Below are 48,588 nucleotides of genomic sequence, written 5' to 3' on the forward strand. Positions count from 1 at the left end.
GAGATGCGCCGCCGCCTCACGCTGATCGGCGCCATGCTGCTGCACAAGGGCGACGTGGACGGCATGATCTGCGGCACCTGGGGCACCACCAACATCCACCTGCACTACATCGACCAGGTGGTGGGCAAGCGCGCCGGCGTGAACACCTACGCCTGCATGAACGGGCTGATGCTGCCCGGCCGCCAGGTCTTCCTGGTGGACACGCACGTCAACTACGACCCCACGGCCGCCCAGCTGGCGGAGATCACCGTGATGGCGGCCGAGGAGATGATGCGCTTCGGCATCAAGCCCAAGGCCGCGCTGCTGTCGCACTCCAACTTCGGCAGCAGCAACCAGCCCAGCGCGATCAAGATGCGCGAGACGCTGGCGCTGCTGCAGGTGCAGGCGCCCTGGCTGGAGGTGGACGGCGAGATGCACGGCGACGTGGCCCTGGACGGCCAGGCCCGCACCGCGCTGATGCCGCACGGCACGCTGGCCGGCGACGCCAACCTGCTGGTGCTGCCCAACATCGACGCAGCCAATATTTCTTACAACCTGCTCAAGACGGCGGCCGGCGGCAACATCGCCATCGGCCCGGTGCTGCTGGGCGCGGCCAAACCCCTGCATATCCTGACGGCCAGCACGACCGTGCGTCGGATCGTCAACATGACGGCCCTCACCGTGGCCGACGCCAACGCGTCGCGATAGGGCCAAGCCGGGCAGCGTGCACTAACTTGCCCGCCGTGGGAAGGGCCTGCGATGGCCCTTCCGGCTGCCCAATTTTTGGGCATTCGCTTGCCTTTTGCAGGCACATGCGTCACACTACCGCCCTTGAATTTCCGGGTTTACCCGGGGTTGTTTGTAATCCGGCGCCCTGACGGCGCACCCCTCGAAGATCTCCCCAGAAGGTCCGTTCATGGCTCCCCTCGCGGCCCTCAAGTTTGCACTTACTAGCTGCTTGCTGGCTGTCGCGGTCGCCGGTGTTTCACCGGTGGCTGCCAAGGGCCCGACGGACCCCGCCCCCGGCTCCACCGCCCAGGTTCGCCTGGCCGATCTGCCGAAGCAGGGCCGGGAGACCTACGAACGCATCCTCCAAGGCGGTCCGTTTCCGTACGAGAAGGATGGCACGGTGTTCGGCAATCGCGAGCGTTTGCTTCCGATCAAGAACCGCGGCTACTACCGCGAGTACACCGTCAGGACGCCGGGATCGCGCACCCGCGGAGCGCGCCGCATCGTCTGCGGCGGGCCACCCAAGGTGCCCGATGCTTGCTATTACACCGCCGACCACTACGCGAGCTTCCGTCGCATCGTCGTGGAGTGACCACCAGCATGGAGCGGGACCAGTTTGTGACTACCGAGAAAGACACGGAGATGGATACGCCACTTCGTACGACCAAGGACCTTTCCGAGACGCCCCTCAAGGGTGTGCGCAGCAACATCGTGCAGTCCATCCGCGCGTTCCGCGTGCAGGACCTGCAGGAGACTGCCACGGCGCTCGGCCATCACTTCCTGTATGCCAACCTGGCCACGGCCCAGAGCAAGCAGGACGTGCTGGACATGATCGCCCAGCAGTTCACGTTCCCGTCGCACTTCGGCAAGAACTTCGACGCGCTGTATGACTGCATGACGGACCCGCTGCACAAGTCGGGGCCGCAGCCGGGCTTCATCGTCGTGCTGGAGCACATCCCGGCCAACGGCAAGTTCGACAAGGAAGCGCGCGAGCAGCTGCTCGACATCTTCCGCGACACGGCGGACTACTGGGCGGACCGCAAGGTGCCGTTCAGGTGCTTCTATTCTTTTCCGTAGCCCGTTCCGCGCAACAAGGCCAAGCGGAACGGGCGAATGAGGCCCAGGGCGAAGCGGCGGCCACGCCACTCGCCAGCACCACGGAAGAGAAGATGCCCACGGACAAGCTGCTCGACGTGTCGCCCCTGGCGCTGCGCATGAGCAGCCCCTTCAACGCCGGCTACTGGCTCGCTGCCGCCTGACCCAGGCTGGCGGCCAGGGCCAGGTATTCGGCCACCGGCACTTCCTCTGCGCGGCGCTGCACGTCGAACGTGCCGCCGCGCCCCCTTGATTCGAGCCAGGCCCCCAGCGTGTGCCGCAGCAGCTTGCGCCGCTGGCTGAAGGCCACCTGCACCAGCTGCGACAGCAGCGCGGCATCCAGCGCCACCGGCTGCGCCAGCGGCACCATGCGCACCACGGCGCTGTCCACCCGCGGCGGCGGATCGAAGGCCGCCGGCGGCACGTGCAGCACGTTCTCCATCGCGTAGCGCCACTGCAGCATCACCGACAGCCGGCCGTAGGCGGCCGTGGCCGGCTCGGCCACCATGCGGTCCACCACCTCCTTCTGCAGCATGAAGTGCTGGTCCTGCACGCTGGCCACGTGCTCGAGCAGGTGAAAGAGGATGGGGCTGGAGATGTTGTAGGGCAGGTTGCCCACCACGCGCAGCTTCGGCGCGCCCAGCGTCGTGGCGAGCGCGGTGAAGTCGACCTTCAGCACGTCGGACTCCACCACGTTCAGCTGCGCATGCGCGCGCAGGCGGGCGGCAAGGTCGCGGTCCAGCTCCACCACCGTGAGGCGGCCCAGGCGCTCCACCAGCGGCTGCGTGAGGGCGGCGAGGCCGGGGCCGATCTCCACCATCGGCTGGCCCGGCCGCGGATCGATCTCGCGCACGATCGCGTCGATGATGGCGACGTCGGCCAGGAAGTGCTGGCCGAAGCGCTTGCGCGCGACGTGCTTCATGGGGACGGGCCGGCTCAGAAGAGCGGCGGCTCGCGCAGCTCCACGAACGCGCGGCCCCGCACCTCCTGGGCCCAGGTGGCGTAGGCCTCGTCGAGCTTGCGCTCGCGCAGCAGGTTGCGCGCCACCTCGCGCTGCTCGCGCTCGCCCAGCGCGGCCTGGCGCCGCTCCACCAGCTGGATCAGGTGTACGCCGAAGCGGCTGACGATCGGGTCCGACAGCTGGCCCGGCGCCAGGGCGTTGATCGCGTCCTCGAACTCCGGCACGAACAGGCCGGGGCCGGCCCAGCCGAGATCACCGCCGGTGCGCGAGCTGCCGTCCTGCGAGTGCTCGCGCGCGAGCGCCGCGAAGTCGGCCTGACCGGCCTGCAGCCGGCGCTTGAAGTCGGCCAGGCGCTGCACGGCCTGGGCCTCGGTGAGCTGCGGGCCGGGCCGCAGCAGGATGTGGCGGGCGCGGTTCTGCGTGACCATCAGGCCCTGCGCGCCGGGCTGGCGGCGCTCGACCAGCTTGACGATGTGCAGGCCGGCGGCCGAGCGCACGATGTCGCTCACGCCACCGGGCTGCAGGTTGCGCACGGCCTCCACGAACAGGCCGGGCAGGCGATCCGCGGTGCGCGCGCCGACCAGGCCGCTGTTGCTGGCGGCGCCCGCGGCGTCGGAGTTCTCGCGGGCGAGCTTGCCGAAATCCTCGCCAGCGCGCGCGCGGGCCAGCAGGCCCTGGGCCTTGGCCTGCGCCTGCGCCAGCTGGATCTGCGTCGCGTTCTCGGGCAGCGCCACCAGGATGTGGGCCAGGTTCAGCTCCACCAGCGCGGGGTCGACCCGGCCGGCCTGCTGCTCGCGCAGGAACTCGTCGATCTCGCGCTCGCTCACGCGGGCACGGGGTTCGAGCTCACGGTCCCGCAGGCGGGTGAGCAGCAGCTGGTTGCGCAGGTCTTCGCGGAACTGCGCCACGTTCAGGCCGTCGGCCACCAGCCGGCGACGCAGCTCCGCCACGTCCACCTGGTTCTGCCGCGCCACCGTCTGCTCGGCCTGGTCCACCGCCAGGTCATCGATGCGCAGGCCGTTCTCGCGCGCCAGGTGCAGCTGCGCGCGCTCGCTGATCAGCCGCTCCACCACCTCGCGCGCGAGCTGCGCGCGCGGCGGCAGCGCCGCGCCCTGCTGGGTGAGCTGCTGCTCGTAGCGCAGCAGGCGCAGCCGCACCTCGTTGTTGGTGATGGGCTCGGAGTTGACCACGGCGACGATGAAGTCGGCCGGGCGCGGGCCGGCGTCGGCCGGCGCCGCGGCGCGCGGCAGGCTGGGCGCGGGCGAGACGCGCAGGCCCTGCGCGTGAACGGCGGGGGCGGTCAGCAGGGCGATCTGCGCGGCGCAAGCCAGCCACAGGGGCAGGGTTCGGAGGGGCTTCATGGGGACGCTAGTCGTATTGGGTGAACCGGCTGGGCGAACGCACCTGCTCGCGCAGGAACTGGTAACGGGGGATGTTGTCCCGCAGGGTCTGCAGGGCGTTGGAGCCCAGGCGGCTCAGGCCCACGAACTCGAGCTGGAACAGCACCCGCTTGTTGGCATTGCTGGTGCCGGCCTGCAGGCGCTCGAACACGATGCGGCCGATCCAGCAGCCGCCATCGTATTCCAGCCCGACCACGGCATCCACCAGCCGGCTGTCGCGCATGCTGAAGTTCAGCCGCCCGACGCTGTACCAGCGGCCGTCGCCCAGGCCCATGCCGCGGCCCAGGTCACGCCCGAAATCACCCCACAGGTCGTTCAGCGGCCATTGCCAGCCCACGTCGATCTGCTCGCTCAGGCCGCGCTGCAGGCGATAGGCGGCGCTGACCACGCGGTAGTTGCCCGGGCTGTAGCGGCCGCCGATGGTGGAGCGGATGGAACGCCGTGTCTTGGGGTTGTACTGCACGGTGGTGTCCACGCTCCACTGCGGCACCAGCCGCACCGAGGCGCCGAACAGCACGTCGGACAGGCGCTCGCTCACCGGCGTGCCGCCGGGCAGGGTGACGAGCTGGTCCTTGAAGCGCAGGCGCTGCGCCACCGAGAAGCGCGCGGCCTCGGCGCCCGACTCCGGGTCGAGCAGGCGCGTGGTGGTGCCCAGCGTCAGCAGGTTGTTGTCCGCGATGCGGTCGTGGCCGCCGAAGGCGTTCTCGGTGTAGATGGTGGCGAAGTTGAAGTCGTTGTAGCCCGAGTCGTAGCTGGGCAGGCCGTTCTGGTCGCGCCAGGGCGTGTAGACGTAGAAGGCGCGCGGCTCCAGCGTCTGGCGGAAGGCGCGGCCGAAGAAGCGGGCGTCGCGCTCGAACACCAGCCCGCCATCCATGCTGAAGGTGGGCACGGTCACGTCGGCGCTGGCGGCGCCGCTGGCCAGGGGCGTGTCGAACTGGTAGCGCCGCGCGTGCAGTTGCAGCCGCGGCGTGAAGAACCAACCCGGCGCCTGCCAGGGCCGCGCGAGCTGGGCATGGATGAAGCTGCGCTTGGCGTCGGGCTGGCCGGTGAGGCGGCGGTCGCCGCGGAAATCGGTGTGGTCGACCTCGATCGAGGTCTCCAGGCCGGCCCACATGTTCTGCTGGCCGAAGCGCGCCAGCAGCTGCGGCATGCGGTCGTAGGGCGGGGTGATGGGCGCCGTCACGTCCTGCAGCACCTGCCACTTGAGCGCGCGTGCCTGGAAGCCGACCTGGCCCACGTTCCAGCTCATCACGCCTTCGCCGGCCAGCAGGCGCTGGGTGAGCGAGGTGGTGTTGCGCGCGAAGTCGCGCCAGTAGTCGTCGTCGCTCACGCGGCTGACGTTCAGGTTCAGGCCCAGGCCGCCGATGCCGGGCAGGCCCTGCACGATGTGGTCGTGCCGCACGCTGTAGCCCCAGCGGTTCGCGTCACGCACCTTGTCGCCGGGCAGCAGGTTGGCGCGCAGCGTGCCGGTGTAGGTGGGCTCCAGGTAGCGGAACTCGCCGGCCAGATCCACGCCGCGCTTCGTCATGAGCGTGGGGGCCAGCGTGGCATCGCGGTTCGGCGCGATGTTCCAGTAGTAGGGCAGGGTCAGCTCCAGCCCGCTGACGTTGTCGATGCCGATGGTGGGCGGCAGCACGCCGGACTTGCGCTGGTCCGACAGCGGGAAGCTCATCTCCGGCACCGGCAGCACCGGCACGCCCATGAAGCTGAGCACGGCGCCGCTGGCGCGGCCGACCTCCTCTTCCTGGTCGAGGCGGATGCTGGACGCGCGCAGGATCCACTCCGGCAGCCAGCCGGGGCCGGGCTTGCGCTGGCAGGTGGTGAAGGTGGCGTTGCGCACCACGGCGCGCTGCTCGTCGACGAAGTCGATGCGCTCGGCCTCGCCATAGGCGTCGTTGCGCAGGAAGCGGTAGCGCGGCTGGTTGAAGAAGCCCTCGAAGGCGTCGACCTTCAGCTCCAGGTAGGGGCCTTCGTAGATGTTGCCTGACTTGACGATGCGCACGTTGCCGCTGGCACGCGCTCGGTCTTCGGGCTGGCTGTACTCCAGCTTGTCGGCGCGGATGGCGGTGTCGCCGCGGCGCAGGCGCGCATCCCCCTCGATCACGGTCTCGAAGTCGGTGCGGCCGCGCACGCGGTCGCCTTCCACGAAGGTGGGGAGCTGGCCGCGCACGGTGGCGGGGATGTCCTCGCGCAGGATCGGGCTGGGCTTGAGGCGGATCACCGAATCCGGCGGGGTGGTGACCGGCGCGGGCGCCGGCGCCGGCGCCGGCACCGGCCCCTGCGCCAGGACGGCGGCGGGCGCGAGCAGCAGGGCCACCACCCGCGCCACGGGGCTGGGGCGCAGGCAGGCAGGCGCGGCCGGGAATCGGGGGTCGGACATCAGGTCGGGCAGGTCCCGGCGGCCAGGGGCGCGCCGCGAAGGCGGTTTGTAGAATCGATTATCCATGAGCGATTCCGTGACCTGGGCCGACCCGGCCCGTGAAGCCGCCTGCCTCGCGTGGCTGCGCCAGCTTGACCCCGCCCTCGGCATCGACCCCGCGAGCCTGCGGCCCGCCTCGGCCGACGCCAGCTTCCGCCGCTATCTGCGCGTGGAGGGGGCGGCCGGCAGCCTGATCGTGATGGACGCGCCCCCTGACAAGGAAGACTGCCGCCCGTTCGTGAAGGTGGCCGGCCTGATGGCCGAGGCCGGCCTGCTGGTGCCGCGCGTGCGCGCCTGGGACGAGCCGCACGGCTTCATGCTGCTGGACGACCTGGGCGAGCGGCTGATGATCGACGCCGTGACCGACGCGCCGGAGCGGGACCGGCAGGCGCTGTACCTGCGCGCGGTGGATGCGCTGGTGACCTGGCAGCTCGCCTCGCGCCCCGGTGTGCTGCCGCCCTATGACCACGCGCTGCTGGCCCGCGAACTGGCGCTGTTCCCCGACTGGTACCTCGCGCGCCACCGGCAGGTGACCCTGAAGGAGGCGGAGCAGCAGACCCTGCAGGCGCAGTTCGACCTCATCCTCCAGCGCAACCTGGCCGCACCCGCCGTGTACGTGCACCGCGACTTCATGCCGCGCAACCTGATGCTGCCGCGCGATGCCGGCGAGCCGCGCCTGGGCGTGCTGGACTTCCAGGACGCCGTGCACGGCCCCATCACCTACGACATCGCCTGCCTCATGCGCGATGCTTTCCTGAGCTGGGATGAGGAGTTCGTGCTGGACATCACCATCCGCTACTGGCAGCGCGCGCAGAAGGCGGGCCTGCCGGTGGACGCCGACTTCGGCGACTTCTACCGCGCGGTGGAGTGGATGGGCCTGCAGCGGCACCTGAAGGTGGCCGGCATCTTCGCGCGGCTCACGCTGCGCGACGGCAAGCCGAAGTACCTGGCCGACGCGCCGCGCTTCATCGGCTACATTCGCGCCACCGCCGCGCGCTACCGCGAGCTGGCGCCCCTGGCCCGCCTGATCGACCAGGTGGAAGGCACCGACGCCGTGTCGGGCTGGGCCTTCGGCCGCGTCTAGGCCGCGCGTGCCCCGCCTGTACTGCGCCGAACCGCTGGCCACCGGTCTCACGCTGGCGCTGCCCGCCGAGGCGGCGCGCCATGTACAGGTGCTGCGCCTGCAGCCCGGCGACGCCTGCACGCTGTTCGATGGCCGCGGCGGCGAGTACGAAGCGACCGTCGCGAAGATGGGCCGCAGCGAGGTGACGGTGACCGTCGGCGCGCACACCCCGCGCGAGGCCGAGGCCGCCGTGGCCGTGACGCTGGCGCTGGGCATGCCGGCCAACGACCGCATGGACTGGCTGGTGGAGAAGGCCACCGAGCTGGGCTGCGCGGGCATCCAGCCGCTGCAGACGCAGCGCAGCGTGCTGCGGCTCGATGGCGAACGCGCGCGGCGCAAGCAGGCGCACTGGCAGGCCATCGCGATTGCTGCATGCGAGCAGTGCGGGCGCAATCGCGTGCCAGCCGTGCAGCCTGTGCTGAACCTCAACGCCTGGCTGCCCACGCAACGCGAACCGGGTTGGGTGCTCTCGCTGCGGGCCGATGCGCAGCCGCTGGCCGCGCTGCGCGGCGCCGGCGCCATCACCTTGCTAAGCGGCCCCGAGGGCGGCCTGGCCCCGGAAGAAGAAGACGCGGCGCGCGCCGCGGGCTGGCGCCCGCTCACGCTCGGCCCGCGCACCCTGCGCGCCGAGACCGCGCCGCTGGCGGCCCTGGCTGCCCTCACCCTGGAAGTACCGTCATGAACCGCAATCTCTGGCTGCTGGTGCTGCTGCAGGGCCTGTTTCTCACCAACAACGTGACCTTCATCGCCATCAACGGGCTGGTAGGCCTCTCGCTCGCGCCCTACGGCTGGATGGCCACGGTGCCGGTGATGGGCTACGTGCTGGGCGGCGCGCTGTTCACCGGGCCGGTGTCGAAGGTGCAGGCGCGGCTGGGTAGGCGCGTGTCATTCCAGCTCGGGCTGGCGGTGGCCATCGCCTCCACCCTGCTATGCGCCTATGCCGCTTCCACGCGCAACTTCTGGCTGATCTGCGCGGGCACCGTGCTGGCGGGCTACTACGCGGCCAACGCGAACCTCTATCGCTTCGCCTCGGCCGAACTCTCCGCGCCGGAAGTGCGCGAGAAGGCGGTCTCGTGGGTGATGGCCGGCGGCCTGCTGGGCGCGGTGGTCGGCCCCAACCTGGCCGCCCGCACGCGCGACCTGGCCGAGGCGCCCTTCGTCGGCGCCTACATCGCGCTGGCCTGCGTGGCCGCCATCGCCCTGGTGGTACTGGCCTTCATGCGCTTTCCGCCCGTGCCGCCGCGCAAGGCGGGTGCCGCCACCGGCCGATCCGTGGGCGAGCTGCTGAGCCAACCCGTGTTCCTGATCGCCGCCGTTTCCGGCGGCCTGGGCTACGGCGTGATGAACCTGCTGATGGCCTCCACACCCCTGGCCATGCAGACCTGCGGCCTGCCCTTCAACGACGTGGCCCTGGTGCTGGAATGGCACGTGATCGGCATGTTCGCACCCGGCTTCTTCACCGGCCACCTGATCAAGCGCTTCGGCACGCTGCCGATCATGGGCGTGGGCATCGTGCTCAATGCCGCCTGCATCGCCGTGGCGCTGAGCGGGGTGGACCTGCACCAGTTCCTGATCGCGCTGTTCCTGCTGGGCGTGGGCTGGAACTTCCTCTTCACCGGCGCGACCACGCTCTCCCTCACCGCCTACGCCCCCGAGGAGCGCGACCGCGCCCAGGCCGTGCTGAACTTCTTCGTCTTCGCCACGCTCGCGATGAGCTCCTTCGCCTCCGGCGTGCTGGTCACGACGCAAGGGTGGACGTGGCTGAACCTGGGGTCGCTGGTGCCGGTGGGCGTGGTGGCGGGTGGGGTGGCGTGGCTGGCGTGGCATCGCAGGGGACAGCGGGTCGTGGCGGGGTGAGTGGGCGCTGGGTCCACTCCATCATTCCCGCGTGACCTTCGTCATCCCTGCGTGACCTCCGTCATCCCCGCGCAGGCGGGGATCCAGAGCGCCTTTCTTTGATGGCCACCCGTCCGCGCGAAACCACGCGGCCTCTGCTTCGTCGGACCACCATCGTCACGGATTTGCGCGGTTATGGATGAGTGCGGAAGGGGCGCGGCAAAAGTGTTGACCGGCCGCCACCTGAAACGTGTCGACCTGTAAACATTCACCGATAGACACCCGTGTCGACCGGTAGACAGTTCTGGCGATCTGTGGATAGGATGGGCGTTGCTTATCACGCGTTAGGCTGCACAATAAAGCATGACACGCTCCGAGGCTCTAGCCGCGAAGGCCCGTGAACTTGCGTCCAAAGCCGTAAGCTTGGAGCGCAGCTGGAAGTACAGCAATTCGATCGGTGGCTGGTTTGACGATCAGAGTGGCGTCGAAGAACTCATGACTCAGGCGCTCTCGTTTGTAGAGCATGTTCATGGAGTGCGACATCCTCACTATCAGCGCACCCTCCACTGGTACAACCAGCAGTCACTCGAAGGCCTTCGCTCTGTCAAGGGCATCCTTGTCGGAATGGCTGACAATATTCAGAGCGGGTTCCTCGGTGATCTTGAAGCGCGGGTGACAATTGAAATCTCTGCTGATTTTCTGGCGACCTCCCAGCAACTGGCAGATGCAGGAGACAAAGACCCGGCCTCAGTGCTTGCGATTTGCGTTCTCGAAGATTCAGTCAAACGGCTAGCAGCAATGCATGGTCTTGAGAGTGCAAAGGACCAGGAATTCTCTGTGGTGATCAACTCTCTCCTGGCGAAGAAGGTGATTGAGAAATCAACACACTCGTCCCTCATGTCCTTCAAGTCGCTTCGTAACTCCGCATTCCATGCTCAATGGCACGAGGTGTCACTAGAAGCCGTCCGAATGCTGCTTATGTTTTTGCCAGTATTTCTCGAGAAGCTCAGGAGCGGAAGGTGAGGCGGTACGCGGTGCAGCGGGTCGGTCGACTCGGACACGTTGCGGCAAGTGGCCGGTCAACTTTGCGTTAGAGCTCATGCCACTCCCGGCCAAGGCATGCCCTGTCGTACTGCGTCTCGCAACTGAGCTTGAGGTCCTCGCCTTCGAGCACCCCCTGGAGGGCTTTCAGTTAGTGAAAGGTACCATTGAGACGAATGAGAGCCCTTCAGAAGCCGCTGTTCGCGAGTTGCACGAGGAAAGTGGGCTTAGGGGTCGCGCCGTTCGTGACATCGGGCTCTGGGACTCGGGATATCGAGGGCAGGTCTGGTCGTTGCATTTGTGCGAAGTGCCCCCTCCACTCCCTGAGACATGGGTACACCGCACCGAAGACGATGGAGGTCACGACTTCCGTTTCTTCTGGCATCCGCTGCGTCAAGAGCCTGGTCCGCGTTGGCACGAGATATTCCGCTCTGCGCTGGAGCACCTGCGGCGTGAGCTCTAACAGGTCGGTCGACTCGGGCACGTTGCGGCAAGGGGCCGGTCACCTTTTGCTTTAGACATCTCGTGGCAGTCGCAGAGGACATCTACCACGAACTCGAACCCGCACAGGCACGGGAGAAGTTGCTTGAGCTTGCGTTGCGGGAAGATCACGAAGCTGAGTTCTACCTTGGGCATTTGGCAGATGAGAGGTCGCCGCGTGACCCGGTAGAGGCCTTGGCTTGGTACAGGAAGTCGGCCGTCGGCGGCCATCTCGAAGCGAAGCATTGGGTTGCGAGCTTCATGTACCACGGCATGGGTACAGTTCAAGACATCGAAGGTGCTATTGCTTTGCTGCGGGAGTGCGCGGACGCGGGATTGGACGCATCACAGTGGAAGCTCGGCCAGCACCTGCTCCAGTTTCCAGCGAACAGGGCGGAGGCTTTGGGCTGGCTTGCGCGCGCGGCAGACCAAGGCCACACTGGAGCCATCGAACTGCTGGCGCAAAGCGAGAGCGGCGATGTCTAGCTTGGCCGTCAACACGGGCGCCTTGCAGCGTCCGCTCTCTTCGCGGGCTCGCCGCGCAAGTCGCCGTTTACGTCTGCGCTGTGCCTCAAGAACGAGGTTGGGCGCGGCGCAGTAAGCTGTGCCCGGCACATCGCGGAGGCCTAAGTGCGCACCCCAGTCGACGAACTGTCAGCCCGAGTCGAGGCGCTGCACGCCCAAGCTCGTCGCATCATTTGTCGGTGAGGCCGGTTCGGTATCACCCACAGCCTCATTAAAGGTCACGAACCCGGAAACCACCATGGCCTCATCCACTTCTTTCCCCACCGAAGGTGGCTGCGACTGTCGCGCCGTTCGCTACCGGGTGGAGAGTTCACCGCTGTTCGTGCATTGCTGCCATTGCCGCTGGTGCCAGCGTGAGTCGGGCGCCTCGTTCGCGCTGAACGCGATGATCGAGTCGGATCGGGTGACCCAACTCGGCATCGAGCCTGAGATCGTGGACACGCCATCGGCCAGCGGCTCGGGCCAGAAGATCGCGCGCTGCCCGAAGTGCCGGGTCGCCGTGTGGAGCCATTACGCAGGCGCAGGGCCCGTGGTCAAGTTCGTCCGGGTCGGCACGCTCGACAACCCGGATCTTCTGCCGCCCGACATCCACATCTTTACCGCGACCAGGCAGCCCTGGGTTCAATTGCCCGCCGGAACGCCGGCCGTGCCCGAGTACTACGAGCGCGAGGACCACTGGCCACGCGAGAGCCTGGCGCGGCGGGAGAAGATCGTTCCCGCCATCGAGGCGTACCATGCCTCGATCCGAGGTTGATGCCGCCTGCCCGAATCATCATGTGCCGCAACATCAAGACCCTGTTCAACTTCCAGCCGCCGGCCACGGAGCTGGAGATCCGCGATGCATCGCTGCAGTTCGTGCGCAAGCTCAGCGGCTTCACGGTGCCGTCCAAGGCCAACGAGGCCGCGTTCGAAAGCGCCGTGGAGGAGGTGGCCGCTACAGCGAGAAGGCTGATCCAGTCGCTGGTGACCACCGCCGAGCCTCGCACCCGTGAGGCCGAGGCCGCGAAGGCGAAGGTACGGTCGGCGCTGCGGTTCGGGGGCCGGCCATGAGTGACAAGCCCACGCCCGAAGAAGTCGCCCTGTGGCAGCGCAGGCTGGCCGGCCAGGCCAACAACCGCGCGTGGCAATTATCGGAGCAGCAGTCACGAACGGCCGAAGAGGACGAGGAGATGCTGCAGGCGGCCCATGCGGCGATGTTCTTCTGGAAGATCGTCGGCAAAGAGAAGAACAAGGCGCATGCCGCGCAGCTGCTCGCCCATGTGTACGCGAGCCTGCGCCTGCCGAATCCGGCGGCGCACTACATGGCGCAGTCGGCGCCGGTCTTGCTGTCGGATGCGGCGGAACCCTGGGAGCGTGCACTTGCCCACGCCGTTGCAGCCAACGTTGCCGCCGCTCAAGGGGACCGGGCGCAGCACGAGGCTCACTTCCAAGAGGCCGTGGCGCAGGTGGCCGCCCTGCCAGACCCGGAGGATCGCGCCATCCTGGAGGCGACGCTTCGGGTGTTGCCGGTACCGCCGGCGTGACCCTGCGGAGCAGCGCGTCAAAGCCACCATCCCTTGCGCCAACGCAATTCGCCAAGCCCGTCGATCGCTAGCATTTTCTCGTGGCCCGCGTGGTCACGCACACTGAGGAAAAGCTATGCACAGATGGACCCCTGTCGCCTTCCTGCTGGCAGCAACTTGCCTGGGCCTGGCCGGTGGCGCGCTGGCGCAGGACCTGCCGCGCTCGTACGTGGCATCGCCCGACATCTACAAGGTGATTGCCCAGGACGCCCAGTTCAAGGTCATCGCCGTGACATGGAAGCCGGGTCAGAAAGACATCGTCCACTCGCACCCGGCGAATGCGGTCTACTATCTGACGGACTGCAGCCTCAGGATCCATGCGCCGGACGGGACGTCCCGCGAAGCGCAGCCGCGCGCCGGCTATGCGGTCGTGCAGCGACCGATCCCCGGCCACGTGCTGGAGAATGTGGGCACCGCCGACTGCCGCCTCATCATGTTCGAGCCGTCCTGATCGAGGCCTTGGGCCCGCACAACGCAGCGGCGGAGGCGTCGCCGAAACGCTGAGGGGCCCATGGCTCACGCTGCCGCGGCGGCGTGCTTGGCCGTGTCGAGGTAGTGACGGAAGCGGACCACCTTGCCCTGCGGGTTGAGGCTCCACAGGTGCACCTCCTCGTCCCTGATGCGCTTGCCGTTGGCCAGTGTGGCGTCGAGGATGACTTCCACCGCAACCTGCGAGTCGCTGGCCATCATCGCCAGGACCTGGCGTTGTCTTCCCAGCTCTCCCACTTCACTTCGTCGTCCGGGCAGCCGAGAATCCGGTTGCCCGATCCGGCGGCGTTCTGCAGTGAGGCGGTGGAGCAGATGGCCGGTGACACTTCACACCCGATGAGATGAACCTGCTCATGGCTCTCGCGCTCGTGTCCGCCGTGCTGCTTGCACTGGGCATCTGGCGCATCGGGCTGAGGCGCCAGGGCTACAGCCACATCGGGCACACCATCAGCGAGCTTGGCGAGGCGGGGGCGCCCTGCGCGAAGCAGGTCGCCTTCGGTGTCTTTCTTCCGTTTGGCCTGTCGATGATGGCGGTCGGCTGGCTGACTCGCGCCAGTCATCCCCCCGCCGCCGCGCTCGCCATCTGCATCGGCGTGGGCTACCTGGGGGCTGCACTGTTTCCGAGCGACCCCGGCTCACCGCTGATCGGCAGCTGGCGCCAGGCGTTGCACAATCTGGCCGGAGCCATCCAGTATGTCGGCGGTGCCGCCGTGATCTGGCGCCTACAGATGGGCCATGCGGCCTACGCGCTGCTCGCCTGGGTGGTGGGCGGGGCGGCGGTCTTGCTGTCCCTGCCGGCGGCAAGGCCATGGCGAGGCGGGGTTCAGCGCGTGGCGGAGCTGGCGCTTCTCGCGTCGCTGGTTCTGGTGCTCCGCATGCCACACGCCGCCTGAGCCGTCCCACGAGCCCCTCCGTACCATGCAATCTGTCTGTCGCGTCTTCATCGCCACCAGCCTGGATGGCTTCATCGCCCGCCCGGATGGCTCGATCGACTGGCTGGAACAGGCCAACCAGCGCGTGCCCGCGGGCGAGGATTGCGGCTATGGCGCTTTCATGGACGCGGTGGATGCCCTGGTCATGGGAAGAGCCACCTTCGACACGGTGCGCCACATGTCACCTTGGCCCTACGGCGACAAGCCGGTCTATGTGCTCAGTCGCACGATGCCTGCACTTCCGGCGGGCACGCCGGCTTCTGTTCGCCTGATCCAGGGCGAACCCGCAACTGTCGTGTCCCAGGTGGCAGCACACGGGCATCGATCGCTCTACGTGGACGGCGGCCTCACGATCCAGGCCTTCCTGGCCGCTGGGGTCATCACCGAGCTGGTCATCACGGTGGTTCCGGTGCTGATCGGCGCGGGTCGCCCGCTTTTCGGGCCGCTTCCGGGCACCATCGAGCTGTCGTTGATGGAATCCCGGGCCTACCCGTTCGGCTTCGTGCAGAGCCGCTATGCCGTGCGGCAGCCGCCGGATGGCGACCTCACCACCGGTCGTCCAGCCACGCCTTCATCCGACTGAACACCGGCTCGGGATCGACCTCATTGAAGATCTCGTGGTACAGGTCGTCGAAGCACTGCGCGGCCACGCGATCACGCGGCGCGGCGGCGGCAAAGGCGCGGCTGCCAGCGGGATCCACCAGACGGTCTGCGCCGGCATACATCAGCAGCGTGGGCACCGTCCACTGGCCGGCACGGCTGATGACCCAGGCGCCTTCGTCGGCGATGAAGCGGCCCAGGCGGCCGGAAATGCGGTCGTGCACCAGCGGATCCGACTGGTAGGCGGCCACCACGGCCGGGTCATGCGAGATGTACTGCGCGTCCAGCCCGTTGCCCACGGTGAAGTTGGGCGCGATGCGCGGCACGATCGCCAGCAGCACCTTCTGCAAGGCCGTGAGCGGGGTGGCCAGCGCGGGCGATGAGAGGATGAGGCCGTCCACCGGCATCATCTCGCGCGCGACGAAGCTCGCGGCCACCAGGCCGCCCATGCTGTGGCCCAGCAGCAGCAGCGGCGTGCCGCGGCGCACGCGGGCACGGCTGGATTCCACCAGGTCCGCCAGGTCATCGAGCAGGCGGGTGCGGGTGGGCAGCGCGCCGCGCACGCCGCCGGATTCACCGTGGCCATACTGGTCGTAGCCGCGCACCGCGAAGCCCCAGTCATTGAGCCGGCGCGCCACGTGGTCGTAGCGGCCCGCGTGCTCCCCCAGGCCGTGCACCAGCAGCACCACGCCGCGCGGCGGCTGGTCGCCGGGCAAGGGCCAGTCCTGCACCGCGAGGTTGTCCCCATCGCTCGCGGTGAAGGTGCTCAGGGTCGAGTCGGAGGGCTCTTGCGGCATCGCAGGCGGGATGTTCGCTGGGCGGCCGGGCCGTCGTCCATCCCCCGGATGAGGGATGCGCGGCGGCGCTCAGGGCAGCCGGGCCATCACCTCCGCCACGGCCGCGGTGAGCCGCTTGGCATAGGGCACATGCAGGAACTCGTTCGGCCCGTGCGCGTTGCTGCGCGGGCCCAGCACGCCGCAGACCATCATCTGCGCCGAGGGGAAGCCGCGGCTCAGCATGTTCATCAGCGGAATGGTGCCGCCCTGGCCGATGTAGCCCACCGGCGCGCCGAAGTGCGCGAGCGAGGCGGCGTTCAGCGCCTGTTCGAACCAGGGCGTGGTGCTGGGCGCGTTCCAGCCGGAGGCGCCGCCGTGCGACTCGAAGGTCACCACCGCCTGGTAGGGCGCGTTGTCTTCCAGCAGCGTCTTCAGTTCCTGCACCGCCTGCGCGGCATCCACCAGGGGCGGCAGGCGCAGCGAGAGCTTGAAGGCGGTGTAAGGCCGCAGCACGTTGCCGGCGTCCTGCAGCGCCGGGAAGCCCTCGGCGCCGGTGACCGAGAGCGTGGGCGTCCAGGTGCGGTTGATGAGCGCCTGCACGGGGTCGGTGGTGGTGGGCAGCGCGGTCTGCACCGAGCCGCCGCAATCGGCATGCGCCCAGGGGAAGCGCTTGTACACCTCGTCGCCCAGGATGGCGGCGGTGGCCTTTGCCTGCGCCAGCCGGTCGGCCGGCACCTCGCAGTGGAAGCTGGCGGGCAGCAGGCGGCCGGTGGCGCTGTCTTCCAGCCGGTCCAGCACCTGCCGCATGATGCGGAAGCTGGAGGGCACGAGGCCCGAGGCGTCGCCCGAGTGGATGCCCTCGGTGAGGATCTGCACCTTCAGCGTGCCGCTGGCCATGCCGCGCAGCGAGGTGGTGAGCCAGAGCTGGTCGTAGTTGCCGGCGCCGGAATCGAGGCAGATCACCAGCGCCACATCCCCAAGGCGCGGCTTCAGCGCGTCAATGTAGGGCAGCAGGTCGTAGGAGCCCGATTCCTCGCAGGTCTCGATCAGGCCCACGATGCGCGCGTGCGGCTTGCCTTGCGCCTTGAGCGCCTGCACGGCGGCGATGCTCGCGTAGACCGCATAGCCGTCATCCGCGCCGCCACGGCCGAAGAGCTTGCCGTCCTCGTACTTGGGCGTCCAGGGGCCGAGGTCGTTGCGCCAGCCGTTGAACTCCGGCTGCTTGTCCATGTGGCCGTACATCAGCACCGTCTGCGTGCTGCCGGCCTTGGTGGCGGGCACCTCGAAGAACAGCACCGGCGTGCGGCCCGGCAGGCGCACGATCTCCAGCTTCAGGCCCTCGACCTTCTGCGCCTCCACCCAGGTGGCGGCGTTGCGCAGCACGGTGTCGATGTAGCCGTGCTGCGCCCAGTCACGGTCGAAGCCGGGGGACTTGGCAGGGATGGCGATGTAGTCGGTGAGCTGGCGCAGGATGTCGTCATCCCATTGGCGGGTGACCTGCGCCAGGGCGGTGGCGCTGTCCAGCACGGTGGGGGGCAGTTCGCGGTGCAGCGGGGCGTTCATGGCCTTCTTGGAAAAAGCGGTGGCGAACGCGCACTTTACGCCGGAGCGCGCCACACCGCTAGGATCCGGGCTTTGGACGCGGCGCGCCGATGGTCAAATTTCTGGTCCTTGCGTTGTTCTACGGAAACCATCCGGATCTGGCCCGGCGTTGCGGGGCCACGTTGCGCGCGCTCTGGAACACCGGCCGGGTGGACGTGCGCATCGGCCTGAACGAGGTGTCACCCGCCACGCGCGCGGTGCTCGACGAGCTGCTGCCCGGCGTGCCGCGCGAGGACGCCGACCCGCAGATCTACAAGTTCCCGATGATGCGACAGCTGCTGGACGGCTACCAGGGCGACGCCACGCACATGATGTGGTTCGACGATGACTCGTGCCTGCTGCCGGGGGTGGACGTGCGCGGCTGGCTGGACGCCGTGTCGCGGCGGGCGGAGACGGCAGCCAGCCTGGGCTCCGTCTACGAGCAGCCGCTGTCACCCGCGCAGCGCGCCTGGATCGCCAGGCAACCCTGGTCCACCGGACGTGACGTCCCCGAGTCGGTGCAGTTCAACACCGGCGGCTGGCTGGTGGTGCGGCTGGACCTGATCCGCCGCTTCGGCTGGCCCGAGCCGGATCTCGCCCACTTCGGCGGCGACTTGACCCTGGGCGCGCTGCTGCACCAGCAGGGGCTGGTGCCGGAGCAGTTCCGCGTGGGGCTGGCGATCAATGCCGATGCGAACCTGCTGGAGTCCCAGGCGGCGCGGCGCGGCTTGCAGCAGCGACACGGCGGCGATGTGTGGGGGCATGCGCCGGGGCGGTGAGCGACGTCCTCCTGGGTCCCCGCCTACGCGGGCGCGACGGGGGGCTCCACCCATTGCAGCGCGCCCTGGCCCGCCTCCTCCAGCCGCGCGCGCAGCGCCGGCCAGGCCGGCTCCGGCAGGCTGAAGCTGAGCTGCACCACCGCATCGTGCTCGGCCTGATGCAGGGTGGCGCCGGCCTGCTGCAGCTCGCGCCGGGCCAGGCCTTCCAGCGCATAGGGCAGCCGGCAGGTGCGATGCAGCGTGCGCACCAGCGGGATCTTGGGCGCGTTCAGCAGCGCCTGGGCCACGGCGTCGGTGTAGGCACGCACCAGGCCGTCGGCGCCGAGCTTCACGCCGCCGAAGTAGCGCACCACCGTGGCCAGCACGCCCTCCAGATCCTGGTGGCGCAGCACCTCCAGCATGGGGCGGCCGGCGGTGCCGCCCGGCTCGCCGTCGTCATGCGCGGCCGACTGGCCGCCGGCCAGCAGCGCCCAGCACACGTGGGCCGCGCCGGGGTGCTCCGCGCGCAGCCGGGCCACCACCACCTGCGCGGCAGCGCGGTCCGCCACCGGCTGCACACAGCCGATGAAGCGGCTCTTCTTGATGGTGAGGTCGCTGGTGACCGGATGCAGCAGGCTCAGGGGCACCCGGCTAGGGTAGCGCAGTGCGCCTGCGGCAGTCAGCCCTGGCGCGCGCGCAGCCAGCCGAGGCCGGCGCTGGTGCCGCCGGGCACGGCGCCACGGGCCGGGCGGTACTCGCAGCCGACCCAGCCGTCCCAGCCGGACGAGGCCGCCACCTCGTCGATCACTTCGAACAGGTAGGGGTAGTTCACCTCGCCCACGTCGGGCTCGTGCCGCTGCGGCACGCCGGCGATCTGGAAGTGCCCCACGCGCCCGGTGGGCAGGTACTGGCGGATCTTCATCGCCACGTCGCCTTCGACGACCTGGCAGTGGTACAGGTCGAACTGCACCTTCAGGTGCGGCGAGCCCACCTCTTCCACGATGGCGTGCGCGTCGTCCTGGCGATTGAGGAAGAAGCCGGGAATGTCGCGCGTGTTGATCGGCTCGATGAGCGCCTTCACGCCGCGCTCACCGGCCGTAGCGGCGGCGTGGCGCAGGTTGCCGAGGTAGGCCGCGCGGGCCGCTTCGCGCGACACGCCGGTGGGCAGCAGACCGGCCATCACATGCACGCGCGGGCAGCCCAGCGCCTGCGCGTAGTCCAGCGCACGCGCCCAGGCCGCGCGGAACTCGGCCTCGCGGCCCGGGTGGCAGGCCAGGCCGCGCTCGCCCGCGTCCCAGTCGCCGGGCGGGGCGTTGAACAGCACCTGCTGCAGGCCGTTCGCGTCCAGCCGGGCCTTCAGCTCCTGGGCGGGGTACGCGTACGGAAACAGGTACTCGACGCCTTGGAAGCCGTCGCGCGCGGCGGCCTCGAAGCGATCCAGGAAGTCCAGCTCCGGGTAGAGCATGGAGAGGTTGGCGGCAAAGCGGGGCATGTATTCACCAGCGGGCGCCGAAGGCCTGGCGCAGTTCGTCGATCTGGTCCGCGTCGAGCGGCGCGGGGCGGGGGTCGGTCAGCAGCCAGAGGCGGGCGGTCTCTTCCAGCTCCTCCAGCGTGGCCATCGCAGCAGCGGGCGAGGCATGCCACACATTGGGGCCCAGGCGCGAGAGCATCACAGCGCGCACCGGCGCGCCCTGCTGGCCGTAGCGCGTGATGGCCGCCGCCACCGCCTGCGCGGCCTCGGGTGCGCCGGGCCGCGTGTAGGGCATCACGGGCACGTGGCCGACCTTCATGACGAAGTAGGGCGTGAGGGGGGGCAGCAGCTCGTCGCCCGTGGGCTGCAGCGTGAGCGCCACGCAGTGCGTGCTGTGGGTGTGGATGACGCAGCGGGTCTGCGGGTCGAAGGGCAGGGCCGCGTCGTAGATCGCGCGGTGCAGGGCGAGCGTCTTGCTCGCGGGCGCACCGCTGGTCTGCCGGCCTTGCGCATCCAGCCGGGCCAGCATGGCCGGGTCCAGCGTGCCCAGGCAGGCGTCCGTGGGCGTGATCAGGAAGCCGTCATCCAGCCGCACGCTGATGTTGCCGGCGGTGGCATGCACATAGCCGCGCTCGAACAGGCTGCGGCCGACGCGGCAGATCTCCTCGCGGGCTTGCGACTCGGTCATGCCAGCACGGAGAAGGCGCGGGTGAAGAAGTCATCCCCGCCGAAGTTGCCGGATTTCAACGCGAGGTGCAGGCCCTCGGCGCCCGTCCCCGGCGCCTGCGCATGGCACCAGGGCACGCCGGGGTCGATCTGCGGGCCGATGCGCATCTGCTGCACGCCCAGCGCCTGCGCGCAGGCGCCCGAGGTCTCGCCGCCGGCCACCACGAGCTGGCGCACGCCGAGCGCGACCAACCCGCGCGCGACAGTAGCCAGGGCCTGCTCCACGCGCTCGCCGGCTGCGGCCACACCCAGCTGGCCCTGCACCGCCTGCACGGCCGCGGGATCGGCGCTGGAGTAGATCAGCACCGGGCCGGCCGCGAGGCGGTCGCCCGCCCAGGCCAGCGCCTCGCCCGCCACGTCATGCCCCTGCGCGAGCCGCAGCGGATCGACCGCGAAGGCCGGCCGGCCGCTGGCCTGGAAGGCCTGCACCTGGCGCAGCGTGGCCTGCGAGCAGCTGCCCGAGACCACGGCCCGCAGTCCGCGCGCCGGCGGCAGCGCACTGGCCGTGGACGAGGCCGCGAGGCCGAAGTTCCCGGGCAGGCCGATGGCGACGCCCGAGCCGGCCGTGAGCAATGGCAGGTCGGCCAGCGCCGGGCCCAGGCGCAACAGGTCGTCATTCGAGACGGCATCCACGATGGCCAGGCCCACACCTTCGGCCCGCAGCGCGGCGATGCGCGCGCGCACGGCGTCGGCCCCCGCGGCCACCACGCGGTGATCGATCAGGCCCACCTTTCGGCGGCACTGCGCCTGCAGCACGCGAACGAGGTTGGCGTCCGTCATGGGCGTGAGCGGATGGTTCTTCATGCCGCTGTCGGACAGCAGCACGTCGCCCACGAACAGGTGGCCCTTGAACACCGTGCGGCCGTTGTCCGGGAAGGCCGGTGTGGCGATGGTGAAGTCGGTGCCCAGCGCATCCATCAGCGCCTCGGCCACCGGGCCGATGTTGCCCTGCGGCGTGCTGTCGAAGGTGGAGCAGTACTTGAAGTAGATCTGCTGCGCGCCCGCGGCCTGCAGCCAGCGCAGCGCAGCGAGCGATTGCGCCACCGCCTCGGCGGGCGCGATGGTGCGCGACTTCAGCGCCACCACCACCGCGTCGGCCTCCGCGTCCAGCGGGCCTTCCGGCACGCCGTTGGCCTGCACCACGCGCATGCCGTGGCGCACCAGGTTGTTGGCGAGGTCGGTCGCGCCGGTGAAGTCGTCGGCGATGCAGCCGAGCAGCAGGCGGCCCATCACTGCACCGCGAGGCGGATCGCCTGCGGGTTCTCGCGGATGTAGTCGCGCACCACCGCCTCGAAGCTGGCGTCGGGCCGCAGGCCCAGGCCCGCCGCGCGCGCGAAGGCCACGTTGCCCGGCCAGGTGCTCACGAGGCGCTGCACCGCGGCGTCGGGCGTCCAGTCCAGCAGCGAAGTGGCGGCCGGGCCGGCGACCTTCTCCAGCGCCTGCGCCATCTCGCCCACCGAGGTGCGCAGCGACGGCAGGTTGATCGCGGTGAGCGGGCCCCACTCGGCATCGGTCGCCTCTGCGGCGCGGATCAGGCCCTCGATGGTGCGCGCGGGCGAGGCCAGCGCCACCGGCGTCTCAGGGGGCACGGGCACCTGCGCGCGCAGGCCCGCGAGCGGCTCGCGGATCATGCCGCTCAGGAAGCCGGAGGCCGCGCCGTTCGGGCGGCCCGGGCGCACGCTCACCGTCATCAGCCGCGTGCTGCGGCCCTGCACGAAGCCCTTGCGCGCGAAGTCCGCCACCAGCTGCTCGCCGATGAACTTCTGGATGCCGTAGCTGCTTTGCGGCGTGGGCAGGCTCATGTCCTCGATCAGCGCCGGCAGGCCCACGCCAGGCAGCGCGCCGAACACCGCCAGCGAACTCGCAAAGACAAAGGTGGGCCGCGTGCCGAGCGCGCGGCAGGCCTCGAGCAGCGAACGGGTCGCCTCGAAGTTGCTGCGCATGCCGAGGTCGAAGTCGGCCTCGCACTCGCCGCTCACCGCGGCAGCGAGGTGGAACACGACCGCGGTATCGGCCGCGGGCAGCGCACGCGAGGCGAGTTGCGCATTGAGGTCGCCGCCGAGGAAGGTGATGCGCGCATCGGCAGCCAGGTCATCCGGCGGCGGCGCGCGATCCGCCAGGGTGATGCGGGTGACGGCCTCGGGCGCAGCGCCGCCGCGGGCCAGGCGGCCCTGCGCCAGCAGCGTGCGGGCCAGTCGCGCGCCGAGGAAGCCGCAGCCGCCGGTGATGAGGATGTGCATGGGTTCGTCTCCAGGTTCACTTCGACCCGGGCAAGGTGATGCCCGGGAAGATCTTGATCACCGCGCTGTCGTCCTCGCGCGCGTGGCCGGCGGTGGAGGCCTGCATGAACATCTGGTGGGCCGTGCTCGACAGCGGCAGCGGGAACTTGGAGGCGCGCGCCATGTCGAGCACGAGGCCCAGGTCCTTCACGAAGATGTCCACCGCGGACAGCGGCGTGAAGTCACCGGCCAGCACGTGCGCCATGCGATTCTCGAACATCCAGCTGTTGCCGGCGCTGTGGGTGATGACCTCGTACAGCGCCGCCGGGTCCACGCCCTCGCGCAGGCCGAGTGCCATCGCCTCCGCCGCCGCCGCGATGTGCACGCCGGCCAGCAGCTGGTTGATGATCTTCACCTTGCTGCCCGCGCCGGCGCTGTCACCCAGTCGATAGACCTTGGCCGCCATCGCATCGAGCAGCGGCTGGGCCACGGCATAGGCCTCGGGGCGGCCGGCGGTCATCATGGTCATCTGGCCGCTGGCGGCCTTGGCGGCGCCGCCGGAGATGGGCGCGTCGATGTAGAGCAGGCCGCGCTCGGCCAGGCGTGCCTCCAGCGCGATCGACCAGTTGGGATCCACCGTGGAGCACATCACGAACACGCTGCCGGGCTTCATCGTCGCGGCGCAGCCCTGCTCGCCGAACAGCACGGCCTCGGTCTGCGCTGCATTCACCACCACCGAGACCACCACGTCGCAGGCCTCACCCAGCGCGGCCGGCGAGGCACAGGCGGTGCCGCCATCGCGCGCGAAGGCCTGCGCCACGTCGGCGCGGATGTCGTAGACGTGAGGCACGTGGCCCGCGCGGCGCAGGGATTGCGCCATGCCGGCGCCCATGGCGCCGAGGCCGATCAGGCCGACGGTGGGGGTTGACACAGGATGCCTCATGCGGATTCCTTCAGTCCAGGGTGATCTTGGCGTAGGCCGCCACGCGCTTCCACTTGGCCGCGTCGGCGGCCATGAACGCCACGGTGGCCGAGGCGCCCAGGAGGCCGACCTCGGCGCCGCGCGACTCCATGGCGCGCACGATCTCGGGGTCGCGCGCCACCTTGTCCAGCGCCTGCTCCAGCCGGGCCAGCACGGCGGGCGGCAGGCCGGCGGGCGCGGCGAGGCCGTACCAGGCGCTCACGTCGAAGTCCTGCAGGCCGGACTCCACCAGCGTGGGCACCTGCGGCAGCGCCTTGCTGCGGGTCCGCGTGGTGACGGCCAGCGCGCGCACGGCCCCGCCCTGGATCTGCCCCAGCACCGACGGCAGGTTCTCGAACATCATGTCCACTTCGCCGGCGATCAGGCCCGTGACCGCCATCGCGGCGCCGCGGTAGGGGATGTGCGTGATGAAGGTGCCGGTGGTGCTCTTGAGCAGTTCGGCGCTCAGGTGCAGCGAGGTGCCGTTGCCGTTGGAGGCGTAGTTCATGCGCCCCGGCGTCGCGCGCGCCCGCTTGAGCAGGTCGGCCACGTTCTCGATGCCGCTCTTCGGGTTGACAAGCAGCACGTTGGGCACGCGCCCCACCACGCCCACCGGCGCGATCTGCTCTGGACGGTACGGCAGCTTGGCATAGAGGGCCGGGCTGATGGTGAGCGGCGGTGACGCCATCAGCAGCGTGTAGCCATCCGCGGCCGCGCGGCTGGCCTCGCCGGCGCCCAGGTTGCCGCCGGCACCGGGCTTGTTGTCGATCACCACCGGCTGGCCCAGTTCCTGCGCGAGCTTCGGGCCCAGCAGGCGGGCCATGTTGTCGATCAGCCCGCCCGGCGGGAAGGGAACGATCAGACGGATGGGCCGGCCGGGGTAGGCCTGGGCACGGGCCGCGCCGGCGGGCAGGGCCAGGGCGGCCAGGACCAGGTGGCGTCTTTGCATGGCGGTTGTCTCTCTTTCGGTGGCGTCCGGGTGCCCGACGGGTGGAGCGGGCCCGCGTTGATTCGTATGGTTATCATACAACTTGGGGCGGCTGTGCCCGTCATCGGGCGCCGCTCAGCCTCGGCGCAGGCCGTGCACGAGCGGCTGCGCCAGTCGCTCGCCGTGCTGGCGCCAGAAGGCCGGGTCGGCGTCTTCCATGCGACGCACGGCATTCACCATGTGCGTGGCGGCCGCGGCGCGGGCGCCGTCGACGTCGCCGGTGGCAATGGCCTGCGCGATCGCGGCATGTTCGTCACGCACCTGGGTGGTGAAGTCGGCGCGGCGGGCCTCGTTGGCCCGCGTCACGCTGATGGCGCCCCGCATGAACTGGGCGAGATAGTCGAGCGTGCCGATGAGAAAGGGGTTGTGGCCGGCCTCCGCGACGCTGCGGTGGAAGCGCAGGTCTTCCTCCACGCCATCGCCGCCCTTGGCGACCGCCTTCTCCAGCGCGAGCATCGCCTGGCGGATCCGTCGCATGTCGGCCGCGCCGCGGCGCTGCGCGGCCAGGCCGGCGGCTTCGGCCTCCAGCGCGCGCCGCACCTCGATCATCTGGGCCACGGCGCTGCGCGACTCCGCGTGCCGGGCGTCGAAGTCCAGCGGCGCGAAGGTCCCCTGCCCGGTGATGTAGACGCCGCTGCCCTGGCGCGAGTCCACCAGGCCCAGCGATTTCAGCCGTGACACCGCCTCGCGCACCACCGTGCGGCTGACGGCGAACTGCTCGGCCAGCCGCGCCTCCGTAGGGAGCTTGCCGCCCGCGGGAAACTGGCCGGCCTTGATGCCCTGCACCAGCTGCTGCGCGACCTGATCCGACAGGCGCGCGCCGCTGCTGACCGGTTGGAAGGGCGTGTTCATGACAGGAGGCTGGAGGCGATGCCCAGGATAGCGCAGGCCGCGATCACCGGGATCACGCCCCAGCGCAGCCGCTGCAGCGCGAACAGCGCCAGCGCGGCCAGGCCCAGCGAGAACAGGTCGATCGTGCCGTCCGCGCGCCGCGCGATGTGTGCGATGAAGAACACGCCCAGGCTCGCGATCACGCCCACCACGGCCGCCGTGATGGCCGTGAGCGGCGCGGTGAAGCCCAGCCGGCCATGGGTCGACTCCACCAGCGGGCCACCGGCCAGGATGAACAGGAACGAGGGCAGGAAGGTGAACCAGGTGACCACCACCGCGGCCAGCGCGCCGCCCAGGAACAGGGCATCCGGGCCCAGCACGCGGTGCGTCCAGCCGCCCACGAAGCCGACGAAGGCCACCACCATGATCAGCGGGCCGGGCGTCGTCTCGCCCAGCGCCAGGCCGTCCATCATCTGCGCCGCGGTGAGCCAGCCCGCGTGCTCCACCGCGCCCTGGAACACGTAGGGCAGCACTGCATAGGCGCCGCCGAACGTGAGGAGCGCGGCCTTGGTGAAGAACCAGCCCATCTGGGCCAGCGTGCCATCCAGGCCCTGCCAGGCGACCAGCGCGGCCATCGGCAGCAGCCAGAGCAGGGCGCACACGACCACGACACGCGCCAGCCGCGCGGTGCTGAACCGCGCATGCGCCGGGGTGGGCGTGTGGTCGTCGATCAGCGCCGGCGCGTGCGTGCCTGCCGCCGCCGCATGAGCGCCCGCGCTGCCGGCGAACTGCCCCGGCGCGATGCGCGCGCCCAGCACCCCCACCAGCGCCGCGACGCCAACCACCCACGGGAACGGCACCTTCAGCACCGCGATGGCGATGAAGCTGCCCACGGCCACCGCCCACAGCAGCGGCACCTGCGCCGGATGCCGCAGCGTGCGGCTGCCGATGCGCCACACCGCGTGCAGCACGATGGCCGCCACCGCGGACTTGATGCCGTAGAACACGCCGGCCACCCAGCCGACCTGGCCGAACACCAGGTAGACCCAGCTCAGACCGATCAGCATGAACAGCGAGGGCAGCACGAACAGCGCGCCGGCCACCACGCCACCCCAGGTGCGGTGCAGCAGCCAGCCGATGTAGGTGGCGAGCTGCTGCGCCTCGGGGCCGGGCAGCAGCATGCAGTAGTTCAGCGCATGCAGGAAGCGCTGCTCCGAGATCCAGCGCCTGTTCTCCACCAGCTCCCGGTGCATCACCGCGATCTGCCCGGCCGGCCCGCCGAAGCTGATGAAGCCGAGCTTGAGCCAGAAGCGCAGCGCCTCGCCGAAGGCCACGGTGGCAGGGGCGGGACCGTCAGCCCCGTGGGAGGGGACGGGGCTCGTCATTCAGCCGCGCTCGAACTTGAACACTGCCGTGGAGGCCAGCAGGTTGGGCCACAGGCGCTGCACGCGCCCCTCCTGCAGGCCGAAGGCGTCGAGGATGCGCAGGCGGTTGCGCGTGGCGAGTTCCTCGAAGTCGCGGTAGGTGCCGACGCGGATGTTGGGCGTGTCGTACCACTGGTAGGGCAGACGGCGGGTCACGGGCATGCGCCCGCGCAGCACCGACAGCCGGTTCGGCCAGTGCGCGAAGTTGGGGAAGGCGACGATGCCGGTGCGGCCCACGCGCGCGGTCTCGCGCAGCATGACCTCGGCGTTGCGCAGGTTCTGCAGCGTGTCGATCTGCAGCACGACGTCAAAGCTGTCGTCGTCGAACATCGACAGGCCTTCGTCCAGGTTCAGCTGGATCACGTTCACGCCGCGCTGCACGCAGGCCAGCACGTTGGCATCCGCGATCTCGATGCCGTAGCCGCTGCACCCGCGCGTGCGCTGCAGGTGGTCCAGCAGGGCGCCGTCGCCGCAGCCGAGATCGAGCACGCGCGCGCCCTCGGGCACCAGCGCCGCGATGGTCTCCATGGTGGGGCGGTCGGACATCAGGCCGCCTCCTGCGCGATGCGCTCGAAGTAGCTGCGCACCACGGCCAGGTAGCGCGGGTCTTCCAGCAGGAAGGCGTCGTGGCCATGCGGGGCGTCGATCTCGGCGTAGCTCACGTCACGCCGGTTGTCCAGCAAGGCCTTCACGATCTCGCGGCTGCGTTTCGGCGAGAAGCGCCAGTCGGTGGTGAAGCTCACCAGCAGGAACTTCGCCGTGGCCGCGGCCAGCGCGCGCGCCAGCTGGCCGCCATGGGCGCGCGCGGGATCGAAGTAGTCCAGCGCGCGGGTGATCAGCAGGTAGGTGTTGGCGTCGAAGTACTCGCTGAACTTGTCGCCCTGGTGGCGCAGGTAGCTCTCGATCTGGAACTCGATGTCCTGGGTGGAGTACTTGAGGTCGAGGCCTTCCCGCAGCTGGCGCCCGAACTTCTCGTTCATGACGTCGTCCGACAGGTAGGTGATGTGGCCGATCATGCGGGCGATGCGCAGGCCGCGCTTGGGCACCACGCCATGGGCGTAGAAGTGGCCGCCGTGGAAGTCGGGGTCGGTCACGATGGCGCGGCGGGCGACCTCGTTGAAGGCGATGTTCTCGGCGTTCAGGTTGGGCGCGCTGGCGATCACCACGCCGTGGCGCACGCGTTCGGGGTACTGCAGCGTCCACGAGAGCGCCTGCATGCCGCCCAGGCTGCCGCCCATCACCGCCGCCAGCTGCTGGATGCCCAGCTGGCCGAGCAGGCGCGCCTGCGCGTCCACCCAGTCCTCCACCGTGACCACCGGGAAATCGGCGCCCCACTCGCGGCCGGTGGCGGGGTTCACGTCCCTGGGGCCGGTGGAGCCGAAGCAGGAGCCGAGGTTGTTGACACCAATGACGAAGAAGCGGTTGGTGTCCACCGGCTTGCCGGGGCCGATCATGGTGTCCCACCAGCCCTCGGACTTCGGCTGGCCCTCGTACACGCCGGCCACGTGGTGCGAGGCATTCAGCGCGTGGCAGATCAGCACCGCGTTGCTGCGCTCGGCGTTGAGCGTGCCATAGGTCTCGTAGGCCAGCGTGTAGGCCGGCATCGTCGCGCCGCTGCGCAGGGCGAGCGGGGCGTCGAAGTGCAGGGTCTGCGGCGTGGCGATGAAGGACATGACGACAAACAAAAAACCCGGCCCCGCCAAAGCAGGACCGGGTCGGGGGACGCCGGCGACTTTAGCTGCATTTGTGAAGCGCCCGCAAGCGAGGCAAATCGGCGCTCGCCTAGTATAAGGGCCCGCAGGAAGACAGGAGGCTGGCGGATGGAGCTGTACGGATCGGACGCCTATGCACCGGCGGAAGTGGCGCGCCGCGTGGCCACGGTGGGGGTGGCCAAGGCGCGCATGGCGGCGCTGCCGCTGGCGCTGCTGGGTGTGCTGGCCGGCGCCTTCATCGGCCTGGGCGCGATGCTGTTCGTGCTGGTCCGCGCGGATGCCGCGCTGGGCCTGGCCGCCACGCAGTTTGCGAGCGGCCTGGTGTTCTCGCTCGGGCTGCTGCTGGTGGTGGTAGCGGGCGCCGAGCTGTTCACCGGCAACAACCTGATCGTGATGGCCTGGGCCGACGGCCAGATCAGCACGCGCGAGGTGCTGCGCAACTGGGTGCTGGTGTGCGCGGCCAACTTCGCCGGCGCGGCCGGCCTGGCGCTGCTGGTCTGGCTGAGCGGCCACACCGGCCTGGGCCAGGGCGCGGTGGGCCGCACGGTGGTGCGCATCGCGCTCGCCAAGCAGGAGCTGCCGCTGGCCGAGGCCTTCTTCCGCGGCGTGCTGTGCAACGTGCTGGTCTGCATGGCGGTGTGGATGGCCATGGCCGGCCGCAGCGTGATCGACAAGGCGGTGGCGGTGGTGTTCCCGGTCACCGCCTTCGTGGCCGCCGGCTTCGAGCACAGCATCGCGAACATGTACCTGATGCCGCTGGCCATGCTGGTGCAGGGCGGCACGGCGGAGGCCGGCCAGGCGCTGGTCACCGCGGGCGGCATGGCGCGCAACCTCGCCGCCGTGATCGCCGGCAACCTGCTGGGCGGCAGCGTGCTGGTGGGCCTGACCTACCACCTGGCCTACCGGCGGCCGGCGCAGCGCGCGGTGCAGGCCGCCGAGACGGACCCGCCGGCTCGCGGCTAGACGGCGCCCAGCAGCGCGACCAGCCCCAGCCCCAGGAACACCAGCGCCGACACCACGTGCACCGCGCGCAGCGGCACGCGGCGCGTGATGCGGTCACCGAACCACACCACCGGCACGTTGGCCAGCATCATGCCCAGCGTGGTGCCGGCCACGACGGCGGCCCAGGCGTTGTACTGCGCGGCCAGCATCACGGTGGCGATCTGCGTCTTGTCGCCCATCTCGGCCAGGAAGAAGGCCACCACGGTGGCGCCGAACACGCCCAGGCGGGTGGGCCCGGCAGCGACTTCGTCCTCATCCAGGCGATCCGGGATCAGCATCCACACCGCCATGGCGATGAACGACGCACCCAGGATCCAGCGCAGCACCTGCGGCCCCAGGGCCTGGGTGACCCAGGCGCCGGCCGCACCGGCGAGGCCGTGGTTGACGAGGGTGGCCACCAGGATGCCCCACACGATGGGCCAGGGGCGGCGAAAGCGGGCGGCGAGGACGAGCGACAGCAACTGCGTCTTGTCACCCATTTCAGCGAGGGCGACGATGCCGGTGGAGACGAGGAAGGCTTCCATGCAAGGGGGCTCCGGCCGGGGCGAACGAACAACCGATGACCGCGTGGGCGCCCCGGCGGAACAGGGCCACGCAGTCAAAGGTCTCGCCAAGCCGATGTGCCGCCTGCGCCATGGAACCCGTGGATTCCAAGTCTGTTGACGCAAGCCCCTTTCGCGCTCGAAGGGAGGCTACTCCCCCATGACAGGCCGCTATTGTAAGCCCGGCCCATCCGGTCACGCGCCGGCACGCTTTTGGCGCAGTTCTTGCTTGGTTTTGGTGCGGACCGGGAAATCGGGTCGGTCACGCACCACAACAGTTCAAAACCATCCTGAGGAGACCCCATGGAAGCACTCAAACAGGGCGCCGACGTCCTGTTCATCCTGCTTGGCGCCATCATGGTTCTGGCCATGCATGCCGGCTTCGCCTTTCTCGAGCTCGGTACCGTGCGCAAGAAGAACCAGGTGAACGCGCTGGTGAAGATCCTGGTCGACTTCAGCGTCTCCACCGTCGCCTACTTCCTGGTGGGCTATGCGGTGGCCTATGGCACCAGCTTCCTGGTGGGGGCCGACCAGCTGGTGGCGAAGAGCGGCTACGAGCTGGTGAAGTTCTTCTTCCTGCTCACCTTTGCCGCCGCCATCCCGGCCATCATCTCCGGTGGCATTGCCGAGCGCGCCCGCTTCGGCCCGCAGCTGATCGCCACCGCGGTGATCGTGGGCCTGGTCTACCCGCTGTTCGAGGGCGTGGTGTGGAACCAGCGCTTCGGCATCCAGGCCTGGATCAAGGACCTCACCGGCCAGGAGTTCCATGATTTCGCCGGCTCCATCGTCGTGCACGCGGTGGGGGGCTGGCTGGCGCTGCCGGCGGTGCTGCTGCTGGGCGCGCGGTCCAACCGCTACCGCAAGGACGGCGCGATCTCCGCGCACCCGCCCTCCAACATCCCCTTCCTGGCACTGGGCGCCTGGGTGCTCATGGTGGGCTGGTTCGGCTTCAACGTGATGAGCGCGCAGACCGTGGACAAGGTCAGCGGCCTGGTGGCGGTGAACTCGCTGATGGCGATGGTGGGCGGCACGCTCGCGGCGGTGGCGCTGGGCCGCAACGACCCGGGCTTCGTGCACAACGGCCCGCTGGCCGGCCTGGTGGCGGTGTGCGCGGGCAGTGACCTGATGCATCCGCTGGGCGCCTTCGTGGTGGGCGGCGGCGCGGGCGCGATCTTCGTCTTCATGTTCACCCTGACGCAGAACCGCTGGAAGATCGACGACGTGCTGGGCGTGTGGCCGCTGCACGGCCTGTGCGGCCTGTGGGGCGGCATCGCGGCCGGCCTGTTCGGCGGCACCGCGCTGGGCGGGCTGGGCGGCGTGAGCCTGGGCGCGCAGGTCATCGGCAGCCTGATGGGCGTGGGCTGGGCGCTGGCCGGCGGCTTCGTGGTCTACGGCGTGCTGAAGGCGGTGATGGGCCTGCGCCTGAGCGCGGAGGAGGAGTTCGAGGGTGCCGACCTCGCCATCCACAAGATCGGCGCCACACCCGACCGCGAAGCGAACTGGTAACGCGGTTCAGGTCGCGGCGGGTGGCTTCGACCGGCCCGCCAGGCGCGGCCACAGCAGCCGGTCGAGCGACCAGGCGCCCGGACCGTAGACCGCCACTGCCGCCAGCAGCGCACCCCACAGCAGGTGCTGCTGCAGCGCGGCCGGTGCGATCTCCGGCAGCGAGGCCACCGCCACCGCATTCACCACCGACAGCCCCAGCGCGGCGAAGCGGCCGCCCAGGCCCAGCACCAGCTCACCGGCGGTGCCGGAGACCGCCGCCCAGGCTGGCGGCAACAGCGGCACCTGGTACTCGTCGGTGAACAGGGCCAGGGTGGTTTCCCAGTCGCGCAGCTTGGTCAGGCCGGAGGCGAAGAAGGCGTAGGCCACGTAGCCGCGCGCGGCCAGCGCGGCGGCCGGCTGCAGGGCGTCGAGCAGGTCCGCGAAACGCGAGGCGCCGCGCACGGCGAGGCTCGTCGGCGGGGGCAGGTTCATGGGGATCTCTCCATCGGGTTCATGAGCGCAGCGCCGGTCAGCAGGCCGGTTGCGACCGCCGGCGACAGCCAGGCAGCGAAGTCGAATGCGGGTGCCGCGTCCAGCGCCTGGGCGAGACTGCCACCCGCCTGCAGCGCGCGCCCGAAAGCGGCCTCTCCCGACGCGGCGACGCGCACCCGCGGTCGCAGCCCCTCGCGCCAGACCAGCGCCGGCTCGGCTTCGCCGGCCCTCAGGCGAGCCGCTGCCTCGTCGAGGGACACGCCATCACCGGCATGGGCCTGCACCAGGCTCACCACCGGCCAGGGCGACTCGATCACTTGCGTGCCGGGCGCCAGCACCAGCGTGAGCGTGTCCGGATCGTGCTGCTGCAACAGCGCGAGACTGGCCAGGTCCGGCTCGGCATCGGCCGCGCTGGCGGCGACGTGCAGCGCCCAGTCCACCCGCGCGACATCGGCGAGGTAGGGCTCGGCCTGCGCCAGGTCCGCGCGCGACGCGATCCATGCCGGCAAGTCACCGCCCCACTCGGCCATGTCACCGCGCACGGGCGGATGGGCCAGCCAGACGGCCTGCGCCACCGCCTCGAAGTTGTCCTCGCCCAGCAGCGCCGCGACGCTGGGATAGGCGGCTGCCAGCGCCCGCACGGCCAGCGCGCGGCCGTTGCTGCGATAGGCACGCAGGCCGCGCAGGGTGGTGGCTTCGGGCACGAGATGCGCGGCGGCCAGCGCGAGCGCCTCTTGCGGACCACGCGCCCACAGCGCCGCCACCAGCGCCTGTTGCTGGGCCGCCAGGGCCCCTGCGACCGTCGATTCCGGCGTGGCCGCTGCGCGCACCAGGGCTGCGGTCATGCGGCCTCGGGCCAGGTCTCGTGCCGCACAGGCGCTGTGGCGAGCACGGCGTCGGCGCGCCGCGCCTCCTGCAGCAGCACGGCCAGTTCGGGCACGCCCGTGTCCCACTCGATGAGCGAGGGCACAGCGCCGAAGCGGGCGACGGCATGGGCGTACAGCGTCCAGACGTCCTCACAGACACGGCTGCCGTGGTCATCGATCACGATGTCCTCCAGCGCGCTGTGGCCCGCGAGGTGGATCTCGCCCACGCAGTCGGCCGGCATCGCATCCAGCCAGGCGATGCAGGCCGCGAGCGGATCGCCGCCGTGGCCGGCGCGCTGCGCGTTGAGGGCGTTGACGTAGAGGTTGTTCACGTCCACCAGCAGGCCGCAGCCGGTGCGGCGGGCCAGATCGACCAGGAAGGCGGGCTCGTCGCGGTCGCTGCCCGCGAGGGTGATGTAGGCCGAGAGGTTCTCCACCAGCAGGCGGCGCCGCAGCCGATCCTGCACGCGCTGCACGTTGCCGGCGAGCACCGCCAGCGACTCGGCGTGGTAGGGCAGCGGCAGCAGGTCGGCCGCATGCAGCGCACCGTCTGCGCCACCCACCCGCGCGAAGCACGCGTGGTCGCTCACCAGCAGTGGATCGATCTGCTCCACCAGCCGCGCGAGCCGGGCCAGGTGCCACTCGTCCACACCCGCGGCGGAGCCCAGCGCCAGGCCGACGCCATGCAGGCTGACCGGGTAGTGCGCGCGCGCCTCGCGCAGCAGCGCCAGCGGCGCGCCGCCGTCGCCGAAGAAGTTCTCGGCGTGGACTTCGAGGAAGCCGAGCGCCGGGCGCTCGCGCAGCAGCGCGCCATAGTGCGGCTGCCGCCAGCCGATGCCCGCGCGCAAGGGCGGCGGGCATCGGCGGGTGCCGGTCGCGGGCAGGGAGGCGACAGGCGCCATGGCCATCAGGCCTTCTTCGCCTTGGCCTTGGCCTCCTCAGCGGTCAGGCCCTTCATGCTCTTGCAGGTGCCCTTGGCCACGTACTTCCACTCGGCGGGATCGTCGTTCGTCTTGGCCTGGCCGGCGCACGAGTGCGTGCCGCTCAGGTTGGCGCAGTCGTTCTGGCCGGCCTTGGCGATGCCATAGCACTTCTCCTTCTCGGCCTTGGCCGGCTGCTGGGCTTCAGCGGGCGCGGCGGCCATGAGGCCGGTGAGCAGGGTGGCGGCAGCGGCGGCGATGAGGGCGCGTTGGTTCATGTGAGATCTCCTGGTTCAGGTGTGCAGTGAAGGGTTGAGGACCACCCGTGCCTGCTTGCGCCAGCCCCGGGTTGAGCCTTGGTCAGCGCGGCGCGCCGGTTCTTACAGCAGGTCCGCGATGCGGTCCCAGGCCTCGGCCGGAATGCGGCCCTGATAGCGCTCCACCACGCGGCCGGTCTTGTCGATCAGGAAGCCGGCCGGCAGGGTGCCCGGCGCGCCGAAGCCGCTGCGGAAGCCCGGCGCGCCGGCCCACAGCTGCACGAAGCGCTGGGTGAGCGGCACGGTGCGGGCGATGATCGCGTCGTAGGCCTGCACGTCGGCCAGCTGCCGGTCCGTGGACACCAGCACCAGCTCGAACGGCTTGCCAGCCCATCCCGCGTAGTTCTGCCGCAGCTCGGGCATCTTGTCGCGGCACACCGCGCAGCCGGTCGACCAGAACATCACCAGCACCACCTTGCCGCGCAGCCGCGCGAGATCGAAGGGCTGCCCTTCCAGGGTGGAGCCGGCCAGCGAGGGCGTGGCGGTGGTCGATGCCGGGGCGGCTGCCTGGGCGGCCGCGGGCGCCGGGCTGGCGCCCAGGCCCAGGGCCAGCAGCAGGGTGACAAGCGCCGTGGCGACGGCGGGACGGACAGGCATGGCGGACTCCAGGCGGATGAGCATTCGCATGGGTCGTGTGCGATGATCCGCGCCTTACAACCTGCCCCCAGGCGCGCATGGCGATCCAGGACGAACTGGCCGAGCACCGTGGCTACCTGCTGCGTTTCGCGCGGCTGCAGCTGCGCAACGACGCCTGGGCCGAAGACGCGGTCTCCGAGACGCTGCTGGCCGCGCTGGCCAAGCCGCAGTCCTTCGGCAACCGCAGCCAGCTCAAGACCTGGCTGGTGGGCATCCTCAAGCACAAGGTGATCGACCAGCTGCGCCAGCGCCAGCGCGAGGTGGCGCTGGCCGCCGACGAGGGCAGCGAGGACGAAGCGCTGGAGGCCCTGCTGTTCCGCGCCGATGGCCACTACGCCGCGCCGCCGGCCGAATGGGGCAACCCCGAGCAGGATCTCTCAAGCCGCCAGTTCATGGCCGTGCTGGAGGCCTGCACCGAGAAGCTGCCGGCCGCCATGGGGCGGGTGTTCCTGATGCGCGAATGGCTGGAACTCTCCAGCGAGGAGATCTGTAAGGAGCTCCAGCTCACCCCGACGAACCTGTACGTGCAACTGCACCGCGCCCGCATGCGCCTGCGCGAGTGCCTTCAACTCAACTGGTTCGGAAACCGCCCCAACGCCGCATGAGGATCCTGCGCCGCACCTGCAAGGAAGCCACCGCGCTGATGGTGGCCCGGGAAGACCGCGCGCTGCCGCTGGCCGACCGGGTGGCGCTGCGCCTGCACCTGTGGGCCTGCGCCGCCTGCCCCCGGGTGGAGCGCCAGGTACTCACCATGCGCAACGCCATGCGGCAGTGGCGCAACTACCAGCAGCCGGGGGAGTGACGATCCTCCCCGTCATGGCGCACTTCGCGCACGAAATCGGGGCGCGGCGGGGGTTGCGGGGGCCTGCGGGAAAATCCGGCGTCTCATGCGCGCCGCACCTCTTGCCATGCGCGTGGGGTTGTGCCTCATAATGCCAGAGCGTGGATCGGGCCATGGGCTCGCGCGCGGGTTGCGGTGTACAGGTGCCTTTCGCGTCGCTCGGTTGAATGCGCTTTCGGGACTCCATCGCTGTCGGTTCTTAGTCTTTCTTGAGGAGTCCCACTCGATGGGCAATAAACTTTACGTCGGCAATCTGCCGTATCAGATGCGCGACAGCGATCTTGAGCAGGCCTTCAGCCAGTTCGGCTCGGTCAGCAGCGCCAAGGTCATGATGGAGCGCGAGACCGGTCGCTCCAAGGGCTTCGGCTTCGTCGAGATGGGCAGTGACGCAGAGGCGCAAGCCGCCATCAACGGCATGAACGGCCAGCCCCTGGGCGGCCGCAGCATCGTGGTGAACGAGGCTCGCCCGATGGAGCAGCGCCCCCGCACCGGCGGCTACGGCGGTGGTGGCGGTGGTGGCGGTGGTGGCGGCGGTGGTGGCGGTGGCGGCGGTCGCTCCGGCGGCGGCGGCTACGGCGGCCGCGGCGGCCAGGACGGCGGCTTTCGCAGCCCCTACGGCGCCGGCCCGCGTGGCGGCGGCGGTGGTGGCGGCCGCGGCGGCTACTGATCGCTTCCGGCGGATGCAGGCCAGCGGCCTTCATCGGTCATGATGACGAGAAAGGGACCCTTCGGGGTCCCTTTTGCTTGGGGCGGGCTTGCTTGGGGCGGGCGAGCCGCGCTCAGCCGGCCTCGCCCTCGCGGTGCTTGCGCGCCCGGCCGGCCACGGCGCGGTCGAACACCGCGTTCGGCAGCAGGCGCAGCAGCTTCGCCACCACGCCCATCTGCCAGGGGATGACGCGGTAGCTCACACCCGCCTCGATGGTGCGGAAGGCCGCGTCGGCAAAGGCCTCGGGCGCCATCAGGAAAGGCATGCCGTAGCGGTTCTTGCGCGTGAGCGGCGTGTCCACGTAGCCCGGCGCGATGGTGACCACGCGCACGCCGCTGGGCCGCAGGTCGCCGCGCAGGCTTTCGCAGTAGCTGATCACCCCGGCCTTGCTGGCGCAGTAGGCGCCATGGCCGGGCAGGCCGCGGATGCCCGCCACGCTGGCGATGCCCACCAGCCGGCCGCTGCCGCGCGCGGCCATGGCGCGCACGAAGGGGTGGAAGGTGGCGGCCAGGCCGACGTTGTTGACGGCGAAGGTGCGCGCGATGACGTCGATGTCCGAGCGCTCGGCCGTGTCGATGCCGATGCTGATGCCCGCGTTGGCGATCACCACGTCCGGCACGCCCTGCTGCGCCAGGCAGGCCTGGCCGGCGGCGACGATGCTGTCGGTCTGCGCCACGTCGGCCGCGTACATGCGCCAGTCGTCCGCCGGCAGCGCCTTCGCCTCGGCCCAGCGTGCGATCTCGTCGGTGCGGCGGGCCACCAGGGCCAGCCGGTAGCCGGCGCGATGGAAGCGCTCGGCCAGCGCCTGGCCGATGCCGCTGGAGGCGCCGGTGATGAACACCAGCGGCCGGGCGGCCGCCGCGACGGGCAGGGAGGTAGGGGTCATGGGCGGGGGCGGGCCTGCAGCGTGCCGCGCACGCGGCCCTGCATCAGCAGCAGGCGGTCGAGGTTGTCGTAGGCGAGCGTGTCGGCGCTGAAGGCGTCGCCGCCCCGGCGCAGCTGCACCGGCTGGTCTGAGCGGACACGCTCCACGTCAAGGTAGGCGTGCAGGAACTCGCCGCGAATCTCCAGCGCCGGCAGGGGGCGCCCCTGTGCGTCGACGCCCTCGCGGGTGACCAACGCGTCGCCGATCAGCTGCACCTGCGAGCCGTCGGCGTTGGAGATCGCGCGTCGCGCCGTGGCCACGGTGAGCACGCCGCGCTCGTTGTAGGAGCGGATGCGCGGCTGGTCGATCTCCAGTGTGTCGGTGTCCGGGTAGTGGCGCGCCTCCTGGCCCTGGATCTCGCTCTTCAGCCGGCCGGCCGGGTCGAACGACTTCACCGAGAAGCGGCGCATGAAGTAGTCGGGATCGTGCGTGGGCGGCGCGTCGGCGGCCACCGCGCCCAGGCTGGGCGTGCTGCGCACCAGCCAGTAGGTGCCCAGGGCCATCAGCCCCATGAGGATGACCGGCAGGTAGATCGAGAGCCGGTCCCAGGCGCGCTGCAGGTTGCGCAGCGTCACCCGTAGGCCTCCAGCAGGGCGGCGTAGCGGCCGCTGGCGACCAGCAGCAGATCACAGAACTCGCGCGCCGCGCCGTGGCCGCCCGCCGCCTGGGTGACGTAGCGGGCGCGGGCGCGTACCTCGGCATGCGCGTTGGCCGGCGCGGCGGCGAAGGCGCAGCGCGTGAGCACGGGCAGATCGGGCCAGTCGTCGCCGATGCCGGCGGCCTGCGACCAGTCCAGGCCCAGCCGGGCCAGCGTCTGTTCGGCCGCCGGGCGCTTGTCCTCGGTGCCGTAGTGCACGTGGGTGATGCCCAGCGCTTCCAGCCGGCGGCGCAGCGGCGGCGAGTCACGCCCGGTGATCACCGCCGGGGTGATGCCGGCACGCTGCAGCAGCTTGAGCCCGAGGCCGTCGAGGATGTGGAAGCGCTTGAGCGTCTCGCCGTCCGCGCCCAGGTACAGGCCGCCGTCGGTGAGCACGCCGTCGATGTCGAAGAACGCCACGCGGATGCCCTGCGCGGCCAGCAGCAGCTCGGGCGGGAAGGTAAGGGCGGGGGCCGGGCTCATATCACCTTCGCCCGCATCAGGTCGTTGCTGTTCACGGCGCCGACCAGGCGGTCCTGCGCGTCCACCACCAGCACGCTGGTGATGCGGTGCTGCTCCATCAGGCTGGCCGCCTCGGCCGCCAGCGCGTCATTGCGGATCACGCGCGGGCCGGCATGCATCACGTCGCGCGCGCGCATGGCCCGCAGGTCCACGCCGCGCTCGATCAGCCGGCGCAGGTCCCCATCGGTGAAGATGCCCTGCACGCGGCCCTGCTCGTCCACGATGGCCGAGGCGCCGAGGCCCTTGGCGCTCATCTCGCGCATGAGGTCCGGGAACGGTGTGTCCGGCGCCACGCGCGGCACCGCGTCGCCGGTGCGCATGACGTCGGACAGGTGGGTGAGCAACTTGCGCCCGAGCGCGCCACCCGGGTGGGAGCGCGCGAAGTCCTCGGCGCGGAAGCCGCGTGCATCCAGCAGCGCCACCGCCAGCGCATCGCCCAGCGCGAGCTGCGCGGTGGTGCTGGCCGTGGGCGCCAGCTGCAGCGGGCAGGCCTCGCGCGCCACGCCGCTGTCCAGCACGATGTCCGCATGCCGCGCCAGGGTGGACTGCGCGTTGCCGGTCATCGCCACCAGCAGCACGCCCTGCCGCTTGAGCACCGGCAGGATGGCGGTGATCTCGTCGCTCTCGCCGCCGTTGGAGATGGCCAGCACGAGATCGATCGCCTTGATCATGCCCAGGTCACCGTGGCTGGCCTCGGCCGGGTGCACGAACATCGCCGGCGTGCCGGTGGAGGCCAGGGTGGCCGCCACCTTGCGGCCGATGTGGCCGCTCTTGCCCATGCCCATCACCACCACGCGGCCGCGCACGGCCAGCATGGCCTGCACGGCGCGCACGAAGGCCTCCCCCGTGCGGGCCTTCAGGCCCTGCACGGCCGCCGCCTCGATCTCGAACGTCTCGTTCGCGAGGGCCAGCACGCGCGCGGCGTCAAAGCCGGGGGCGGGCTCTCGGACGGGGTCTGCGCTCATCCGGCGGATTCTATCGACGCGCCTGCACTACGATGTGCCCATGACCTCGCTGGAGCTGACGCTGCTCTACCTGCTGGCCGCCGTGCTGGGGGTGGTGGCCTGCCGCAGCCTGAAGCTGCCGCCCATGCTGGGCTACCTGGCGGTGGGCGTGGTCATCGGCCCCAATGCGCTGGCGCTGGCCCAGAACTCCGAGAGCGTGCGCCACCTGGCGGAGTTCGGCGTGGTGTTCCTGATGTTCGTGATCGGCCTGGAGTTCAACCTCTCCAAGCTGCGCGCCATGCGCACCCATGTGTTCGGCCTCGGCCTGTCGCAGGTGGTGCTGACCATGCTGCTGGTCACCGCGGGCGCCATGGCGCTGGCCCTGTTCGCGCCGGCCGCCTGGGGCCTGCGCTGGCAGTCGGCGGTGGCGCTCTCCGGCGCGCTGGCGATGAGCAGCACCGCCATCGTGGTCAAGCTGATGGCCGACCGGCTGGAGATGGAGTCCGAGCACGGCCAGCGCGTCATGGGCGTGCTGCTGTTCCAGGATCTGGCGGTGGTGCCGCTGCTGGTGCTGATTCCCGCGCTGGGCAGCCCGCCGGAGGAGCTGTTCGGTGCGCTGGCGCTGGCCGGCCTGAAGGCGGTGATGCTGATCACCCTGCTGCTGGTGGGCGGCCAGAAGCTGATGCGCTGGTGGCTCACGCTGGTGGCGCGGCGCCGCAGCGAAGAGCTGTTCGTGCTGAACCTGCTGTTGATCACGCTGGGCCTGGCCTGGCTGACCGAGCTGGCCGGCCTGTCGCTGGCGCTGGGGGCCTTCATCGCCGGCATCCTGATTTCCGAGACGGAGTACAAGCACCAGGTGGAGGCGGACATCCGCCCCTTTCACGATGTGCTGCTGGGCCTGTTCTTCATCACCATCGGCATGCTGCTGGACTGGCGGCCGGTGGCCCAGCAGTGGGGCCTGGTGCTGCTACTGGTGACGCTGCCGGTGCTGTTCAAGCTGGCGCTGGTGACGGCGCTGGCGCGCGGCTTCGGCGCCAGCATGGGCGTCTCGCTGCGCACCGGCCTGTACCTGGCGCAGGCGGGCGAGTTCGGCTTCGTGCTGCTGGCACTGGCGCGCGGCCAGAACCTGGTGCCGCCGGAGCTGATGAACCCCATCCTCGCGAGCATGGTGCTCTCCATGCTGGCCACGCCCTTCATCGTGCAGTGGAGCAACTTCATCGTGATGAAGCTGGTGGCCAGCGAGTGGCTGCTGCAGTCGCTGCAGATGACCACCATCGCGCGCAAGTCCATCAACGCCAACAAGCACGTGATCATCTGCGGCTACGGCCGCTGCGGCCAGAACATGGCGCGCATGCTGGAGCGCGAGGGCATTCCCTACATGGCGCTGGATCTCGACCCCGACCGCGTGCGGCAGGCCGCCGCGGCCGGCGACTCGGTGGTGTTCGGCGACGCCGCGCGGCTGCAGGCGCTGATGGCCGCCGGCCTGGCGCGCGCGAGCCTGGTGGCCGTGACCTACCTGGACATCCCCGGCGCGATGAAGGTGCTGGCCAATGTGCGCGCGCACGCGGCCACGGTGCCGGTGATCGTGCGCACGCAGGACGACCACGACCTGGAGAAGCTGCAGACAGCCGGTGCCGCCGAAGTGGTGCCGGAGGCGCTGGAGAGCTCGCTGATGCTGGCCACGCATGCGCTGGCGCTGGTGGGCGTGCCGATGCGGCGCGTGCTGCGCATCGTGCAGGAGCAGCGCGACGCGCGCTACAACCTGCTGCGCGGCTACTTCCACGGTGCCGACGACAGCGGCGCCGACGAGGTGGACCAGGAGCGCCTGGCCACGGTGAACCTGCCGCTGGGCGCACGCGCACTGGGCCGCCCGCTCAGCCACTACGCGCTGCATGCGCAAGGCGTGCGGGTGGTCAGCCTGCGCCGCGCCAGCGGCCGCGCCGAGGACCCGGAGGCCGACCCCGTGTTCCATGACGGCGACACCCTGGTGCTGTCCGGCCGGCCCGAGCCGCTGGCCCGCGCCGAAGAGATCCTGCTGAAGGGATGACATGAACCCGACCGACGACGACACCCCGCTGCCCGTGGGCGACTACCTGCGCGCCCACATCCGCACCGTGCCCGACTGGCCTGCGCCCGGCGTGCAGTTCCGCGACATCACGCCGCTGCTGCAGGACCCGAAGGTCTTCCGCGTGCTGATCGACGCCTTCGTGCACCGCTACATGAACCGCCGGCCCGACGTGGTGGCGGGCCTGGATGCGCGAGGCTTCATCCTCGGCTCCGTGGTGGCCTACGAGCTGGGCCTGGGCTTCGTGCCGATCCGCAAGAAGGGCAAGCTGCCCTTCACCACGGTGGAGGAAACCTACGAGCTGGAGTACGGCAGCGCCACGGTGGAACTGCACACCGACGCCGTGCGGCCCGGCCAGCGCGTGCTGCTGATCGACGACCTGGTGGCCACCGGCGGCACCATGATGGCCGGCAAGAAGCTGCTGGAGAAGCTGGGCGGCGAGGTGGTGGAAGGCGCCGCCATCGTGGACCTGCCCGAGCTGGGCGGCTCGCAGCGCCTGCGCGAGGCCGGGCTGAAGGTCTTCACCTTCGTGTCGTTCGCCGGCCACTGAGTGGCCCGCGGGCCGGCGCCGATCAGGCGAAGTGGCCGACCAGCACCGCCTCACGCATGCGGATCGCCAGCACGGTGGCGAGGCCGGTGATCAGGTCCACCGCCAGGCGCGGGTGCTTGTGCGAGAGGCGGTCGAAGCGCTCCCAGGCCAGGCCCCAGGCCACGCCGGGGCGCGAGGGCGTGACGGTGGCGCTGCGCGGCTGGCCCGAGAAGAACGTGCCTTCGCCCACGACGCTGCCGGGCTTGATGGTGGCGATCACGTGGCCGCGGGTGCGCACCTCCAGCTCGCCGTCGGCCAGGATGAAGAGCTGGCGGTCGCAATCGCCCTCGTGCATGAGCGGCTCGCCTTCGCGCAGGTAGCGCACGGTGAGGTAGGGGGCGAGGGCCTTCCATTCCTCGGGCGTCAGCTTGACGGGCAGGGCATCCTTGGCCTGCAGGTCGCTGACGGCCTGGGCGAGTTGCTGCACATTCATTCGGGCCTCCTCCTTGTCTTGCGCCGGTCGCTGGTGGCGCGGGAGTGTAAGCCCTGTGTCATGCAGAAGTCATCATGTCCCGCCGGGCGGTGCAGGCCCGGAGCTTTGCCTCAGCGCAGGTCGCCGTATTGCGTGGCGCTGAGCGCCGCCCCCGAGGCGGGCTCGGACCCGTCATCCGCCATCTCGGTGTCCTCGAAGCCGGTGAGCAGGGTGTAGCTCTGCGGACCGTGCTTGTGCGAGCCGTCGAACGCCTTGGCGTGCGCGCCGCCGCCCGCATGGGCGTCTGCCGGGCGGGTGGCCGCATGGGCCTGCTGCATCGCCTGGGCGCCGCCCATGCCGGTGGCCAGGGCCTGGCGGAAGGCCGTCATCTCGTCCGGGTGCAGGGGTTCGTGGCGGCCGTTGCGGTGCGCGGCCGGCGCGGGCATCAGCTCCGCCGGCTGCGAGGTGGCGGCTTCGCGCTGCGGTGGCTCGGCCTGCAGCGGCGCCGGGCGCGAGGGCACGGGGCGCACGGCCGGCTCGCCGACGGCGACGTGCTCGATGGAGCGCCAGTAGCAGGCGGTGACCAGGATGTCGAAGCGGGCGCGCGCCTGCTGGGCGATGAGGGCCTCGATCTCGGCCAGGCGCGCGGTATCGGTGGCGGCGCCGGCCGAGAGATCGACCATCACCAGGAACTGGCGCCCGCGCGGATCGAGCGAGAGCACCTTGAACTTGTAGCTGGAGGACAGCACGCCGGCATGCACCATGGCATCACGCACCACGCTGTACAGCAGCTCGCGGCGGGCCATGCGCTCCTGCTTGCGGTTGGCGGGCTGGGCGTTGGGCGCGGGCTGGCGCGCTGCCGCATAGGGCTTGGTGGACTCCATGCGCGACAGGCCCGAGCTTTGCGGCGCGGCTGGCGGCGGAGCGGCTTTCTTCTTGGGCGAGAGCCAGCTGAAGAGGGACATGGCAAGGCCTTTCTGCGCCTGGCCAATCACACTTTGGTTTGCGATTCGAGGCGCTCAGGGGCGCAGTTTAGTCGGGCATGCGGCATCGCAGCAGGACTTTTTGCACGGCGCAGGAGGGATTTGGCCACAGAGCGCGGCATCACGTGACATTTTTCCCGTGCCCCCGCGCGCCGCTCAGGCATGCAGCCCGGCCGTGCCGAGCCTCAGGTGACGGCCACGCGCTTGGGCCGGTTGGACAGGCGCCGCGACACCAGCGCACCCAGCGCCATGGCGAGTTCCAGCGCCAGCGCGGGCTGCCGGTTGGCCAGTTCCGTGAAGCGGATCGGCGTGAGCGACCACACCTTGCTGGGCGAGGTGGCCTGCACCGTGGCGTTGCGCGGCTGCCGGCTGAAGAAGGCGCCCTCGCCCACCGCCGAGCCGGCACTGACCGAGGCCAGACGCAGCCGGCCCTTGTCGTCCTCGTAGTGCACCGCGAGCTGGCCGCTTTCGACCAGGTAGACGTTGCGGTCGTTGCCGTTCTGTCGGATCAGCACCTGGCGCGGCGCCAGCGCCAGCGGCTGCAGGTAGGTGCCGAGCAACTCCCACTGCGTGGGCGTGAGCGCGGGGCGCACGGCCTCGGGCGAGTGGTTGTGGGTGACGGCCTGGACCAGGCCTTGCACGTCAAAGCGGAGGGTGGTGGGCAGGGGAGCGTTCATGGGGCCGCACGGTACGGTGCACGCCTGCGTCGCACAAGCTTTGTAAGGCCGGTCTTACGGGAGATACGAGAAGGCGTGCGGGTGTAACGGCGTGGTTGCAGGGCGCTGGGCCCGCACACTCACTTGCCGATGCAGAAGCGGCTGAAGATCACGCCCAGCAGGTCGTCGGCGCCGAAGGCGCCGGTGATCTCGTTCAGCGCGTTCTGCGCCAGCCGCAACTCCTCGGCCAGCAGGTCCAGCGCCTGCGCCTCGCCCGCCAGGTGCGCGGCCGCCTCCATCAGATGCGCGTCCACGCGGCGCAGCGCCTGCAGGTGGCGTTCGCGTGCGATGAACAGGCCCTCGGGCGGCGCATGCCAGCCGGCCAGCGCCAGCAGGCGCGCGCGCAGTGCGTCCAGGCCTTCGCCGGTGCGGGCGGAGAGGTGGATCGGTGCCGCGGCCTCGCGATCCGCGGTCGACGGGGTCGCAATCGCATCGGCTGGCGCGGCCAGATCGAGCTTGTTCCACACGTCGATCACCGGCACGGCCTCGGCCATCGTCGCGCGCAGCCCTTGCGCGATGGCGGCGTCGGCGGCCTGGCTGTCCGCGTCCGTGGCGCGGGTGAGGTCATGCAGGAACAGCACCGCGTCGGCACGGCCGATCTCGCCCCAGGCGCGCTCGATGCCGATGCGCTCCACCGCATCCGCGCTGTCGCGCAGGCCGGCGGTGTCCACCACATGCAGCGGCACGCCCTCGATCTGGATCTGCTGGCGCACCACGTCGCGCGTGGTGCCGGGGATCGGCGTGACGATGGCGAGCTCGGCGCCCGCCAGCGCGTTCAGCAGCGAGCTCTTGCCGGCGTTCGGCTGGCCCGCGATCACCACGTGCAGGCCTTCGCGCAGCAGCGCGCCCTGCCGCGCGCGGTCCAGCACTTCGGCCACCTTCTGCTGGAGGCGCGCGAGCTGGCCCTCGGCGTCGGCCTTGCGCAGGAAGTCGATCTCCTCTTCCGGAAAGTCCAGCGTGGCTTCCACCAGCATGCGCAGGTGCACCAGCGCCTCGCGCAGCGCTTCCACCTCGCGCGAGAAGGCGCCCGCGAGCGAGCGCGCCGCGCTACGCGCTGCCGCCTCGGTGCTGGCATCGATCAGGTCCGCCACCGCCTCGGCCTGGGCCAGGTCCAGCTTGCCGTTCAGGAAGGCGCGACGCGTGAACTCGCCCGGCTCCGCCACCCGCAGGCCGATGCCGCTGCCCGCCGCGAGGCAGCGCGCCAGCAGCAGTTGCAGCACCACCGGGCCGCCGTGGGCCTGCAGCTCCAGCACGTCTTCGCCGGTATAGGAGTGAGGCGCGGGAAAGTGGATCGCCAGCCCCTGGTCGATGGGCTGGCCGGCCGCGTCGAGAAAGGGCAGGTAGGTGGCTTCGCGCGGCTTCAGCGCGCGGCCGCACACGGCCTCGATGATCGGCTGCACGCTGGCTGCCGACACGCGCACGATGCCCACTGCGCCGCGCCCGGGCGCGGTGGCGATGGCAGCGATGGGTTGGGCGAGGCGGGCGAGCATGGGCGGGGGGTCAGTTTAGGGCCGAGGCGGCGAGCTGAAGGCGCTGGCGCGCTGGGCACTCGTAGGCTGATGGTGGAGCGAAGCGCAACCTCAGCGATGACAAGCGCGACAGGGATGCCCACCAAACGCTGGGCTTGCACCCTAGCCTACAGAACGGCGCGGGGATGACGAGCGCAGCTCGTCGACCCCGGGCGCGCGCGAAGCGTCGCGCCCCCGCGCGCCCCAGCGCGCGCGCTGGCGGTCAGCGGCGGCGCAGCCGTCCGTCTGGACCGCCAGCATCGTGATGCCGCGCCACCGGCGTCGGCTTCACGAGAACTTCGGGAGATTGAACTCGGGCGGCACGCCCATGCGGGTGTTGATCAGCCACTGCTGCGCGATCGACAGCACGTTGTTGGTGATCCAGTACAGCACCAGGCCGGCCGGGAAGAAGAAGAACATGACCGAGAAGATCAGCGGCATGAACCACATCAGCTTGGCCTGCATGGGATCGGGCGGCACCGGGTTCAGCGCCGTCTGCAGCAGGGTGGTGAGCGTCATCACCAGCGGCAGGATGAAGTACGGGTCCGGCGAGGCGAGGTCGCGGATCCAGCCGATCCAGGGGGCGTTGCGCATCTCCACGCTGGACAGCAGCACCCAGTACAGCGCGATGAACACCGGGATCTGCACCATGATCGGCAGGCAGCCGCCCAGGGGGTTGACCTTCTCCTCGCGGTAGATGCGCATCATCTCCTGCTGCATCTGCTGCGGGTTGTCCTTGTAACGCTCGCGCAGCACCATCACGCGCGGGTTGATGGCCTTCATCTTGGCCATGCTCTCGTAGCCCTTGGCCTGCAGCCAGTAGAAGGCGATCTTGATCACCAGCACCAGGGCCATGATGGACCAGCCCCAGTTGCCCAGCACGTTGTGGATCTTGTCCAGCAGCCAGTACAGCGGCTTGGCGATGATGGTGAAGATGCCGTAGTCCTTCACCAGGTCCAGCCCGGGCGACACGCGCTCGAGCATCTTCTCTTCCTGCGGGCCCATGAACAGGCGCGACTCCACCTTCTGCGCGGCGCCCGGCGCCACCGGCGGCAGGGGCGACAGCGTGCCCACCGAGTACAGGTTGGCATCGACCTTGCGCACGAAGTTCTCGCGCTTCACGCCCTCGGGCAGGATCCAGGCGCTGGCGAAATAGTGCTGCACCATGGCGATGTAGCCGTTGGTGCTGTCCTTCTGGAAGTCTGCCTTGTTCTTCTCGATGTCGGTGAACTCGATCTTCTGGAACTTCTTGGCGTCGGTGTAGACCGCCGGGCCGGTGAAGGTGCCCGTGGGGTTGGTGAGGAAGTTGCCGCCCGAGCTGCTGCCGCCGCGCACGAGCTGCAGGTAGAGCTGCGGGCTGACCGGCGCGGCGCCGGCGTTCACCACCTCGTGCGTGACCGCCACGTCATAGGCGCCGCGGCGCAGCGTGTAGGTCTTCACCAGCTTCACGCCGCCCTGCACGGGCGATTCAAAGCGGGCCACCAGCTCGTTGGCGCCGTCCTTGAGGGTGCGTTCGCCGCTGAACGTCATCACCGTCTTGTGGTTCGGGAAGTCACCGCCCACCAGGCCGGTGTCGGCCACGTAGATGTGATCCGGGCCGGACTCCAGCAGCACGAAGTTGTCGGTCGACTTCTCGGTGACGGACTTGGCCATGTGCTTCAGGAACTCGGTGCGCACCACCGAGCCGCCCAGCGTGTCGAAGGTGACGCGCATCACGTCGGTGGTGAGCGTCACGCGCTCGCGCGCGGCCGCCGGCGCGGTGCTGGTGCCGGGCACGGCACGCGGCGTGGCCGCGGCGCCGGCCGGCTGCGCCGTGGCGCTGGGCGCGGGCACGCCGGCCGTGCCGGAGCCGGGCGTGGCCGGTGCCTGCGCGGTGGCGGCCGGGCGCGGCGAGGGGAAGAAGGTGGCCTGGCGACCGTTGTGGATCTGCCATTGGTCCCACAGCATCACCATCGAAAAGCCGAAGATCACCCAGAGGATGGTGCGGCGGATGTCATTCATGGGGTTTTCTTCTCTTGGGGTGAGCCGGTCCAGCGGGTGAACAGGCCCGGCGGCACGGCCGGCACGGGATCATGCCCGCCCGCGCACCAGGGGTGGCAGCGGGCGATGCGCGCCACGGTGAGATAGGTGCCGGCCGCCGCGCCGTGGCGCTGCAGCGCCTCCAGCGAGTAGGCCGAGCAGGTGGGCGTGAAGCGGCACGACGAGCCCAGCCAGGGCGACAGCAGCAGCCGGTAGCCCTTGACCAGGCCAATGAGCAGCGCGCGGATCATGGCTGGCCGGCGGCACGGGCGGCCGGGGGCGTGCGGACCGCCGCGCGCTCGAACAGCTGCAGCAGTTCCGCGCGCACCGCCGCCTTCAGCGGCAGTGACCAGGCGCTGGGGAACTGCGCGCGGTCGAACGTCGACCGCAGCCGCACCACGAAGGCGGCGGCTGGCAGGCGAGGCGCGAACTCGGCACTCAAGGCGTAGACCTGGCGACGGATGCCATTGCGGGTGACGGCCCGGCGGGCCCAGCGCTTGGGCACCACGGCCCCCACCCACGGCTGATCGTGCACAGCAAACAGGGCCTGCGGTCGCTTGGACCCAGGCCCTGCGGGGGCAGCCGGCGCATCCAGTGCCGCGCGATGCAGCACGAAATGCGCCGTGCGGGAGAAGGTGCCGCCTGCCATGGCCGCCTCGAACTGTGCCCGGGTCTTGAGCCGCTGCACGAGCGAAGGGCGGGCCGCAGCAGGCTGCGCTGCAGCGCCGATCAGGCAGCCAGGCGCTTGCGGCCCTTGGCGCGGCGCGCGTTGATGACGGCGCGGCCACCGCGGGTCTTCATGCGGACCAGAAAGCCGTGGGTCCGCGCGCGGCGCACTTTGGA

At 70.4% G+C, this 48,588-nt stretch carries 58 protein-coding genes and 1 riboswitch; of the genes, 23 read left to right on the top strand and 35 right to left on the bottom strand.

Features of this window, described 5'->3' with window-relative positions; translation table 11 throughout:
* The 3 genes from ACE3T5_RS08400 to ACE3T5_RS08410 form a co-directional block, all read left to right on the top strand.
* The coding region (locus tag ACE3T5_RS08400; protein WP_374666443.1) for a phosphate acyltransferase at positions 1-687 on the top strand (687 nt) is incomplete at its 5' end.
* Between the two features lie 208 nt (positions 688-895).
* Complete coding sequence (locus ACE3T5_RS08405; RefSeq protein WP_374666445.1) at positions 896-1,300, top strand: ribonuclease domain-containing protein; 405 nt, start codon at positions 896-898, stop codon at positions 1,298-1,300.
* 50 nt (positions 1,301-1,350) lie between these two features.
* The gene (locus ACE3T5_RS08410) at positions 1,351-1,785 is read left to right on the top strand and encodes a barstar family protein (RefSeq protein WP_374666447.1); all 435 of its coding nucleotides are present in this window, start codon (positions 1,351-1,353) and stop codon (positions 1,783-1,785) included.
* Between the two features lie 160 nt (positions 1,786-1,945).
* Here the strand turns inward: ACE3T5_RS08410 and rsmA are convergent, their stop codons facing one another.
* The 3 genes from rsmA to ACE3T5_RS08425 are packed head-to-tail and all read right to left on the bottom strand — an operon-like array spanning position 1,946 to position 6,544.
* Entirely contained in the window at positions 1,946-2,725 is a 780-nt protein-coding gene (gene rsmA / locus ACE3T5_RS08415; protein WP_374666449.1) for a 16S rRNA (adenine(1518)-N(6)/adenine(1519)-N(6))-dimethyltransferase RsmA, read from the bottom strand.
* Between the two features lie 14 nt (positions 2,726-2,739).
* On the bottom strand, positions 2,740-4,125 hold the full coding sequence (locus ACE3T5_RS08420; protein WP_374666451.1) for a peptidylprolyl isomerase: 1,386 nt from the start codon (positions 4,123-4,125) through the stop codon (positions 2,740-2,742).
* A 7-nt stretch (positions 4,126-4,132) separates the two neighbouring features.
* Entirely contained in the window at positions 4,133-6,544 is a 2,412-nt protein-coding gene (locus tag ACE3T5_RS08425; protein ID WP_374666453.1) for an LPS-assembly protein LptD, read from the bottom strand.
* Between the two features lie 64 nt (positions 6,545-6,608).
* On the opposite strand from ACE3T5_RS08425, the gene ACE3T5_RS08430 reads away from it, so the two are divergent.
* The 10 genes from ACE3T5_RS08430 to ACE3T5_RS08475 all read left to right on the top strand — a co-directional run bounded on the left by ACE3T5_RS08430 (position 6,609) and on the right by ACE3T5_RS08475 (position 13,601).
* Entirely contained in the window at positions 6,609-7,667 is a 1,059-nt protein-coding gene (locus ACE3T5_RS08430; protein WP_374666455.1) for an aminoglycoside phosphotransferase family protein, read from the top strand.
* Between the two features lie 7 nt (positions 7,668-7,674).
* The gene (locus ACE3T5_RS08435; RefSeq protein ID WP_374666457.1) at positions 7,675-8,388 is read left to right on the top strand and encodes a 16S rRNA (uracil(1498)-N(3))-methyltransferase; all 714 of its coding nucleotides are present in this window, start codon (positions 7,675-7,677) and stop codon (positions 8,386-8,388) included.
* The gene (locus ACE3T5_RS08440) at positions 8,385-9,563 is read left to right on the top strand and encodes an MFS transporter (RefSeq protein WP_374666459.1); all 1,179 of its coding nucleotides are present in this window, start codon (positions 8,385-8,387) and stop codon (positions 9,561-9,563) included. Before ACE3T5_RS08435 ends, ACE3T5_RS08440 begins: the two co-directional genes overlap by 4 nt.
* Before the next feature lie 342 nt (positions 9,564-9,905).
* A complete protein-coding gene (locus ACE3T5_RS08445; protein ID WP_374666461.1) occupies positions 9,906-10,565 on the top strand; it encodes a hypothetical protein in 660 nt (219 codons plus the stop codon).
* 76 nt (positions 10,566-10,641) lie between these two features.
* On the top strand, positions 10,642-11,046 hold the full coding sequence (locus tag ACE3T5_RS08450) for an NUDIX domain-containing protein (protein ID WP_374666463.1): 405 nt from the start codon (positions 10,642-10,644) through the stop codon (positions 11,044-11,046).
* A 62-nt stretch (positions 11,047-11,108) separates the two neighbouring features.
* On the top strand, positions 11,109-11,549 hold the full coding sequence (locus ACE3T5_RS08455) for a tetratricopeptide repeat protein (protein WP_374666465.1): 441 nt from the start codon (positions 11,109-11,111) through the stop codon (positions 11,547-11,549).
* 277 nt (positions 11,550-11,826) lie between these two features.
* Positions 11,827-12,342, top strand: coding sequence for a GFA family protein (locus ACE3T5_RS08460; RefSeq protein WP_374666467.1), 516 nt, complete (start codon positions 11,827-11,829; stop codon positions 12,340-12,342).
* 20 nt (positions 12,343-12,362) lie between these two features.
* Complete coding sequence (locus ACE3T5_RS08465; protein WP_374666554.1) at positions 12,363-12,638, top strand: DUF2277 domain-containing protein; 276 nt, start codon at positions 12,363-12,365, stop codon at positions 12,636-12,638.
* A complete protein-coding gene (locus ACE3T5_RS08470) occupies positions 12,635-13,111 on the top strand; it encodes a hypothetical protein (protein ID WP_374666469.1) in 477 nt (158 codons plus the stop codon). Before ACE3T5_RS08465 ends, ACE3T5_RS08470 begins: the two co-directional genes overlap by 4 nt.
* A 115-nt stretch (positions 13,112-13,226) precedes the next feature.
* The gene (locus tag ACE3T5_RS08475) at positions 13,227-13,601 is read left to right on the top strand and encodes a hypothetical protein (protein WP_374666471.1); all 375 of its coding nucleotides are present in this window, start codon (positions 13,227-13,229) and stop codon (positions 13,599-13,601) included.
* Between the two features lie 65 nt (positions 13,602-13,666).
* Here the strand turns inward: ACE3T5_RS08475 and ACE3T5_RS08480 are convergent, their stop codons facing one another.
* A complete protein-coding gene (locus ACE3T5_RS08480) occupies positions 13,667-13,840 on the bottom strand; it encodes a hypothetical protein (RefSeq protein ID WP_374666473.1) in 174 nt (57 codons plus the stop codon).
* A gap of 140 nt (positions 13,841-13,980) precedes the next feature.
* On the opposite strand from ACE3T5_RS08480, the gene ACE3T5_RS08485 reads away from it, so the two are divergent.
* Entirely contained in the window at positions 13,981-14,532 is a 552-nt protein-coding gene (locus ACE3T5_RS08485) for a DUF998 domain-containing protein (RefSeq protein WP_374666475.1), read from the top strand.
* 25 nt (positions 14,533-14,557) lie between these two features.
* Positions 14,558-15,154, top strand: coding sequence for a dihydrofolate reductase family protein (locus tag ACE3T5_RS08490; protein ID WP_374666477.1), 597 nt, complete (start codon positions 14,558-14,560; stop codon positions 15,152-15,154).
* On the opposite strand, the gene ACE3T5_RS08495 is transcribed toward ACE3T5_RS08490, so the two are convergent.
* On the bottom strand, positions 15,117-15,968 hold the full coding sequence (locus ACE3T5_RS08495) for a lysophospholipase (RefSeq protein WP_374666479.1): 852 nt from the start codon (positions 15,966-15,968) through the stop codon (positions 15,117-15,119). The genes ACE3T5_RS08490 and ACE3T5_RS08495 overlap by 38 nt on opposite strands.
* Positions 15,969-16,037: 69 nt before the next feature.
* Positions 16,038-17,510 (bottom strand): M20 family metallopeptidase, encoded by a 1,473-nt coding sequence (locus tag ACE3T5_RS08500; protein WP_374666481.1) that lies wholly within the window; start codon positions 17,508-17,510, stop codon positions 16,038-16,040.
* A 113-nt stretch (positions 17,511-17,623) separates the two neighbouring features.
* Here ACE3T5_RS08500 and ACE3T5_RS08505 point away from each other — a divergent pair, with 113 nt between their 5' ends.
* Positions 17,624-18,307 carry a hypothetical protein gene (locus ACE3T5_RS08505; RefSeq protein ID WP_374666483.1) on the top strand — a complete coding sequence of 228 codons (684 nt, stop codon included), beginning with the start codon at positions 17,624-17,626 and terminating at the stop codon, positions 18,305-18,307.
* A gap of 23 nt (positions 18,308-18,330) precedes the next feature.
* Here ACE3T5_RS08505 and ACE3T5_RS08510 read toward each other — a convergent pair whose 3' ends face one another.
* The 11 genes from ACE3T5_RS08510 to ACE3T5_RS08560 form a co-directional block, all read right to left on the bottom strand.
* On the bottom strand, positions 18,331-18,933 hold the full coding sequence (locus ACE3T5_RS08510; protein ID WP_374666485.1) for a YigZ family protein: 603 nt from the start codon (positions 18,931-18,933) through the stop codon (positions 18,331-18,333).
* Between the two features lie 32 nt (positions 18,934-18,965).
* Positions 18,966-19,778: a 2-oxo-tetronate isomerase gene (gene otnI, locus ACE3T5_RS08515; protein WP_374666487.1), complete on the bottom strand. Its 813-nt coding sequence runs from the start codon at positions 19,776-19,778 to the stop codon at positions 18,966-18,968.
* A 4-nt stretch (positions 19,779-19,782) separates the two neighbouring features.
* Positions 19,783-20,445, bottom strand: coding sequence for an aldolase (locus ACE3T5_RS08520; RefSeq protein WP_374666489.1), 663 nt, complete (start codon positions 20,443-20,445; stop codon positions 19,783-19,785).
* A complete protein-coding gene (gene otnK, locus ACE3T5_RS08525; protein WP_374666491.1) occupies positions 20,442-21,713 on the bottom strand; it encodes a 3-oxo-tetronate kinase in 1,272 nt (423 codons plus the stop codon). Before otnK ends, ACE3T5_RS08520 begins: the two co-directional genes overlap by 4 nt.
* On the bottom strand, positions 21,713-22,723 hold the full coding sequence (denD, locus tag ACE3T5_RS08530; RefSeq protein WP_374666493.1) for a D-erythronate dehydrogenase: 1,011 nt from the start codon (positions 22,721-22,723) through the stop codon (positions 21,713-21,715). Before denD ends, otnK begins: the two co-directional genes overlap by 1 nt.
* A gap of 16 nt (positions 22,724-22,739) precedes the next feature.
* A complete protein-coding gene (ltnD, locus tag ACE3T5_RS08535) occupies positions 22,740-23,645 on the bottom strand; it encodes an L-threonate dehydrogenase (protein ID WP_374666495.1) in 906 nt (301 codons plus the stop codon).
* A gap of 10 nt (positions 23,646-23,655) precedes the next feature.
* Complete coding sequence (locus ACE3T5_RS08540) at positions 23,656-24,612, bottom strand: tripartite tricarboxylate transporter substrate binding protein (protein ID WP_374666497.1); 957 nt, start codon at positions 24,610-24,612, stop codon at positions 23,656-23,658.
* 114 nt (positions 24,613-24,726) lie between these two features.
* Positions 24,727-25,503 carry a FadR/GntR family transcriptional regulator gene (locus ACE3T5_RS08545; protein ID WP_374666499.1) on the bottom strand — a complete coding sequence of 259 codons (777 nt, stop codon included), beginning with the start codon at positions 25,501-25,503 and terminating at the stop codon, positions 24,727-24,729.
* The gene (chrA, locus tag ACE3T5_RS08550) at positions 25,500-26,867 is read right to left on the bottom strand and encodes a chromate efflux transporter (protein ID WP_374666501.1); all 1,368 of its coding nucleotides are present in this window, start codon (positions 26,865-26,867) and stop codon (positions 25,500-25,502) included. Before chrA ends, ACE3T5_RS08545 begins: the two co-directional genes overlap by 4 nt.
* Complete coding sequence (gene metW / locus ACE3T5_RS08555) at positions 26,868-27,452, bottom strand: methionine biosynthesis protein MetW (RefSeq protein WP_374666503.1); 585 nt, start codon at positions 27,450-27,452, stop codon at positions 26,868-26,870.
* A complete protein-coding gene (locus ACE3T5_RS08560; protein WP_374666505.1) occupies positions 27,452-28,579 on the bottom strand; it encodes a homoserine O-acetyltransferase in 1,128 nt (375 codons plus the stop codon). Before ACE3T5_RS08560 ends, metW begins: the two co-directional genes overlap by 1 nt.
* Before the next feature lie 147 nt (positions 28,580-28,726).
* On the opposite strand from ACE3T5_RS08560, the gene ACE3T5_RS08565 reads away from it, so the two are divergent.
* Positions 28,727-29,581, top strand: a complete 855-nt coding sequence (locus ACE3T5_RS08565) for a formate/nitrite transporter family protein (RefSeq protein ID WP_374666507.1) — start codon at positions 28,727-28,729, stop codon at positions 29,579-29,581.
* Here the strand turns inward: ACE3T5_RS08565 and ACE3T5_RS08570 are convergent.
* A complete protein-coding gene (locus ACE3T5_RS08570) occupies positions 29,578-30,144 on the bottom strand; it encodes a TMEM165/GDT1 family protein (RefSeq protein ID WP_374666510.1) in 567 nt (188 codons plus the stop codon). The genes ACE3T5_RS08565 and ACE3T5_RS08570 overlap by 4 nt on opposite strands.
* Positions 30,145-30,153: 9 nt before the next feature.
* Positions 30,154-30,340, bottom strand: a riboswitch (yybP-ykoY riboswitch).
* Positions 30,341-30,465: 125 nt separating this feature from the next.
* On the opposite strand from ACE3T5_RS08570, the gene ACE3T5_RS08575 reads away from it, so the two are divergent.
* A complete protein-coding gene (locus tag ACE3T5_RS08575; RefSeq protein WP_374666512.1) occupies positions 30,466-31,668 on the top strand; it encodes an ammonium transporter in 1,203 nt (400 codons plus the stop codon).
* Between the two features lie 6 nt (positions 31,669-31,674).
* Here ACE3T5_RS08575 and ACE3T5_RS08580 read toward each other — a convergent pair whose 3' ends face one another.
* From ACE3T5_RS08580 to ACE3T5_RS08600, 5 genes are all read right to left on the bottom strand, one after another.
* A complete protein-coding gene (locus tag ACE3T5_RS08580; RefSeq protein ID WP_374666514.1) occupies positions 31,675-32,139 on the bottom strand; it encodes a DoxX family protein in 465 nt (154 codons plus the stop codon).
* Positions 32,136-32,984, bottom strand: a complete 849-nt coding sequence (locus tag ACE3T5_RS08585; protein WP_374666516.1) for a putative DNA-binding domain-containing protein — start codon at positions 32,982-32,984, stop codon at positions 32,136-32,138. The genes ACE3T5_RS08580 and ACE3T5_RS08585 overlap by 4 nt, the downstream gene beginning before the upstream one ends.
* Entirely contained in the window at positions 32,981-33,913 is a 933-nt protein-coding gene (locus tag ACE3T5_RS08590; RefSeq protein ID WP_374666518.1) for a DUF692 domain-containing protein, read from the bottom strand. The genes ACE3T5_RS08585 and ACE3T5_RS08590 overlap by 4 nt, the downstream gene beginning before the upstream one ends.
* Positions 33,913-34,203, bottom strand: a complete 291-nt coding sequence (locus tag ACE3T5_RS08595) for a DUF2282 domain-containing protein (RefSeq protein WP_374666520.1) — start codon at positions 34,201-34,203, stop codon at positions 33,913-33,915. The genes ACE3T5_RS08590 and ACE3T5_RS08595 overlap by 1 nt, the downstream gene beginning before the upstream one ends.
* A gap of 102 nt (positions 34,204-34,305) precedes the next feature.
* Positions 34,306-34,839 carry a TlpA family protein disulfide reductase gene (locus tag ACE3T5_RS08600; RefSeq protein ID WP_374666522.1) on the bottom strand — a complete coding sequence of 178 codons (534 nt, stop codon included), beginning with the start codon at positions 34,837-34,839 and terminating at the stop codon, positions 34,306-34,308.
* A 77-nt stretch (positions 34,840-34,916) separates the two neighbouring features.
* Here ACE3T5_RS08600 and ACE3T5_RS08605 point away from each other — a divergent pair, with 77 nt between their 5' ends.
* The 3 genes from ACE3T5_RS08605 to ACE3T5_RS08615 all read left to right on the top strand — a co-directional run bounded on the left by ACE3T5_RS08605 (position 34,917) and on the right by ACE3T5_RS08615 (position 36,386).
* Positions 34,917-35,483: a sigma-70 family RNA polymerase sigma factor gene (locus ACE3T5_RS08605; protein WP_374666524.1), complete on the top strand. Its 567-nt coding sequence runs from the start codon at positions 34,917-34,919 to the stop codon at positions 35,481-35,483.
* Complete coding sequence (locus ACE3T5_RS08610) at positions 35,480-35,680, top strand: zf-HC2 domain-containing protein (RefSeq protein ID WP_374666526.1); 201 nt, start codon at positions 35,480-35,482, stop codon at positions 35,678-35,680. The genes ACE3T5_RS08605 and ACE3T5_RS08610 overlap by 4 nt, the downstream gene beginning before the upstream one ends.
* Positions 35,681-35,945: 265 nt before the next feature.
* Positions 35,946-36,386 carry an RNA recognition motif domain-containing protein gene (locus ACE3T5_RS08615; protein WP_374666528.1) on the top strand — a complete coding sequence of 147 codons (441 nt, stop codon included), beginning with the start codon at positions 35,946-35,948 and terminating at the stop codon, positions 36,384-36,386.
* A 112-nt stretch (positions 36,387-36,498) separates the two neighbouring features.
* Here the strand turns inward: ACE3T5_RS08615 and ACE3T5_RS08620 are convergent, their stop codons facing one another.
* Genes ACE3T5_RS08620 through ACE3T5_RS08635 form a run of 4 tightly spaced genes read right to left on the bottom strand, consistent with a single transcriptional unit; the run spans position 36,499 to position 39,474 of the window.
* Complete coding sequence (locus ACE3T5_RS08620; protein ID WP_374666530.1) at positions 36,499-37,311, bottom strand: SDR family oxidoreductase; 813 nt, start codon at positions 37,309-37,311, stop codon at positions 36,499-36,501.
* Positions 37,308-37,862, bottom strand: a complete 555-nt coding sequence (gene lptC / locus ACE3T5_RS08625; protein ID WP_374666556.1) for an LPS export ABC transporter periplasmic protein LptC — start codon at positions 37,860-37,862, stop codon at positions 37,308-37,310. Before lptC ends, ACE3T5_RS08620 begins: the two co-directional genes overlap by 4 nt.
* 59 nt (positions 37,863-37,921) lie before the next feature.
* A complete protein-coding gene (locus ACE3T5_RS08630) occupies positions 37,922-38,470 on the bottom strand; it encodes a KdsC family phosphatase (RefSeq protein ID WP_374666532.1) in 549 nt (182 codons plus the stop codon).
* Entirely contained in the window at positions 38,467-39,474 is a 1,008-nt protein-coding gene (locus ACE3T5_RS08635; protein WP_374666534.1) for an SIS domain-containing protein, read from the bottom strand. The genes ACE3T5_RS08630 and ACE3T5_RS08635 overlap by 4 nt, the downstream gene beginning before the upstream one ends.
* A gap of 40 nt (positions 39,475-39,514) precedes the next feature.
* On the opposite strand from ACE3T5_RS08635, the gene ACE3T5_RS08640 reads away from it, so the two are divergent.
* Positions 39,515-41,500 carry a monovalent cation:proton antiporter-2 (CPA2) family protein gene (locus ACE3T5_RS08640; protein ID WP_374666536.1) on the top strand — a complete coding sequence of 662 codons (1,986 nt, stop codon included), beginning with the start codon at positions 39,515-39,517 and terminating at the stop codon, positions 41,498-41,500.
* Between the two features lies 1 nt (position 41,501).
* Positions 41,502-42,068 (top strand): adenine phosphoribosyltransferase, encoded by a 567-nt coding sequence (locus ACE3T5_RS08645; RefSeq protein WP_374666538.1) that lies wholly within the window; start codon positions 41,502-41,504, stop codon positions 42,066-42,068.
* Positions 42,069-42,090: 22 nt separating this feature from the next.
* Here the strand turns inward: ACE3T5_RS08645 and ACE3T5_RS08650 are convergent, their stop codons facing one another.
* The 8 genes from ACE3T5_RS08650 to rpmH form a co-directional block, all read right to left on the bottom strand.
* The gene (locus tag ACE3T5_RS08650; RefSeq protein ID WP_374666540.1) at positions 42,091-42,540 is read right to left on the bottom strand and encodes a Crp/Fnr family transcriptional regulator; all 450 of its coding nucleotides are present in this window, start codon (positions 42,538-42,540) and stop codon (positions 42,091-42,093) included.
* Positions 42,541-42,650: 110 nt separating this feature from the next.
* Entirely contained in the window at positions 42,651-43,484 is an 834-nt protein-coding gene (locus tag ACE3T5_RS08655; protein ID WP_374666542.1) for a hypothetical protein, read from the bottom strand.
* Positions 43,485-43,687: 203 nt separating this feature from the next.
* Positions 43,688-44,179 carry a cyclic nucleotide-binding domain-containing protein gene (locus ACE3T5_RS08660; RefSeq protein WP_374666544.1) on the bottom strand — a complete coding sequence of 164 codons (492 nt, stop codon included), beginning with the start codon at positions 44,177-44,179 and terminating at the stop codon, positions 43,688-43,690.
* A 119-nt stretch (positions 44,180-44,298) separates the two neighbouring features.
* Positions 44,299-45,708 carry a tRNA uridine-5-carboxymethylaminomethyl(34) synthesis GTPase MnmE gene (mnmE, locus tag ACE3T5_RS08665; RefSeq protein ID WP_374666546.1) on the bottom strand — a complete coding sequence of 470 codons (1,410 nt, stop codon included), beginning with the start codon at positions 45,706-45,708 and terminating at the stop codon, positions 44,299-44,301.
* 306 nt (positions 45,709-46,014) lie between these two features.
* A complete protein-coding gene (yidC, locus tag ACE3T5_RS08670; protein WP_374666548.1) occupies positions 46,015-47,727 on the bottom strand; it encodes a membrane protein insertase YidC in 1,713 nt (570 codons plus the stop codon).
* Complete coding sequence (gene yidD, locus ACE3T5_RS08675) at positions 47,724-47,996, bottom strand: membrane protein insertion efficiency factor YidD (protein ID WP_374666550.1); 273 nt, start codon at positions 47,994-47,996, stop codon at positions 47,724-47,726. The genes yidC and yidD overlap by 4 nt, the downstream gene beginning before the upstream one ends.
* Positions 47,993-48,433: a ribonuclease P protein component gene (locus ACE3T5_RS08680; RefSeq protein ID WP_374666552.1), complete on the bottom strand. Its 441-nt coding sequence runs from the start codon at positions 48,431-48,433 to the stop codon at positions 47,993-47,995. The genes yidD and ACE3T5_RS08680 overlap by 4 nt, the downstream gene beginning before the upstream one ends.
* Positions 48,434-48,474: 41 nt before the next feature.
* Positions 48,475-48,588: 50S ribosomal protein L34 (rpmH, locus tag ACE3T5_RS08685; protein ID WP_374666558.1), on the bottom strand; the 114-nt coding region annotated here is incomplete at its 5' end.

This window comes from Ramlibacter sp. (genome assembly GCF_041916345.1).
GTDB lineage: Bacteria > Pseudomonadota > Gammaproteobacteria > Burkholderiales > Burkholderiaceae_C > Ramlibacter.

Excerpts from the sequence above, each read along its gene's own strand:
- ACE3T5_RS08565 (WP_374666507.1), top strand. The coding sequence starts at position 28,727 with ATGGAGCTGTACGGATCGGACGCCTATGCACCGGCGGAAGTGGCGCGC.
- ACE3T5_RS08650 (WP_374666540.1), bottom strand. The coding sequence starts at position 42,540 with ATGAATGTGCAGCAACTCGCCCAGGCCGTCAGCGACCTGCAGGCCAAG.
- denD (WP_374666493.1), bottom strand. The coding sequence starts at position 22,723 with ATGCACATCCTCATCACCGGCGGCTGCGGCTTCCTCGGCGCGCGACTG.
- ACE3T5_RS08460 (WP_374666467.1), top strand. The coding sequence starts at position 11,827 with ATGGCCTCATCCACTTCTTTCCCCACCGAAGGTGGCTGCGACTGTCGC.
- ACE3T5_RS08600 (WP_374666522.1), bottom strand. The coding sequence starts at position 34,839 with ATGCCTGTCCGTCCCGCCGTCGCCACGGCGCTTGTCACCCTGCTGCTG.
- ACE3T5_RS08655 (WP_374666542.1), bottom strand. The coding sequence starts at position 43,484 with ATGTCCCTCTTCAGCTGGCTCTCGCCCAAGAAGAAAGCCGCTCCGCCG.
- ACE3T5_RS08480 (WP_374666473.1), bottom strand. The coding sequence starts at position 13,840 with ATGATGGCCAGCGACTCGCAGGTTGCGGTGGAAGTCATCCTCGACGCC.
- ACE3T5_RS08450 (WP_374666463.1), top strand. The coding sequence starts at position 10,642 with ATGCCACTCCCGGCCAAGGCATGCCCTGTCGTACTGCGTCTCGCAACT.
- ACE3T5_RS08575 (WP_374666512.1), top strand. The coding sequence starts at position 30,466 with ATGGAAGCACTCAAACAGGGCGCCGACGTCCTGTTCATCCTGCTTGGC.
- ACE3T5_RS08595 (WP_374666520.1), bottom strand. The coding sequence starts at position 34,203 with ATGAACCAACGCGCCCTCATCGCCGCCGCTGCCGCCACCCTGCTCACC.
- yidC (WP_374666548.1), bottom strand. The coding sequence starts at position 47,727 with ATGAATGACATCCGCCGCACCATCCTCTGGGTGATCTTCGGCTTTTCG.
- ACE3T5_RS08620 (WP_374666530.1), bottom strand. The coding sequence starts at position 37,311 with ATGACCCCTACCTCCCTGCCCGTCGCGGCGGCCGCCCGGCCGCTGGTG.
- ACE3T5_RS08490 (WP_374666477.1), top strand. The coding sequence starts at position 14,558 with ATGCAATCTGTCTGTCGCGTCTTCATCGCCACCAGCCTGGATGGCTTC.
- chrA (WP_374666501.1), bottom strand. The coding sequence starts at position 26,867 with ATGACGAGCCCCGTCCCCTCCCACGGGGCTGACGGTCCCGCCCCTGCC.
- ACE3T5_RS08635 (WP_374666534.1), bottom strand. The coding sequence starts at position 39,474 with ATGAGCGCAGACCCCGTCCGAGAGCCCGCCCCCGGCTTTGACGCCGCG.
- ACE3T5_RS08485 (WP_374666475.1), top strand. The coding sequence starts at position 13,981 with ATGAACCTGCTCATGGCTCTCGCGCTCGTGTCCGCCGTGCTGCTTGCA.
- ACE3T5_RS08540 (WP_374666497.1), bottom strand. The coding sequence starts at position 24,612 with ATGCAAAGACGCCACCTGGTCCTGGCCGCCCTGGCCCTGCCCGCCGGC.
- ACE3T5_RS08440 (WP_374666459.1), top strand. The coding sequence starts at position 8,385 with ATGAACCGCAATCTCTGGCTGCTGGTGCTGCTGCAGGGCCTGTTTCTC.
- ACE3T5_RS08420 (WP_374666451.1), bottom strand. The coding sequence starts at position 4,125 with ATGAAGCCCCTCCGAACCCTGCCCCTGTGGCTGGCTTGCGCCGCGCAG.
- rsmA (WP_374666449.1), bottom strand. The coding sequence starts at position 2,725 with ATGAAGCACGTCGCGCGCAAGCGCTTCGGCCAGCACTTCCTGGCCGAC.
- otnI (WP_374666487.1), bottom strand. The coding sequence starts at position 19,778 with ATGCCCCGCTTTGCCGCCAACCTCTCCATGCTCTACCCGGAGCTGGAC.
- lptC (WP_374666556.1), bottom strand. The coding sequence starts at position 37,862 with ATGGGGCTGATGGCCCTGGGCACCTACTGGCTGGTGCGCAGCACGCCC.
- ACE3T5_RS08645 (WP_374666538.1), top strand. The coding sequence starts at position 41,502 with ATGAACCCGACCGACGACGACACCCCGCTGCCCGTGGGCGACTACCTG.
- ACE3T5_RS08615 (WP_374666528.1), top strand. The coding sequence starts at position 35,946 with ATGGGCAATAAACTTTACGTCGGCAATCTGCCGTATCAGATGCGCGAC.
- ACE3T5_RS08630 (WP_374666532.1), bottom strand. The coding sequence starts at position 38,470 with ATGAGCCCGGCCCCCGCCCTTACCTTCCCGCCCGAGCTGCTGCTGGCC.
- ACE3T5_RS08405 (WP_374666445.1), top strand. The coding sequence starts at position 896 with ATGGCTCCCCTCGCGGCCCTCAAGTTTGCACTTACTAGCTGCTTGCTG.
- ACE3T5_RS08445 (WP_374666461.1), top strand. The coding sequence starts at position 9,906 with ATGACACGCTCCGAGGCTCTAGCCGCGAAGGCCCGTGAACTTGCGTCC.
- ACE3T5_RS08410 (WP_374666447.1), top strand. The coding sequence starts at position 1,351 with ATGGATACGCCACTTCGTACGACCAAGGACCTTTCCGAGACGCCCCTC.
- ACE3T5_RS08610 (WP_374666526.1), top strand. The coding sequence starts at position 35,480 with ATGAGGATCCTGCGCCGCACCTGCAAGGAAGCCACCGCGCTGATGGTG.
- ACE3T5_RS08495 (WP_374666479.1), bottom strand. The coding sequence starts at position 15,968 with ATGCCGCAAGAGCCCTCCGACTCGACCCTGAGCACCTTCACCGCGAGC.
- ACE3T5_RS08605 (WP_374666524.1), top strand. The coding sequence starts at position 34,917 with ATGGCGATCCAGGACGAACTGGCCGAGCACCGTGGCTACCTGCTGCGT.
- ACE3T5_RS08520 (WP_374666489.1), bottom strand. The coding sequence starts at position 20,445 with ATGACCGAGTCGCAAGCCCGCGAGGAGATCTGCCGCGTCGGCCGCAGC.
- ltnD (WP_374666495.1), bottom strand. The coding sequence starts at position 23,645 with ATGAGGCATCCTGTGTCAACCCCCACCGTCGGCCTGATCGGCCTCGGC.
- metW (WP_374666503.1), bottom strand. The coding sequence starts at position 27,452 with ATGTCCGACCGCCCCACCATGGAGACCATCGCGGCGCTGGTGCCCGAG.
- ACE3T5_RS08430 (WP_374666455.1), top strand. The coding sequence starts at position 6,609 with ATGAGCGATTCCGTGACCTGGGCCGACCCGGCCCGTGAAGCCGCCTGC.
- ACE3T5_RS08590 (WP_374666518.1), bottom strand. The coding sequence starts at position 33,913 with ATGGCCATGGCGCCTGTCGCCTCCCTGCCCGCGACCGGCACCCGCCGA.
- ACE3T5_RS08545 (WP_374666499.1), bottom strand. The coding sequence starts at position 25,503 with ATGAACACGCCCTTCCAACCGGTCAGCAGCGGCGCGCGCCTGTCGGAT.
- ACE3T5_RS08475 (WP_374666471.1), top strand. The coding sequence starts at position 13,227 with ATGCACAGATGGACCCCTGTCGCCTTCCTGCTGGCAGCAACTTGCCTG.
- ACE3T5_RS08500 (WP_374666481.1), bottom strand. The coding sequence starts at position 17,510 with ATGAACGCCCCGCTGCACCGCGAACTGCCCCCCACCGTGCTGGACAGC.
- ACE3T5_RS08470 (WP_374666469.1), top strand. The coding sequence starts at position 12,635 with ATGAGTGACAAGCCCACGCCCGAAGAAGTCGCCCTGTGGCAGCGCAGG.
- ACE3T5_RS08585 (WP_374666516.1), bottom strand. The coding sequence starts at position 32,984 with ATGACCGCAGCCCTGGTGCGCGCAGCGGCCACGCCGGAATCGACGGTC.
- yidD (WP_374666550.1), bottom strand. The coding sequence starts at position 47,996 with ATGATCCGCGCGCTGCTCATTGGCCTGGTCAAGGGCTACCGGCTGCTG.
- otnK (WP_374666491.1), bottom strand. The coding sequence starts at position 21,713 with ATGGGCCGCCTGCTGCTCGGCTGCATCGCCGACGACTTCACCGGCGCG.
- ACE3T5_RS08660 (WP_374666544.1), bottom strand. The coding sequence starts at position 44,179 with ATGAACGCTCCCCTGCCCACCACCCTCCGCTTTGACGTGCAAGGCCTG.
- mnmE (WP_374666546.1), bottom strand. The coding sequence starts at position 45,708 with ATGCTCGCCCGCCTCGCCCAACCCATCGCTGCCATCGCCACCGCGCCC.
- ACE3T5_RS08580 (WP_374666514.1), bottom strand. The coding sequence starts at position 32,139 with ATGAACCTGCCCCCGCCGACGAGCCTCGCCGTGCGCGGCGCCTCGCGT.
- ACE3T5_RS08560 (WP_374666505.1), bottom strand. The coding sequence starts at position 28,579 with ATGTCCTTCATCGCCACGCCGCAGACCCTGCACTTCGACGCCCCGCTC.
- ACE3T5_RS08425 (WP_374666453.1), bottom strand. The coding sequence starts at position 6,544 with ATGTCCGACCCCCGATTCCCGGCCGCGCCTGCCTGCCTGCGCCCCAGC.
- ACE3T5_RS08465 (WP_374666554.1), top strand. The coding sequence starts at position 12,363 with ATGTGCCGCAACATCAAGACCCTGTTCAACTTCCAGCCGCCGGCCACG.
- ACE3T5_RS08640 (WP_374666536.1), top strand. The coding sequence starts at position 39,515 with ATGACCTCGCTGGAGCTGACGCTGCTCTACCTGCTGGCCGCCGTGCTG.
- ACE3T5_RS08570 (WP_374666510.1), bottom strand. The coding sequence starts at position 30,144 with ATGGAAGCCTTCCTCGTCTCCACCGGCATCGTCGCCCTCGCTGAAATG.